The sequence below is a fragment of the Pseudorhodoplanes sp. genome (assembly GCF_059499825.1).
Genome location: NZ_JCABZI010000002.1, coordinates 279,394 through 332,838, shown reverse-complemented (window position 1 = coordinate 332,838; position 53,445 = coordinate 279,394). Strand labels below are relative to the sequence as shown.

Genomic DNA, 53,445 nt, shown 5'->3' with positions numbered 1-53,445 from the left:
CATGACCCCCACCGAAGCCCTGCCAAAAGTCCTTGACCGTATCGACGCCGATCTCGACAAGTCGCTCTCGCGGCTATTCGATTTCCTGAAAATTCAGTCGATCTCGACCGACCCGGCCTATGCCGATCAGTGCAAGGCGGCAGCCAGCTTTGTCGCCAAGGACCTCGACACGCTCGGGCTGAACGCCGAAGTGCGTCCGACCTCTGGCCATCCCGTGGTGATCGCAAAGGCCGAGAAGCAGAATGGCGGACCGCGCGTCCTGTTCTACGGCCATTACGATGTGCAGCCGGTCGACCCGCTCGAGCTGTGGACCACTCCGCCGTTCGATCCGCGCATCGAGGACCTCGGCAACGGCCGCAAGATCATCGTCGCGCGCGGCGCCTGCGACGACAAGGGTCAGCTCATGACGTTTGTCGAGGCCTGCCGCGCCTGGAAAGCGGTGACCGGCACGCTGCCGCTCGACATCACCATGATGATCGAGGGCGAGGAGGAATGCGGATCGAAGTCCCTGTTCGCCTTCGTCAAGGACAATGCCGATGAGTTCAAGCTCGACATGGCGCTGGTTTGCGACACGGCGATGTGGAGCCCGACCACGCCCTCGGTCACGACTTCGTTGCGCGGCCTTGTCTATGAGGACGTGAAAGTGACCGCAGCCGACCGCGACCTGCATTCCGGCTCGTTCGGCGGCGCTGCGCAAAATCCGATCCGCGTGCTCACCAAAGCGCTGGCGGCGATCCACGACGACAACGGTCGCATCACCATCCCCGGCTTCTATGACGGCGTGCCGGAGCTGCCCGCCGACATCAAGGCCGATCTGAAGGCGCTCGATCTCACCGCCGAAGAATTTCTCGGCCAGATCGGTCTGAAAATTCCGGTCGGCGAGAAGGATCGCATGCTGATCGAGATGATCTCGACGCGACCGGCCTGCGACGTCAACGGCATCATTGGCGGCTATACCGGGGAGGGCGCGAAGACCGTGATCCCGTCCGAGGCGAAGGCGAAAGTGTCGTTCCGCCTGGTGGGCGATCAGAATCCGGAAAAGATTCGCGATGCGTTCCGTGCCTTCATCCGGGCGCGGGTGCCGGCCGACTGCAAGGTGGAGTTCGAGAACCACGGCTGCGCGCCGGCCTTGCAATTGCCCTTCGACAGCCCGGCGCTGGTGAAGGCCCGCAAGGCGCTGCAGGAGGAATGGGGCCACAAGGCGGTGACGGTCGGCGCCGGCGGTTCGATCCCGATCGTCGGCGATTTCAAGCGCGTGCTCGGCATGGATGCGATCATGGTCGGTTTCGCGCTCGATGACGACCGCGTGCATTCGCCGAACGAGAAGTATGACCTCAGCTCATTTCACAAGGGCACACGCAGCTGGGCGCGCATCCTTGCGGCGCTGGCCGGTTAGCCGCGACCGCGATGTGATTTGGCGAACGCCGGCTGCGCGGTCGCGTCGATATCACTGCTGAAGCTTCGCCAGTGGCGCGGTGATGACGACGCGCAGGCCATCGGCGTCCCAATGGTGCACGATCTCGGCGCCGAGACTGGTCAGCGTCGAGCGCACCAGCGTCGAGCCAAAGCCCTTCTTCGCCGGCTGGGCGACCGCGGGACCGCCGCGCTCCTGCCAGTCCACCACCACAGCGTCGTTGCCCAGTGTCCAGCGCACGCGCACCGTGCCGTCGTTGTGGCTCAGGGCGCCATGCTTGGCGGCATTGGTGGCAAGCTCATGAAACACCAGCGCGATATTGTTGGTAGCGTGCTCGCCGAGCCGCACGTCCGGTCCGTCGATATCGTTGTCGCCATGATACGGACGCAGGATGCGGGCGATGATCTCGCCGAGTGATATGTGCTGCCCATCGCCGTTTTCGCTGAACGAACGCCGGACCAGCGCATGCGCTTCCGCCAGCGCCTGCAGCCGGCCGGTCAGACTCTCGGCCAATTGATCCTTGTTCTCCGCATTGCGCGCACTCACGCGAATGAGTCCATTGGCAATAGCGAAAACGTTCTTGACCCGGTGGCTCATCTCCTTGGTCAGGGTCGCCTGTTCTTCCAGTGCGGTTTTCAGTTTCTCCTCGCTCTGGATCATGCGCAGCGCGATGCCGGCAAAGGCGGCGAGTTCGGTGAGCACGCGGAGGTGCCCGCGGTCAAATTGCTGGCCATCGCGCGCCACGACCCACAACGTACCGAGATGTTCGCCGCCCTTGACGAGCAGCGGCACCAGCAGGACTTCGGGCACAGCGATGTTCGTGTCCGCAATCCATGCGTAGACCCGTTCCGGCCGCTCCATCAGAATGGCGCCGTCGCAATCGAGACAGATGCCGCAGGGCGAATGATTGCGCGGCGTGGTGGTGCCCTCGAATACCGATAGCGTGCCCTGCAGGCCCAGCCATCGAAACACCTCGGCGTTGCTATCCAGGACGCTGACGCCCGCGGACTCCGCCTCGCATATGTCCATCGCAAGCTTCACCAGACGCGGCAGCAGCTGGGTGGGATGCTCCGCCATTTCGTTGGCGAGATCCTGGATGGCGAGCTTCTCGCGCAGATAATCGGGGCGCGCCTCCGGACGGCTGGCCAGCCGGTCGGTGATGACCACCTCCGCGATCGCTGCGGGAATGGGGTCAACGTGTTGCGTAGCAATCTGGTTCATGTCGTGCCTGTAGCTGCAAGCATACCGTTCCGCACCAATCCTGACCACTTGCAAACAGGCCGATGGTGTGTCCGCCGGTCTGGAATTCGCAAAAATTGAGGTGTTTGTTGTGTCAAATGACGCTTTTTCGCTCCGCTCAAACGCGCATCGGTGGTTGCGGTATCCAGGTTGCGGCCGATCACCGCGCATTGAACGATGCATCCCGCTTTGCGTTCGATCTCCGGGAGTACCCAACGGAGAGCGAAACAATGCGAAGATTTCTGATAGCGGCGGCGACCGCGGCAGCCGCGACGGCGATGGGAGCGGCGGCGCCGGCCCACGCGTTCACGGTTCCGGGTGGCGGTGGCCTGAGCGGTGCCGGCGCGGCGGTTAACATCGTCGATGACGCGCAGGTCATGGTCTATAGCGGCCGCCGCTATTGCTTCTACATCAATGGTTGGAACGGACCCGGCTGGTATCGCTGCGGCTATGCGTGGCGCAGTGGCTTCGGCTTCGGCGGCGCCTATGGATGGAATCGCTGGTATCTGCCGCGCTACCACACGCGCTTCTATCACGGCCGTGGCTGGGACCGGCGCCGCGATATGCGTCAGGGCCGTCAGCAGTTCCGCCAGAATCAACGCCAGCAGCGCCGCGATATCCGCCAGGGTCGCCAGGAATTCCGGCAGGAGCAGCGTCGTGGACGTCAGCAATTCCGTCAGGAGCGGCGCGGCGACCGGCAGCAATTCCGGCAGGAGCGTCGCCAGCAGATGCAGGGCCAGCGTGGTGGCGGCCGGCAGATGCAGGGCCAGCGTGGCGGAAACCGCAGCATGATGGGCGGCGGCGGTAACCGCGGCGGCATGGGCGGCGGCGGCATGGGCGGCGGCGGCGGCGGTGGAGGCCGCGGCGGCGGTGGAGGCGGGATGGGCGGCGGCCGCTAAACTTGGCCCGCCGGTGACCCTTCCTTTATAATCGAAAACCCTCTCCCCGCCTTGCGGAGGGAGGGTTTTTTTTGTGAGCCGCTACCGGTTCACCGGTGAGAATGTGGCCGGGACGCTTGACACGACACCGGTCTGGCTTTTCTCGCTGAGGGGCTAGCCTTCCGCGCTGTTGGCTTTCCGCGGTACTGGCGCCGGCCCGCGACAGCTTCAGTTCCAGCAGCTTCGTCAGCGCCTCGTCTTCCGAAGTATCGGGCCCGCCATAGGCCGCGGCGACTGCCGCATCGAGATCGCGATGCGCGTCGGTGCGTCGTCCCACCAGCGCATGTCGGATGTTTCCGATACGCGCTTTGCAAACGCCCGTCGGGCGCATTCGCGCCGCGCGGATTGTCATGAGTGCGCGGCCCACGAACGTTTGCAGATTCGAACGGCGCATGCATGGAACCGCCACGTCATCTTCGAAGAGTGCATGGCCTGCCTCACAACTTGCGTGTTAAGCCATCTCGCCAGCCGGGATTTCCTTGATGACGCCGATTACCATCGACGCCAGTCCGCCGCGCGTGGCCGATCTGCGTGTGATCGGCCTGGTCGGATCGGCGCATTTCATCAGCCATGTGTTTATGCTCACGCTGCCGCCGGTGTTCCCGTTCGTGCGCGCGGAGTTCGGCGTCAGCTACACCGAGCTCGGATTCGTGATCGCGGTGTTCAACATCGTGTCCGGGTTGCTGCAGACCCCGGCCGGCTTTCTGGTCGATCGTACATCCGGCCGCGCGGTGCTGATCGGCGGGCTGCTGCTCGGATCGGTGTCGCTCATTGCCGCGGCGGTGGCCCCGGTTTTCCTGCTGCTTGGCGTAGCGTTCGCTTTTCTGGGGCTCGCCAACACGGTCTATCACCCCGCCGATTATGCGCTGCTCTCGAACCGGGTCTCGCCCGGCCGCGTCGGTCAGGCGTTTTCGATCCATATCTTCGCGGGCTTCATCGGCACCGCGATCACGCCGGCGGCGATGGTGATCCTGGCCAGCACGCTTGGCTGGCGCACAGCGTTTCTGATCGCGGCCGGCCTCGGCATTGTGGTGGCGGGCGCGATCCTCGCTTTCGGCGCACCGCTCGCCGGGCGCGAAGCCGCGCGCGCCAGGGCCGCGGATGCGTCGGCGCCTTCGGCGGGCGACTGGCGCGTGCTCGCAACCTGGCCGGTGATGCTTAATCTGCTGTTCTTCACGCTGATCGCGGCGGTGTCTGTCGGCGTTCAGAATTACGGCATCGTCTCGCTGCAGGCGCTGTGGGGCACATCGCTGTCGAGCGCGACCACAGCGATCACGGTCTATCTGATGCTCAGCGCGCTGGCGGTGCTGGTCGGCGGCTGGCTCACGTCGCGCACCAACCGGCTCGAGATCGTCGCGCTGATCGGACTGCTGGTGAGCGGCGTGGCGCTGGTCCCGATCGCCTTCATCGATCTCGGCGCCACGTTGCTGATCCTACTGATGGCGGTGTCGGGCTTCTTCAACGGCGTGCTGCAGCCCTCGCGCGACATGATCGTACGCGCGATGACCCCACCGGGCGCGTTCGGGCGGGTGTTCGGCTTCGTCACCACCGGTTTCAATATCGCCGGCGTGCTGGCGCCGCCGGCCTTCGGTTACATGATGGATGTGGGCATGCCGGGCGGCGTGTTGGTCGGCACCGCGGTGTGTTCGCTCGCTGCGATATTGGTGGTGCTGGTGAGCCTGTCGTCGCGCCCTCGGCAGGCGTGACGGGAGAGGGCGCTCACGGAATTTTAACCTTAACAAAGTCTAGTGATGCTCCGACGGGGCGCGTGTCCCTGCAATGGAGATTGCGATGCGGAGCATCATGCTGGCCGCGGTTGCGGCCGTCGCGCTCGCTGCAACATCGGGCGCTGCCAATGCCCAGTTCGAAGGGCGCGGCGTGGTCACCGGTGCAGCGATCGGCGCAGGAGTGGGTGCCGTGATCGGTGGACCTGCCGGTGCGGTGGTCGGAACCATCGTCGGCGTCGCGGTCGGCGGCCCGCCGCTCCCCAACTGGGGCCGTCCCGGGCAGCATCAGGAATGCTGGTACGACCGGGCAGGCATGCGTCAGTGCCGGTTCTACTGAGCTAGCGACTCAGATTTCGCTGTAAAGCCCGGGACATACCCGGGCTTTTTTGCGTTGCGACGGTACGGTGACGAAAGCGTGAAGAAATTGTGGATAAACGGTGGACAACTACCATCACGCGAGGATTACGGCCGCACGCAGCGTAGAGTCCATCTCAGGTGGAGGCCGCGCCCGTCATGTTGAAATACAAATGCCCGCGAAGCGGGCGTGTCATCACGACAAGTATCAAGACCGACACGGTGACGCTTCTCGAAATGCGGAACATGAAGCTTTCGGTCTGGTGCACGCATTGCGGAACGTCGCATCAGATCAAGGCGACTGATGCCTTTCTCGATGAGCCGCTGTCGCAGGCTGCCGAGTAGGCGCGAACGAAGCGTGTCGTGACGCCGTCCACGCGACCCCGTCGCGGCGACGCGTCGATCTGCATTCCGCGTAACATCACACCGATGAGTCACTGAACCGGCGGGAGCGTGAACAGGTCCGGAATATTGCGTCCGCGCAGATCGTAGACCCGTGCGTAGACCACTCCCTCGCGCTCGATACGCACGAGTTCAGGGGCCTTGAGTTCGGCGCAATAGAATTCGCCGAGCATCAATGCGAAGTCGGCCCCCTTGGTGTTCCAAGTCGTAATGAAATCGTCGCCGAGCCGCACCTCGGCGGGAGGATGCGGTCCGCATACGGCGACGATCCAGTGGCGGCCCTCCGGGGTCTGGATTCCTTGCTCGTCGAGAATACCGAGCAGTTCGTCGGTCGCCTGCTTGAAGGACAATCCCCAATAATCAAGCATATAGCTTTTGTCGGCAGCTCTCACGCCGCCGGCCGACATATTGAAATACGTATATTGGTAAGGGTGCAGCGCAATCATCGCCGATACCGGAAGTGCAAGCCCGACCATGATTGCTATTCCGGCGGCGATGGCGGCCACGCGTGAGCGGTTCGCCAGCCAGGTCAACAGCGCACCGCCGGCGAGGCCGCCCAGCACGCAGACCGGCGGCAGCAGGAAAACAAAGTGCCGGATGCCGTTATACATGGCGGGTCGCGTCGCGATTGCGATCGCGATCGGGATGACGACCGCCATCGCAACCAGCAGAAGCGCGGCGCGATGAGAGGCGGGGATGTGACGTCGGAATTGCGCGGCGATTGCGCCGCAGAGCCCGGCAAGGCCAAGCAGAGTGAGGATTTCCGGCAGCTTCACCAGAAGATAGGTCGGCAAGTAAGCGCGTGGCATGTCCGGCACCGGAATAACCTGACCGGCGAACATTTCCTTCCACGGCTTCTCGAAGAAGTGCGAGAAATACTCGATCGCGCGGATCGGATTCAGCGGCTCGATCACCGACCATGGCCAGAGTAGCGCCATCACGGCGTAGGCGAGTATGAGACCCGGCACCAGGCGCAGGACAAAGCTCCCGAATGCGCCCGCGGCCGGCTTGATTCCGGCCTCGCGCATATCGTGGGCCACGACCACTGCCATTGGCAGGATCACGTAAAGCGCCGTCATTCCGCCCATGATGCGCGTGCCGAGGGCAAGCCCCAGCCCCAGACCGAAGATTGCAATCGTGGCGGCGCCTGGCCGGGGATACTCTTCCAGCGCCCGCACCAGCCCGAATAGCAGGAGCGTCATCGCCAACGCGAACGGCGCGTCCTTCGCGTTGATGAACATATGCCCGTAGAACATCGGGGTGGCGGCGATCAGCAGGAGTGCGATCAGGCCCGCCAGTGGCCCGCCCAGTCTGCGCGCCAGCCGCCAGACGACGATCATGCAGAGGATTCCGACCGCGGAGCCAACCAGCCGCCGTGTCTCGAACAGGTCGAAGGGCAGCACTTTCGCTACCAGCGCCGCGAGCATGTCGAACCCGCCGCCATACATGTACAGATTCACGAAGGAGAGGGCGCGGCGGTCCGAGAATCCCGACGCGTAAAAGTCGATCAGCAACTGCCCGTATTGCGAATGGGTGTAATCGTCCCATCCGAGCCCGTAATCGGCGAAGGTCAGACAGGCGATGCCGGCAAGCGACGCGATCGCGATCCAGGCCAGCGCGTCGCAGAACCGCGCAACGGAGACGTGAACCGATGGCTGCTGCAAGGTCGCGTCAGGACCTCCAAACAGCATTGCGGCCGCCGGGTCGGGCGGCCGCATGTCATATTGTTGTGGCTGTCGCAAAGCTTCGTGGAAAGGCCTACTTGGCGGCCTTCTCGTACATTTCGGCCACGTAATCCCAGTTCACTAGGTGATCGACGAAAGCCTTCAGGTAGTCGGGACGGCGGTTCCGATAATCGATGTAGTAGGAATGCTCCCACACGTCGCAGCCGAGAATCGGGGAGGCGCCCTGGACCAGCGGGCTCTCGCCATTGGCAGTCTTCATGATGACGATCTTGCCATCCTTGACCGCCAGCCAGCACCAGCCGGAGCCGAACTGGGTGACGCCGGCCTGTGCGAAGTCTTCCTTCATCTTTGCGACCGAGCCGAGATCGGACACGATCTTCTTCTCCAGCGCGCCAGGAATCTTGTCGCCGCCGCCGCCGGCCCTCATCCATTTCCAGAAATGGATATGGTTGTAGTGCTGACCGGCATTGTTGAAGAGGCCGGGATTCTTCCCGAACGATCCCTTGACGATCTCTTCGAGAGATTTGCCTTCCCATTCGGTGCCGGCGAGCAGCTTGTTGCCGTTGTCGACATATGCCTTGTGATGCTTGTCGTGATGATATTCGAGCGTCTCGCGCGACATGTAGGGGGCGAGGGCGTCGTAAGAATAGGGCAGATCGGGCAACGTAAATGACATGGGGGCTTGCTCGCGTTTCGGGTGACGTTAAAGGCGTCCGGACGGCGGATACGGCGCCGACCTTTATTGAGTTAGGCTCTGATCAGCAAGGAAGCAATATGAAGGGTGCGTCGGCCGACAGCAATTCCGGCCTTGCGCAAGGAACGAAGCTTTTCTTTTGGCGTTTCTTGTGGTTGAGGCTTGGATCAGGCTTTGGGACGGCGACTGCACGATTGAACAGGACCGAAATTTGTCGGGGCTTTTCAACGGCGCCGCTTGCCTGTCACTAGGAAGGTCGTCACAATTCGCTTAGAATTGTGACGTGGGGCGCGAGGACTGGCGGAATGTCTTTTGTCTTGATGATGGTCGGTTTCCTGGCGATCGCGCTGGGGGCGATCCTGATCGGATTTGGCATTCCGATCAATGAGTTCAGTCTCGGCAATACATTGATCCTCGCGGGAACGGTCACGGCCGCGGGGGGGCTCGTCACCTTCGCGATCAGCCGTGCGGTCGCCCAACTCTCGCGAATTGCCGATCTGCTCGCGACACGGCCTGTCGCGGCGGCGGCTGTGGCTGCACCGCCGCCTGCCGCTCCTGTTGCGCCGCCGGCACCGCCGCGTGCATCGCAACAGCGCGCCCAGCACAACGATGAATTCGACCTTCCGGAGATGGTCGAACCGGTGCGTCCGCCGCCGCCGCGGGCGCCGATTCCGGCAACGGAAGAAGCGGCTCCGGTCCCGCCGCCCTCTCGTCCGAGCGGTTGGCGGCCGCCGCGTCCGTCTGCCGAACGTCCGGCAAAAGCGCCTGAGCCGCGGCGCCCGGCTTCGCCGGACCCGGTGCCGGTGGCACCGCGCCGCGAACCCACCCTTGAATCCCCTGCCGAAACAGCGGGCCGGGCGGAAGCCGCGACCGTGCTGAAATCCGGCGTGGTGGATGGCATGGCCTATACGCTGTATACGGACGGCTCGATCGAAGCCGAATTGGCCCAAGGCGTTGTGCGGTTCGGATCGATCGAAGAGCTGCGCAACCACCTGGAAAAAAGCAGCTAAAAGTCCACCGTCCGGCGCCCCGTCACCGGGAACAGAGCAACCGGCCAGGGCCAGCGCGCCAGCGCCAAAAAAGTTATCCCCCTGCCTGCAAGGCTGTTGCATGCTGTAGGTATTAAGTCCTACAGAGGGGTGCCATGGACCAGCAAGCAATCGACGGGATAAGCAGTGCGGGTGGTCTGTCGCCTTTCCGGAGCGGTCCCGTCCGGAACTGGACGCCGTCTCAGACACGGCTGTTTCAGGCGGTTGAGAACGGCTTCGGCATTCGCCGTGACGAACTGCGCGCGGCGACGCGCGGACGCCATAATGTTGCGGTCGCTCGTCAGACCGGAATGTATCTCGCCCGCGTCGCGCTCGGAATGACGCTGGCGAATGCTGGCCTGTTGTTCGGCCGCGACCGCACCACCGCCTCCCATGCCTGCCGCGTGATCGAGGATCGGCGCGACGATCCTCGTTTCGACGCACTGCTGCAGAAGATGGAGGCATTCGTGGTGCATCCGGAGTCTCCGACCGGGAGAGCGCGCCAATGAAAAATCTTCGATCCGGGAACGCGCGATCGTCACTCGAAGCCGCCGCTGCGATCGATCGCTTTCGCGCGCAGCACATGTCGCTCGTAGACGGCCGCGGGCCCGACATTGGCATTGGCGCGAAGATCGATGAATCGGAAAGCCCGCTGATCTGGCTGGCGCGCCGCAAGGGCACCGACGGCCGACCGTTGATCGAACCGCATCAATTCCAGGCCGGAGAGCGCTTGCGGGCCGATTTTACGCGGGCGCTGATGATGCCGCAGACCACCACAAACTGGCAAACGCCGCTGTCCGGGCGCAAATCCGACCAGACCAACGGCCATGTTGCCGAGTGGGTGGTCGCCGCGCGTCAGCGAATTCGGCATGCTCTGGATGCGGTCGGGCCGGAATTCTCCGGTCTTCTGCTGGATGTCTGCTGTTTTCTGAAAAAGCTCGATCTGGTCGAGCGGGAGCGGCAATGGCCGGTGCGCTCGGCCAAGGTCGTCCTGCAACTCGCGCTGGAGCGGCTCGCCCGGCATTACGGTTATGCATCCGAAATGCGGGGCAGGACTTCGGCAACGATCAGGACATGGGCCGCCGAAGCGGAGCCGGATCCGGCAGCCCAAGACGGTCAGGCTGCGAGTGCGGCACGTGCGTCGGACTGAATGCGATCGACCATGGCGCGGAAGCCGTTCGAGCGCTGCGGCGTGAGATGCTCGCGAAGCCCGAGTTTCTCGAACAATGCCTGCGCGTCTGTCTCCAGTATCGAGCGGGCCGGCTGCCCCGAATAGAGCGCGAACAGGATCGCGATCAGCCCGCGGACGATATGAGCGTCGCTATCGCCCTCGAATTCGAGAACCGGTCCGTCCGCGCCGTTGGGCCGGGTCCTGGTTGTCACCCAGACCTGGCTCGCGCAACCGCGAACCTTGTTGGCTTCGCTCCGCGCCTCGTCCGGCAAGGCGGGCAGCGACCGGCCGAGCTCGATGATGTAGCGGTAACGGTCGTCCCACTCATCCAGCAGCTCGAAATTGTCGGTGATCTCGTCGATCGTCATCGGCACGTGTCCCGTCTCATGCGGCCAGATATAGGCAGCCGCACGCGTCGGGGAAAGCGCCGCAATTCTCTCGGGCGTCAGGCGGGACGGCGCGGATCCCGCTGCGGCAGCGGAGGCCGCCATTCCGGCTGCAGATCGGCCGGGGTGAGGGTGCTTTGCGATGGCGGCATAGGACCTGTCTGCGCGCGCGGAACCGAACCGGTCGAGGCCGGGGACATGCTGTCATGCAGGAGGTCGAACAGATAGCGCGCCCCGGCCTGGGCCCGCTGCCCGAATGCAATCGCGGCCTGACCGCCGACCTCGCACGCAGACGGTTGGCGGCCGCAGAAGCCGCCGAGATCGGACACGGCAGCGGTGGCGGCGTTTACCGCGTCGGCGGCGCCGATTCGCGCTTCCTGATCCTTCGGCCGGTAGTCGCCGCTCGGCAGCAGCACGAGCACGATGCTCAGCCAGAATGCCACCCGCAACAGAAAGAACATGGCCCTTACGCTCCCCACGGCTCGATCGGCCGTTTATGCGCAAGGTCTAGCAAGGGCGGCTGAAAAGCCGGTTGGAGATTTGGGCCTTATTCGAAGCGAATAAGAATCGATTTTGATTACAATTTGAATCGAATCCGCGCGAAGGCTGCGTGAAGGCCCGCGACACCGGCTTTTCCGGAACGCCGTAAAGGATTGCGATACCTTTCGTGGAAACCAAGCATTCACCATGCCGCGACGATGCCGCGCGAGCGACCCATTTGCGCGACGGTGCGGCACGCTTGCCACCGCCAAAGTCCGTTCCCTTAGCGTTCGCTTAAGCGGCGTCTGACACGATCTCCTGCAAATGGGGAGTGCGTCGGCCGGCAACGAGCTGACGTAGTTTGAGTGTGTTGAGTTTCGTCCAGCCGCTTCGTGCGTATATCGACAGCCTGGTACATCCGTCCGTTCAGCAGGAACCGCTGACCGCGACCCGGCATCGTGCCTTCATCGCATCGCGTGTGCTGGGCTCGCTGATCGCGCTTGCTGCATTCCCGGTTTATCTGGCCATGCGCGGCGTGCCGAGTGCGCTGGAAATCGCCGTGTTCGCATGGCTCGTGGTTCCGCTTCTGATTGCCTTTTACCTGTCCCGGACCGGACGTTATGAGGCCGCTCATATTGCCTCGTCGTTCTCGCTGACCGGTCTCGTCTTTGCCGTGGCGTATCAAACCGGCGGCATGTCTTCCTTCGCAGCGATTTGGCTGGTGGTCGTGCCGATGGAAGCGGCGTTGTCGGCCTCCCGCCGGGTCGTGGCGCTGGCATCCACCTTCGCACTGGTTGCCGCCGGTGCGTTGCTGACGATGCAGGAATTCGGCCTGACACCCGCCTCCACGATCCCGGATCACGCCGGCCTGGCCACACTCGCGATCGTTTCCGCCGCGCTCTATGCGACGGGATTGGCGCTCGGCGCGGAAACGCTTGCGCGAACCAGCTACCGCCTCCTCGATGCGGAGGAGGACCGCTACAGCCTGCTCGCGCGCAACATGACCGATGTGATCACCCGGCATGGCCGCAATGGCGCGGTGCTGTTCGTGTCGCCGGCGGCACAGGCGCTGTTCGGCGTGCGTGACGAGGATCTGATGGGACACGGGTTGTTCGATCGCGTCCATGTCGCCGATCGTCCGGCCTATCTGACGGCACTTGCCGATGCCGCACAGGGCGAGCAGCAATCGGTCGAATTCCGGGTGAAGCGGTCGCAGGGAAGCGACGAGACCGGGATCGCGTTCGTATGGGTAGAGATGCGCTGCCGGCCGTTCGAGCAGACCGCAGGCGCGGCGGTCGAGCGCGAGGTCGTCGCAGTGATGCGCGACATTTCCGAGCGCAAGACCCAGGAGCAGGAACTCGACGCCGCGCGGGTAGAACTGGAGCGTGCGAATGCGGCGAAGACGCGTTTCCTCGCGACCATGAGCCACGAGTTGCGCACGCCGTTGAATGCGATCATCGGATTCTCCGACATGCTGGCGAACGAGGAGCAGATGCGCCTCGATGCGGCGAAGCGGCAGGACTATGCGCGGCTGATCAACGATTCCGGAAGCCACCTCCTGGCTGTCGTGAACGGCATTCTCGACATGTCGAAGATGGAAACGGGTGACTTCGAGATCACGCCCGAGCCGTTCGCGCCGGCCAGGGTTGTCGGCAATTGTTGCGACATCCTCGCGCTGCGCGCGCGCGAAGCCGGTATCGATCTGGTGATGCGCCATGGTAGCGAATTCCAGGACATCGTGGCCGACAAGCGCGCGTTCAAGCAGATCATGCTCAATCTCTTGTCCAATGCGATCAAGTTCACAGATCGCGGCGGCCGCGTGGTCATCGCGTCGCGGGTCGAGAATGGCCAGCTCGTCGTGTCGGTCGAGGATAACGGCGTGGGAATAGGCGCAGCCGATCTTCCGAGCATCGGCAATCCGTTCTTCCAGGCGCGGTCGGCCTATGACCGGCGTCACGACGGCACCGGACTTGGGCTCTCGATCGTGAAGGGACTGGTGTCGCTTCACGGTGGCGACATGCGGGTGCGAAGCGAACTCGGAAAGGGAACGGCCATATCGATACATCTTCCGCTCGATTGCGAGACGACGGCAGCGCCGCGCAGGAAAGCAGGCGTTCCGACACCGCTGGTTCAGCCCCGCAAGCAGAACGAAGAGATCGAAGACCTGCAGGTGCGCAAAAGTGCGTAAGGCGTCACGAAAAGGCGCTTCAATGGCGCTCGAACCGGCGCAACAGCCCACGGTGCATGGCTGGCGCAAGGATGCGATCGCGGCCGTACTTGCGGCGCTGGCGCTGTCGGTCGTGATTGCGAATGCGGCTTTCCTGCAGACCGGACGGCATCCGGCACCATTGTTTGCGGACAAGCCCACTGCGGCAGCCTCCGCTCCAAAGTCGATACGCGTCGTCGGGCAGGAGCTGACCGGTCCGCCGCCTCAGGCGGTTCTCCCGAAGAGCCGGCCAGCGGGAAGCGAGCCGGCAAAGACCGAACCGTCGAAGACCGACGCGCCGAAGGCCGACATGGCGAGGATCGAGGCGGAGAGGGCAGCCGAACAGCCATCGGCGCCAAGGCCGCGCAACGAGGTGGTTGCCGACATCCAGCGTGAACTCAGCCGCCGTGGATTTTACGACGGTGCACCTGACGGTGTGTTCGGTCCAAAGACCAATGCAGCCATGCGCGACTTCGAGCAGGCGTCGGGCTTGCGGCCCGGCGGCGAACCGAACGAGGTGTTTCTGCGGGCGGTCAGCCGGTCGCAGGCCAAGGCCGGGCCGCCGCAGCGCACGGCTGCGGCGCAGCCGGTCGCCACCGATCCGATCGCCGAACTGATCGCGCCGTCGTCGAAGCGCATTTTTGCGGTCCAGCGGGCGCTGACGGATTACGGTTACGGCCAGTTCAAGCCGAATGGCACCTACGGGCCTGAAACCAAAGCGGCGATCGAGCAGTTCGAGCGCGCACGCAAGCTGCCGGTGACCGGTCAGATTTCGCCGAAGCTGATGCGCGAATTGTCGGTTGTCACCGGCCGCGAGCTTGATTAGCTCACGGGTGCCGCGCGCGGATCGCCGCGAGAGGCACCTCGAGATACGGCATTTGCTCCCATGCGGCTGAAATCGGCGATCTGGGTATCGGCCTATATCCGGCGCTGTATGGTCGAGGGTGCCTACGCCGTGGTCCGGCGGCGCGGCGCGGAGGAGGCGGGTGCGATCTTCGTGAAGATCGACCGGCTTGACGGGACCGCGGACCTGTATGGCCCTGCACCGCAGAGCGAATTCGACGAGGCGCGTCCGGGTGACCGCGCTTTCATCGCATGCCTGAAGGCCCAGCCGCGTCCTTACGACGAGATCGAAAAATACGTCTTGCGTCAGGTCGATTTCGATCCGGACATCTGGATCGTCGAGGTCGAGGACCGGCAGGGCCGGAATTTCCTCGACCGCGTGGTCGTCTGAGGGTCAGTCCAAGGTTCTGACTTCGCTATCCGCCCGAGTTTTCGCGGCGGGATGGCTCCTGAGCGGCCGGATAGTCCAGGATCCGGCGTGGCTCCTGTGTCCCGCTCCGGCGCGTTGCCGGCGCCGCATCATCCCAATGCGCGCGGCGATGCAGAAGGCTTCTTGCCTCCAGCCGGTCGGCCGCCCGCCAGATCGCCACGAGATGCAGCGCCGATGACAGCGGCAGATCGAGGAACAGATCGGAGAGTTCGAACACCCGCTCGACCGACTGGCCAATCGCCGGATTGAGCGACATCAGGATTCGCTGGAACACGTCCGTCGGCATCGCCAGCGCCTTGGCTGAGACGACGAAAGGCTGGCCAAGCGGATCGGTCACAATCCGGCGCGACAGCGCGCGCGATACGCCCAGTCCCTGCTGCAGCAGCGTGGTGAATTCCTGCGCGCGCCCGGCAAGCGCGGCTTGCTCGAGGTAGCGGATGATGTTGGTTTCCTGCGCCAGCGCGACGTCCTGTTCGGCGACATGCACCAGATTCATAAGGATCAACGCGCGCTCCTCCGAGTTGGCGGAGAAGAATGCCTCTCTCTGGCCGATGAAGTCGGTCGCGGCCGGAATCGCGGGAGCCGTCGCCGGCATCGACCGGGACGGGTGCTGGCTCTGCGCCACGGGCTCGAAAATTCCGAGATCGTCATCCAGAGCCGTTCCGGCGCCGAACAATTCAATGCTGCCAGGCGCCGCCACTTCGCCACCGCCGTGTCCAAGCTCGGCGAGCCGCGCGAGCACGGCCGCTGGCGTGCGCGGATGTTTTCTCAGCCGTGACGCAACCGCGGCGCGCGTCGAATCGTCCACCACATCGATCAGTCTCAGCGCCAGTTCCGAGAAGTGCTGGTCTTCGTGGGGCGTGTGAGTTGATTTCTGAATGTAGAGGTCGGTCAGGACCCGCAACAGGGTCGGGCGGATATCGACGCCGGTCCGGTCCGCCAGTCCGGCAAGGCCGGTCATGCCGTCGAGATTATTGAGTGTGAGACGTTGCACGTGATGCCATCCGATACTGATACGGCTTCACTCTAGTCACGTGCTCGTTAGCAGAGCGTTAACCATGACCGTCTCTTAATCGCGACGAGACCGGCGCGTCGCTGCCGGTGGGGGTGGGGCAAGCTCATGGGCGTTGTGATCGTCTTTCCGGCCGACAAGGCGGCTCTCCGGGCGCGTGGCGCAGGCTCGCCGGAGCAAGTGTGCGAAGTGGTGATTCTTCCGGTCATCCGTATCGACCGGTATGAAGACATGCCGGTGCTGAGGCCCGCCAGGGGCGGAATGCAGGGCAGCAAGCGGCGCAAGCGGGCATCGCGGTCGTGAAGCTGCACAAGACCCGCATCATGTTGTGTCTTCCGCTGATCGGTTGCTTCAACACCGATCTCGGTCGCGTGCGGCCGTCGCTGCGGGCGGACGATATCCACCGCTGGATGGGGCCGGCCGTGACCCAGCGCTATGGCGAGGCGCAGTCGGCTTTCCCCCTTACCGACGAAGAGCGCAGCTTGCGCGACCAGGCCTATCCGCTGATCGAGCCGCCCTACGAACGGCAGCGCTGGTACAGCGTGCTCAACGAGTATGGCTTTTCCGGCATGTTCCTGGACGCGTGGTGGTACTATGACCAGACCGCGTATTCGGCTGCGATGTTCGCCGATCCCGCACGCTCGACCGAGACATATTATGCGCGGCTGTTGCAGGACATCCGCAACGACATTGTTCGCATTGGGCCGTTCGCGACGATGGCGCGGCAGGTTTCGGACATGGATGTCAAGCGCGACAAGGGGCTGCGCTATGTGACCAATCTGAGCCCGCGCGAACATGGCAATGCTGTCGCCCGCATGGCGGAGAATTCGCTGATCGCGCGGTGGGTGCATCAGTCGCTGATGGAGCGCACCTACGCGTACAATTTCGCGCTGGAGAAGCTCGTGATCGTCGCGCCGTCGCCGCAGGCAGCGGAGGTGGAGCGGCAGCTCAACCACATGCGCGCGATGATCACCGAAGCCGCACTGGTTCCGCGCGGCTCATCCGGGCCGTGGGTCACGCAGGCGAGCGGGCCGCTGGTTACGAAATAGCGCTTTCAATCAACCGGCTGCGGCTCGCATTTCGCTCCGGCCAGCGCGTTGAGCGCGGCCGGCATCATGCCGATTTCGGACGCGAGTGCGCGCAGGACGATCAACCCCGCCCGGCTTGGGGATTCGACGATCAGACGGTCCGCGGCGGCGACGTCCTCGTCGTCTGGAAGCTGGGCCTTCTGCGCGGCCGTCATTAGGTCGAGCTCGATCGAACGGCGTCCGGCGGCGCGATCGTTGATCGCGTAATAGGCGACATCCTTGTCGGTATAGAAGGTCACCGAGGTATAGGCCGGGCTGACCGGCACCGTCAGCTTGAGTGGCGCTTCGTTCAGATCGTAGCGGCAGACCGCTGCCGCGAACGCCGGGTCCATCAGCGGGATCACGGATTTTCCCGCGCTCGGAGCGGGGAGGGGCACCACGCTGTTGACCGGCGCCATGGCGGAGATTCTCGCATAGGCATTCTGGGTTGCGGTGCTTGGCAGATACAGGATCGTTGCGAAATGCACGATGCCGCCGAGCAGGAGGCCGCTTGCGAGCCACAACAACCAGCGCGTCATGACGGCTGCCTCACGTGCATGACTGCACCTTCACGGACGGCATCGGTGTCTCGCGTCCGGTACGCGATGCAACCCCGATCGGCGAGTCGTAGAAGCGCATCACAAGCATATAGCGCTCGGCGCCACCGGTCGGCAGCCAGTTTCCGGCGCGTGCGCGCGGCGCGACCGAAATTTCGATCGCGCCATCCGATTTGCGGACCACCTCCTGGCTCGAAAAGCCGTGTCGCTTTAGCGAGTTGCCGATCAGTTGACCCTCAGGATCGTAAACCGTCAAAGTCCAGAAGCGCGCCTGCGGCGTGACCCCCGAGACCAGCACATCGCACCGGCCGTCCAGCGCGACGCCATCGTCGTCCTTGGTCGCGACGAACGCAACGCCGTCGCCGGCTCCCATCGGCAGTTCACCGCTGCGCGCCACCAGTGCGCGCGCATAGGGATCGATGTCAGGCGTTCCTGTTCGCGGCCATGCTGTCCAGGCGCCGACCTTGAATGCGCCGAACGGCGTTCCCTCGTGCAGGGCGAACAAGGCTGTGCCGAGGCCGACGGATGCAGCGACTGCGAATGCCAGAAGCAATCCGATGAGCAACCGCACGGGTAATCCAGGCTAGGGATGAATACAGGTCAGCGATATGAAATTGCGGGGGCGGCTTGTCAATTGCCGCTCACGACCCGTCCACGGCCGTCGGTCGCGGCGACGACGCCGTCGCTCCGGTCCCCGACGGGCGGCGTCGGAGCCTCGACCGTGCGGTCTGCGGTTGCCGGGGGCGCAAGCGACCGCGTGGCTTCTTCCAGCGCGCGCTCGATACGGACGAGGATTTCGGCACCTTTCTTCGTCAGCAGAATTGGCCGCGGAATTTCGTCGCCGGGCCTGGCGCCGGGCACGGCTGCCACAGCGGGGCCGATCGGAGCAGGCGAAGGATCTACGCCCGGCATGGTCTTCAATTCGATGCCCTGATGGGCATAGGCCATGATCTTTTTCCAGGTCATGGCGGGAAGCGATCCCCCGGTCATCCGATTGGTTGGCGCATAATCGTCGTTACCGAACCAGACAGCCGCGACCATGTTGCCGGTATAGCCCGCAAACCAGGCGTCGCGATACGCGTTGGTCGTACCGGTCTTGCCGGCTGCCTTGACGCCGTCGAGAATGGCGCGCCGCCCGGTTCCGGCCTCGACCGCCTGCGTGAGGATCATGTTGATGTCTGCGGCGACCTGCGCCGGCATCACGCGGCGCGGCTTCGGGCCGTCGCGATCGAAGCGCCAGATCAGTTCACCGGTGGCACTGCGGACTTCAAGAATGGCGTGGGGGGTGACGGCCATGCCGCCATTCGGGAAGGTTGCAAACGCGGCGGCGTGGTCGAACACCGTGACCTCGCCCGCGCCGATCGGCAGCGATGGCGTGTCAGCAAGTGGTGTGCGCAGTCCCATGCTTTTGGCCAGCGCGACGATCTTGTTGCGGCCGGTGCGCGGACTGCCATTACCGATCGTGATCGAGAGCCTGACAGGAATGGTGTTGACCGAGCGAACGAGCGCCGTTGTCAGGGTTTGCGATCCCGAATAGCCACCGGAATAGTTTCCCGGGCACCAGTTGCCGATGCAGATCGGGCCGTCCACCACCACGGTGCTTGGCTTCAGCCCGTGAATGAAGGCTGCCGCATAGACGTAGGGTTTGAACGACGAGCCGGGCTGGCGCAGCGCATCGGTGGCGCGGTTGAACTGGCTCTCGCTGTAGTCACGGCCGCCGACGAGTGCGCGCAGCGTGCCGTCATTCTCGAACACCGCGGTGGCCGCCTGCCTGGCACCATATTGGCGCCCGTAATCGCGGAGCGTCTCCTCGACCGCCTGCTCGGACTGGCGCTGCAGATTGACGTCGAGGCCGGTGCGGACGATGAAGACGCGCTCCTGCACGGACTTCGGCAGTTTGTCGACGAGCTTCTTCATTTCGTCGAAGGCATAGTCGAGATAGTAATTCGGCTGACGTTCGTCGCGACGGTCGACTGCACTGGCGGGATTGCGACGCGCGCCGAAGACCTGGCCCTCCGTCATCATCCCCGCCTCGATCAGGTTGTCGAGTACGGTGTTGGCACGGGCGCGGGCGGCCGGCAGATTGATGTGCGGGGCATATCGCGTCGGTGCCTTGAACAGACCTGCGAGCATCGCGGATTCGGCGAGGGTCACGTCGCGCGCCGACTTGTTGAAGTAATATTGCGCGGCCGCGTCGACGCCGAATGCCCCGCCGCCGAGATAGGCGCGGTCGAGATAGAGCTTGAGGATCTGGTTCTTGGTCAGCCGGGTCTCCAGCCAGATCGCAAGAAAGGCCTCCTTGACCTTGCGTTCGAGCGTGCGCTCGTTGCTCAGGAACAGGTTCTTGGCGAGCTGCTGCGTGAGGGAGGAGCCGCCCTGGACCACGCCGCCGGCCTGCGCATTGACGACGAGCGCGCGCAATGTGCCCGGAACATCGATGCCAAAATGCTCGTAGAAGCGCCGGTCCTCGGTGGCGAGCGTCGCCTTGACCAGATGATCCGGAAACTCCTCCACCGGGATCGAGTCGTTATGCTTGATCCCGCGCGCGCCGACCTCGTTGCCATAGCGATCGAGGAACTGCACCGCGAGTTCGCTCTTCTTCAGCCAGTCCTCGTCGGAGGTCTCGTAGAAGGCCGGCAGCGCCAGCGCGAGCGCCAGCACCAGGCCGACCGTGCCCATGGTCGCCGCTTCCGAGGCCGGCTCCACCAGCGCCCAGCGCTTCCAGCCGGCGACATGGAACCGGTCCATGAAGGTGACGAAGCGCTCGTACAATTCGCGCGACCAGCGCGCCGCATCGAACAGCCCGGAATCGATCCGGGCGTCCAGATCGAGGAAAAACCGGCGCACCGCCTCGCCAAATCCGGGTTTCTGTCGTTCAGCCACGCGGGCGTCCTTGTGCTCAGGCACGGGCGGTTCGGGGAAATGTCCGAAAGACCGCTATATCTAGCCGATCCCGCCTTGCTGTTCCATGCCACCAGAGCCACACAGCATGTCGAAATTGCGGATAAGGATAAGATGCGTGCGCCTGCTGATTCTTCAAGCTCTACCGCGGGTTGCCGAAGGTCCGCCCGGTCCCCGGCAGGGACGGGGGAGCCGGATTTCGCCGACCCTTGCGATGTCGCCGGTCCCACCCTGTCGGAAGCGGCTTAAGATGACGTGCCAGGCCCCGCCGGGGTGTCAGGCCCGCGCCGGCTTGCCCGGACCCGGAACCGCATAATCGCTTTGCCGATCAGGGCTTTGCCGTACAGGATTTGCCGTGAAAGACGACACCCCCTTCTGGAAGCGCAAGACCCTCGAGCAGATGACCGCCCGGGAGTGGGAAAGCCTGTGCGACGGCTGCGGCCGCTGCTGCCTCAACAAGCTGGAGGAGGAGGACACCGGCAGGATCTTCTTCACCGACGTGGCCTGCAAGCTGCTCGACCACGACACCTGCCGTTGCAAGGATTACCGCAACCGGCTGAAGAAGGTGCCCGACTGCGTCGGCCTGACGCCGGCCGAGGTGCGTGAACTCGACTGGCTGCCGCCGACCTGCGCCTATGACCGGCTGGCCAAGGGCAAGGACCTGTATTGGTGGCATCCGCTGGTCTCGGGCGACCCGGAGACGGTCCACATCGCCGGCATCTCGGTGCGCGGCCGGGTCGGCGCCTGCGAAAGCCAGGTGCCGGACGACCAACTCGACAACTGGGTGGTGAGCTGGCCGGGGAAGGTGCCGCGAGGCGCGGGGAAGCCAGCGGTGGCGGATGGGGTGAAGAAGAGGGCGGGGGCGAAGGCGAACCCGGTGGTGGCCGGTGCGAAGCAGCCAACGGGGAAGCCGCACCCCGCTGGTACGAGGCGAGGTTCCAGATAGGCCGATCAGCAGGGCACTAAACACAGGCAGAATCTTGTTTCTGCCGCGAGGAAGAATTATAGGAAGAAGGAAGAATTCTGTTTTCTTCGTCTCTTTAATCGGTGCGTCACGATGGCCCTTAACATCAAGAATACAGAGACCGAGCGCTTGGCTCGCGAACTCGCGCGAAGACGCAAGCAGGGCATCACAGAAGTGGTGACCGATGCGCTGCGCAAGGAAGTCGAGCGCGAGCGCAAGCGACCTCGGAGAGAGGGTCGTGAGGCCTTTCTTCGTACCCTGCGGGAAATCGGCGAACGGGGCAGCAAACACCCGGTGATTGAGGCCCGCAGCGAAGACGAACTTCTTGGTTATGACGACATGCTCAACTCGACCGAAGGTCGACTTCAAGGTGAGCCCACGGGACGTGAGCGGCGCTGATGGTGATCGATACGTCGGCGCTGATCGCGTTGTTGCGGCTTGAGCCGGAGGCGGAAGCGTTCGCCCAAGCGATCGAAGACGATCCGCGTCGTCTCGTCTCAGCGGTGACAAAGCTGGAAGCGCGCATGGTCGCGCTCGGCCGGTTCGGCCCCGCTGCTGCGGCGGACCTCGATGCATTGATAGCTGCGATTGGGCCGGCCGTCATTCCGTTTGACGATCATCAGGCGGATATCGCGCGCAATGCGTTCGCAAAATACGGGAAGGGCCGCCACGTGGCCGCGCTGAATTTCGGCGATTGCGCGGTCTACGCGTTGGCCATGTCTGAAGCAGAGCCGCTGCTGTTCAAAGGCACGGATTTCGGTGCGACGGATGTTGAGGCTGTGGTTTAATCGGCAATGTTATCACACGCTGGCCGCTGGTATTCGCTGACGCCATCCGGACGCCGAAACCAAAATCCAATTCCAAGAATGTCGAGCCAGCTATCTGGCCGGATCGTAGATCCGTTAACAAGACTGGAAAGCTAATTCTGCCGAGTGATAACTCCCATCATCCGCATACTTTCTAATTAGAATTCCACCGACAAAATGTCTTTAAGGGTTAGTACCGAATAAGAGTTCTCCCGCGCGGCTGAAGCGACCTTTTGGCACTTGAGCGGGCAAAGATTATCAAGAGCGGCACGAGACGCGCCCCGTGCGATTTTCCCCGGAACCCATTCCCCGCCCGCGCGTTTGTTACGGCCAGCCGCTGCGCAGGAACGCCCGCCATGCTCGACGCCATTGCCCGCGTGGACTGGGCCGAGATGTTCATTCCCACGCATTCGCTTGCGGAAATGGTGATCCGCGGCACGCTGATGTATCTCGGCATCTTCCTGATCTTCCGCTTCATTGTCGGGCGGCAGGCGTCGTCGATCGGCATCGCCGACCTCCTAGTCATCGTCATCATCGCCGACGCCGCGCAGAATGCGTTTGCCAAGGAGTACAAATCGATCCCGGAAGGCGTGACGCTGGTGCTCACCATCATCTTCTGGAATTTCGCGCTCGACTGGCTGGCCTATCGCAGCGCGTTCTTTGCCTGGCTCGCCAATCCGCCGCCGCTGCCGCTGGTGAAGGACGGCCGGATGCTGCGGCGGAACATGCGCCAGGAACTGATCACGCCGGACGAATTGATGAGCCAGGCGCGCCAGCAGGGGATTGGCGACCTCGCGCAGGTGAAATCGGCCTGCCTCGAGGGCAACGGCGAGGTCAGTTTCGTGAAGACGGAGCCGGAGGATGGCGCGACCGGCACGCGGCGCCGCAAGGACGCGGCATAGCTGGCAACCGTCGACATGCGTGCGATCCTTGAAACGACGACGTTAGGAAAATAGTCCTTGACAGCGTGACGCTGGTCGGATAAGGTTCGCGCATCCTCCACATTTGCGTCGACAAGCTGCTGTTGCGGCACGAACCTGTCGTGAGGTCGGCCCATGCCGCTGTCATCCCACATTCGCCCCGAGTCCAATCCGCCGCTCGACCGCGCCCGCGTGATGCGGGCGCGCGAGATGTATGCGGAGGGCTTCACGGTCTCGCGCATCCTGGCGCATTGCCGGATGTCATACGGTACGCTCTATGCCTGTCTCGACGGCGTGCCGTTTGGCGCGCAAGGCGAGCGCATGGACCCGGTGCCGCGCCGACGCGACGTGATGGGCAAGCGGCGGCCCGTGCTGCCGGCCGACGAGGTGTCGCTGGTCAACCGGCTCATCCGCACCGCCGAGCGCCAGGTGCGCGATATCGAGACCCGGCTGTCAGCGCGCGACGCAGCCCCGGTCGAACGCGAGCGTGACGTGCGCATGCTGGTTGGCCTGACGCGGGCGCTGCGCGACCTCCAGGCGCTGCGCAAGCAGAGCGAGGCCGCTCGCGGTTCCGCTCCCGCTGCCGCCGACGACGAGGATGAGGACATGCTGCCGGCCGATATCGACGCGATCGCTCGCGAACTGTCGCACAAGATGGAGGCGATGGCGGCCGGCGCGCGCGACACGCCGCCAGACGACGCGACATGATTGACCTGCGACACACGGGCCTTGCGCGGCTTTCCGCTTCGCGCCAAGAGACACGTTATGGACGACAAGCCGGGAAAATTGCCGAAAGCGCCCAAGCACCCGAAGGGCAAGCCAAAGGAGCGCCGCGACGCAAAGGTTCCGGCGGCGGCGCCGGCGCGCGCGCTGAGCCATGCCGAAGCGCGCACTGTCGTCATCGGCCTGATGCTGACGATGTTTCTGGGCGCGCTCGATCAAACGATCGTCGCGACCGCGCTGCCCACCATGGGCCGCGCCTTCAACGACATCGAGAATCTGTCCTGGGTGGTGACCGCCTATCTGTTGACGGCCACCGCATCGACGCCGTTATACGGCAAGCTCTCCGACATCTACGGCCGGCGCGCCATCATGCTGACGGCGCTGGTGATTTTCATCGCCGGCTCGGTGGCTTGCGCGATGGCGCCGTCGATGACCGCGCTCATCCTCGCGCGCGCGCTGCAGGGCCTCGGCGGCGGCGGGTTGATGTCGCTGACGCAAACCATCGTCGCCGATATCGTCACGCCGAAGGAACGCGGCCGCTACCAGGGCTATATCGGCGCGGTATTCGCCTCGTCCTCGATCGGCGGCCCGGTGCTGGGCGGCGTCCTGACCGAGCATCTGCACTGGTCGCTGATCTTCTGGATCAACCTGCCGCTCGGGCTGGTCGCGCTGGCGCTGACCTCGAGCGTGCTGCGGCGGCTGCCGCTCACCCAGCGCAAGCATGCGCTCGACCTGCCGGGCGCGGCCCTGATGGTGTCGGCCGCGATCGCGCTGATGCTGGCGCTGACCTGGGGCGGCGTCCGCTTCCCCTGGCTGAGCCTGCCGGTGCTCGGATTGTTCGCCGCGTCCGCGCTGTTATGGGCATCCTTCGCGTGGCGGCTCGCCACCGCGGCCGAACCGTTCCTGCCGTTGACGGTGCTGGCCAATCCGATCGTGCGCACCGCGACGCTGTCCGGCGCCTGCTGCATGGGCGTGCTGGTGGGGCTGACGATCTTCGTCCCGCTCTATTTCGAGACCGTGATCCATCTCTCCGCCAGCCAGTCGGGCCTGGCGCTGATCCCGCTGATGGGCGCCTCGGTGATTTCCGCGACGCTGACCGGCCGCGCGATGGCGCAGGTCGAGCATTACAAGCGCATGGCCTTTGCCGGCTTCGTGGTGGCGATCCTGGGGCTCGGCGCCCTGTCGATCTGGCCGGTGGGGCTGCCGATCCCCGGCATCCTCGCCATTCTCGCGGTGATCGGCTTCGGCACCGGCGCGGTGTTTCCGGTCACCACCGTGTCGATGCAGAATGCGGTCACCGACCGCCACATGGGCATCGCCACCGGCTCGCTCAATTTCTTCCGCTCGCTGACCTCGGCGCTGACGGTGGCGCTGCTGGGCGCGATTGTGCTCGGCGGCATCGGCGCCAGCGGCGGCGTTTCGGTCGAGGCGCTGGCGCGAACCGCGTCCGAGCCGGCGCTGGCCTATGCGTTCCGCTTCGTCTTCCTGGCGGCGATGCTGATCCTGTGCTTCGGGCTCGCCTTCCTGATCGGCATGGAGCAGAAGCCGCTGCGTGGTCCGGCGAAAGACGCGCCGCCGCCCACCGACGCGCCATCGGCCCCGGTGCAGGATCCGCGGGAAGGCAAGTAGCTAGCGCCGGCGGCGCGTCTTCACCGGCACCGGCACGGGTGCTGAGCCGGGAAACAGCCAGGCCAGCACGTCGGCCCAGATCGACGCCAGCGACGCAACCGCGAACGCGGCACCGCGCGCTACGAATTCATGCGCGAAATCGGGAATGCTGAAAGGCTTGCCGGACGGCGCGCTCCACCATGGCGAGTGCTCGGCGGGCGCCAGCGGCGGCGCGGTGTCGATGACGGGCATCGGCGCTGTGCCGGATGCTGCGCTTTCAGCTGACGGGCTGGCAGATGCAGGGTTGGGGCGATCGCTCGGCCGATCGTCTGAACGCGGGCTGGTCATTGACGGCTTCTCCGTCGCAAGAATGCGGCCGTGCCTTGCGGCCTTTGGCCTGCCGACAACCCGCAGGCCGGTGTTCCGGTTCCATAGGCCTTACAGGGCAAAAGCCTACGCCGCAAAAGTTATCGAGACGCAAAGGGCGCGCCGTGAAATCCGCGCGCCCCGCTTCATCCTTTTGCAACGACGGCGGGCTGCGCCGGATCCGGCGGGCCGAGGCAGGGGATCGTGCTAGGTGTCCGGCCCGGCCCGGCGCATCGCCCGACCGGTCGGCTTGCCCTGACGCTGTCAGCTCTTCTTGGCCGCGTTGGCGCCTTCGCGCTTGCACTTGGAGCGGAACGCGCGGCGTTCCTTGCCATGCAGCTTCTGGGCGTCGGCCTTGGTGGAGCATTCCTTCGAGATCGCGCTGCGTTCGGCCTTGGTCGCGGCCTGGCCGGCGCCGCCGGTGAAGGCGAGCGCGCTGACGCCGAGTGCGAAAGATGCAGCGATGAATGCAGATTTGGAAAGGGACATGACGTCCTCCGATTGCGAGAGAGCGCCTCGTGCGCCTGATGTCGAGGGAAAGCCAGTCACGGTTGCGCGATTGTGTAAGCGGATGGTGCTGTGAGGATGATGGAAGCGCGAACACGGCGATCAGGCGCGACGATATAATAGGAAAATAATCATTGACAGCGTGACGCTGGTGGGGTAGGGTTTGGACATTCTCCAGAAATGCGGGTGCAGCAAACCTGTCTTCTCAGCGACGCCAGGTGATGAGCGCCGAAGTAGCGTCGCGAGGGAGGACCCACTCTCGAGTCAATACACCAGCGGGATCAACAGCGCGATCCACAACACCGCGGGCAGCCAACGCAACCAGGCGGGCGTCTCGCCGCGGCGGGCGCTTCGGCGCACGAAAGCGAGTGTCGCGATGGCAAGCGCTCCCAGTATCAGCAGCCCGGAGAAGAACGAGCACAGGCCGTCGCCGCAGCCGCGATTGAGATGATCGAGCGCGGCGAGAGCCGGCCAGGGCAGGGCGGCGACGCCGATCGCGAGGACAGCATTGATGGGGCGCAACGGCGTTGTGATCCCGGCAATCGCGTAACGCCGCCTATCGCGGCTCGCGCGCGTCACACTGCCAAAGAGCAAGCGTGGATTCAAACCGCGGAGGAGGGCGGAATGGACGGCAAATCGTGACGAGCGCAACGGCCTGACGGAGGGCCAAACAGCGCGCGGAAGAAAACAGGAAAATAGTCCTTGACACCGTGACGCTGGTGGGGTAGGGTTTCGTCATTCTCCACACATGCGGCTGCAGCGTCTTACCTCTCCCCGCGTGCGGGGAGAGGTCGGGCGCCGAAGCGTAGCGCAGGCGGCCGGGTGAGGGGCCGTCTCCACGCGCTGTGCCCCAACAATTATGCCCCTCACCCCAACCCTCTCCCCGCAAGGACGGGGAGAGGGAGCGCACCGCAGCTGCGGCGGCAAACTCGCACATTCATCATCATGACCGACATTCCCGAAAACGCATCGCGCGCGCGGCAGATGTACTCTGAAGGCGCGACCACACGCGACATCCTGGCCGAAACCGAATTGAGCCATTGGGGGCTCTATCACTGGCTCGCGGGCGGGCCGATGCAGAAGAATGGCGAGCGGCTGCTGCCGGAAGTGCCGAAGCGGCGGATGGTGGTGCGTCGGAAGATCCTGAAAGAAGACCGGCTGACGCTGGTCAATCGCATGATGCGTGCGGCCGAGCGCCAGGTCGGCGAGATCGAACAGCGGCTGGCCGGCAGCGGGCAGGCGCTCGGCGAGCGCGAGCGCGATGCGCGCACGCTGGCGCTGCTGGCGAAGACGCTGCAATCGCTGACCGCACTCGATGCATTGCATGAGCCGAAAGTGGGGCGACCGAAATCCAAGACCCCAGGCAACGAACATGACCGAGACAGAGTCCCAGCCGACATTGATGCACTTCGTCAGGAGCTTTCGCGACGACTGGCGGGCATGGCCGGACGAGATCCAGGACGAATTTCTGGCAAGGCTGACGAGTGAGGAGCTCCAGGAACTGCTCTCGCTGTTCGGTATCTCCTGTCATGACCACCAGCTGCCGCCGGCGCTCGCCAATAACGGCGAACCCTGGAGCACATGGCTGCTGATCGGCGGGCGCGGCGCGGGCAAGACGCGCGCCGGCGCCGAATGGGTGAAGAGCATCGCCAATGCGCCGAAGCAGGACGGCGAGAGCGAGCGGCGGATCGCGCTCATCGGTGAAACGGAACACGAGACCCGCGAGGTGATGATCGAGGGCGTGTCCGGGCTGCTCTCGGTGCATGCGCGCGATGCGCGGCCGGTCTGGGTGCCGTCGCGGCGGCGCGTCGAATTTTCAAATGGCGCGATCGCGCAGGCCTTCTCGGCGGAGGATCCCGAGAGCCTGCGCGGTCCGCAATTTTCCGCCGCCTGGGCGGACGAGCTCGCCAAGTGGCGTCATGCCGAAGCAACCTTCGATATGCTGCAGTTCGGACTGCGCCTTGGCGCGCGGCCGCGGCAGGTGATCACCACCACGCCGCGGCCGATCGCTCTTCTGAAGCGGCTGATCGCCGACCCGCAAAGCGCGGTGACGCATGCGCCGACGAAGGCGAATGCGTATCACCTGTCGCCCGCCTTCATCGACAATGTGGTAAAGCGCTATGACGGCACGCGGCTCGGCCGCCAGGAACTGGATGGCGAGATCGTCGACGACCGGCCGGATGCGTTGTGGTCGCGCGCGATGATCGAAGGCTGCCGCGTGGCGGCTGCGCCGAACTTGCGGCGCATCGTGGTCGCGGTCGATCCGCCGGCCTCGGCGAGCAAGGGCGCGGATGCCTGCGGCCTCGTTGCGGCGGGGCGGGCGGAGAACGGCGTGTGCTACGTGATCGCCGACGACACGGTGGCGGGGCTCTCGCCCGCGGGCTGGGCGGCGAAGGCGATCGCGCTGTGGCGCAGGCTGCAGGCCGATGCGCTGGTGGTCGAGGTCAACCAGGGCGGCGACATGGTGCGCGCGGTGATCCGCGAGGCCGATGCGAGCGTGCCGGTGATCGCGGTGCGGGCGACGCGGGCGAAATGGCTGCGCGCCGAGCCGGTATCGCATTTGTACGAACAGGGCAGGGTGAAGCATGCCGGGGTGTTTCCGGCGCTGGAAGACGAGATGTGCGACTTCGGGCTGAACGGCCTGTCGTCCGGCCATTCGCCCGACCGGCTGGATGCGATGGTGTGGGCGGTGGCGCATCTGACCTTCGCGGCAAGTCCGGGACCGAGGATAAGGGCGTTGTAGGGGTGCATCGGGTCACACATTCGAAACCGTGACGCCGCGCTGCGATTGACGGTGCTATTCAGGGTGACGACAGTCGCGCACCATAGTGAAGGAGCCGCACCATGCCGGACCGGCGCGAATTCATCACAAGCGCGGCTTTGGCCGGCGCGGCGGCGCTGGCTTCGAGCGGCGCAGCCGCACAAGGGGGAGCGATGCATCAGGGCCTGACGTACCAGGACGTCGAGCGGCTGCTCGATCTCAAACCCAATGCCACCTGCGGCTATGTGCGCGTGACCTTCATGAGCCAGGAGCGGATTGCGCCCGGCGGATTGCCGGTGCCGTTCGGCGCCGGGCGGCCGATGGGATCGGCATTGTATTTCATGCTGACGCCGCAGGAGCCGGTGAAGCTGCATCGCATCCGGAACGACCAGCTCTACCATTATTATCTCGGCGATCCGATCGAGGTGCTGATGATGCTGACCGACGGTTCGACGCAGCATCATGTCGTCGGGCCCGATCTGCGCGCCGGGCAGACGCCGCAGCTCTATATTCCGGGCAACACCTTTCACACCGCGCGGGTGATCGGCACGCGGCAATGGTTTCTTGGCGCATCGACCGAATGGCCGGGCGTCGAGCCGCAGGATGTAGAGCTCGGCAATGCCGATGCGCTGGCGATGAGATATCCGGACGTGGCCGAGCAGATCCGTACCTGGCCGCTGCCGGCGAAGTAACGTCGCCCCCCTGCAGGCGGGGATCGAAAAGCGCCGGAACCACACCGGCCCTTCTGCGTTGTCGCCGCATCAAACGGATACACATAGGAGGGCGACAATGCCGATCATTCTCTGGTTGCTGGGCGTGCCGCTCAGTCTGATTATCGTTCTTGCGCTGCTGGGCGTGTTCTAGCGCGCATACGTCTTCAACTTTAGATTCAACGTCAGAAACGAAAGGCCCGCAGCGATGCGGGCCTTTTTTGTTGTCCGCGATCCAGAGCGATCGCCCCCGTCATCCGCGAAAGATATCCATGCTCGATCTCACCAAATGGTTCCGCGCGCCGGAAGAAAAATCCTCGCGCACCGCACAACTGATCGCGTTGCAGTCGCAGGGCCGTGCGCGCTGGACGCCGCGCGACATCGCGACGCTGACCCGCGAAGGCTACATGAAGAATGCGATCGTGCATCGCGCGGTGCGGCTGGTGGCGGAGACGGTCGCCTCGGTCGCCTGGCTCGTCTATGAGGAGAGTGCCGAACACGAGACGCATCCGCTGCTCGACCTGATCGCGCGGCCCAATCCGCGGCAGGACGGCGCGGCGCTTCTGGAAAGCGCGGTCGCGCATCTGCAACTCGCCGGCAACGCCTATCTCGAAGCGGTGACGCTGGATGGCCGGCCACGCGAGCTCTACGCGCTGCGGCCCGACCGCATGCGCGTCGTGCCCGGCAGCGACGGATGGCCGGAGGCCTACGAGTATCACGTCGCCGGTCGCAGCCTGCGATTCGAACAGGCGCAGGCGCTGCCGCCGATCCTGCATCTCACGCATTTCCATCCGCTCGACGATCATTACGGCTTCGCGCCGCTGGAAGCGGCCGGCATCGCCGTCGACACGCATAATGCGGCGGCGGCCTGGAATAAGTCGCTGCTCGACAACGCCGCGCGGCCCTCCGGCGCGCTGGTCTATTCCGGGCCCGAGGCGTCGGTGCTGGCGGACGGACAATACGAGCGGCTGAAGCACGAACTCGAGCGCGAATATCAGGGCGCGAAGAATGCCGGGCGGCCGCTGCTGCTCGAAGGCGGGCTCGACTGGAAGGCGATGTCGCTGTCGCCGAAGGACATGGATTTTCTCGACGCCAAGCACAATGCCGCGCGCGAGATCGCGCTGTGCTTCGGAGTGCCGCCGATGCTGCTCGGGATTCCCGGCGACAACACCTATGCGAATTACCAGGAGGCGAACCGCGCCTTCTACCGCGGCACGGTGCTGCCGCTGGCGAGCCGCATCGGCGCCGCGCTGTCGCAATGGCTCGCGCCCGCCTATGGCGGCAACGTGCGGCTTGCGGTCGATACCGACCGGATCGACGCACTGTCGACCGATCGCTCGGCCTTATGGGCGCGGGTGACGGCGGCGCCGTTTCTCACGCTGAACGAGAAGCGGATCGCGGTGGGTTACGGGCCGGTGGAGGGCGGGGACTCGCTTGCCCCGTGAAACGGAAGCGAACCAAGCGATCCGGGTGAGGGGGATTCTCAGCTCCGTTCATTCCCGCGCAAGCGGGAATCCAGAACCGCCTCGCTCGTGACTCCTGGGTCCCCGCTTGCGCGGGGACGAACGGAGATTGTGTCCATGCCCGACCTGACCCGCATCTTCGCCGAGCGCGGCGATCTCGCGCATCTGGCGCTGTTCCTGTGGGCGGCGGGCGCGAGCGCGCTGCTGATCTTCGTGTTGCGCGAATACGCCGCGGCGATGCGGCGCTTCGACGATTTCGTGCGCGAGCTGTCGCGCTTCAACAGAAAATTCGGAGGCCGTTGATGGATAGTTTGCATTCCGTGATGCGCTCGCTCAGTCCCGCGCCCAAGCGCAAGACCGATCGCAAGCGCGACCATCTCACGGTGTTTCGCGAATTTCTGTCGCATCTCGACCGGGTGTCGAAGCAAAACGCCGCGCGCGACGTGAAGGCGGTGCGGAAGGCGCGGGGACGGAAGACGCCGAAGGGCTAGCTCTGTCTCGTGTCCCGGGCGCTGCGCGGCATGAAATGACGCGCTGCAGACCCGGGACCCATTTCCGTTCGCCATTCATGGGCCCCGGCTCTGCGGCGCAACACTCGCTGCTGCGCCGCGTCCGGGGCACGAGTGCATTGCTTGCCTTGCAAGCGGTGAAGGAGCGCATCCATGCTCGCACCCAACACCAACAACACCCCGTTCCATCCGCGCGCGGCGATTCTCCCCGACGGCAGCGTCGAGGGTTACGCCAGTCTGTTCGGCGAGATCGACCAGGCGCGCGACATGGTCATGCCGGGCGCGTTCGCACAGACGCTGCGACTGCGCGGCGTGCGCCGCATTCCGATGCTGTTCCAGCACGATCCGGCCGAGCCGATCGGGATCTGGCACGAGATAGCCGAAGACTGGCGCGGGCTGCGCGTGCGCGGGCGGCTCATTCCCGACGTGACGCGGGCGCGCGAATTGCTGGCGCTGCTGCGCGAAGGCGCCGCCGACGGCCTGTCGATCGGCTTCAAGACGGTGAGGGCACATGTCGATCCGAAATCGCGCGTGCGCAAGCTCGATCAGATCGACCTCTGGGAAATCTCGATCGTGACGTTTCCGCTGCTTCCAGGTGCGCGCGTCAGTGCGGTGCCGGAAGCGCGCGCCCGCGCGGTGAAGGAGGCGAAGCCCCCGTTGGCTCCGCCCGCGCGGGCGCGCAAGCCTTTGGTGGTCGACCCGAAGGCGCGGCGGCGCGTGCTGTATCAGCGCGCCGTGTGAAACGATGAATGCGCTCGATGGGGTGCAGTCGGAGCTGCTCCGGCTGAAATGGCATGTCGCCGCGATGCGCTTTGAGATCGCGCTCCGCAAGCATGCGATGGCGCTGAAGGCCGGGTTCGATCCCGACCAGCCGCGGGATGAACTGGGGCAGTGGACGGACGCGGGTGGCGAGGAGGAGGACGGCGGCGCGTCGGATGACGATCTGGGCGATCTCGACCTGACCGACTTCTCGGATGTCCGTCGCCGCGGACCTGGCCTGCCACCGATCGAAACGCTGAGCAATATTCCATCTACTCAGCCCAATACGCAGCAGGGCCGCAACTATATTGCCCAACAGGTGGCGCGGAACGCGCGATTGGCGAGCGATTATCTGGCCGAGGTCGTTACGTCCGCAAGCCGCTGGCTCAATGAAAAATACTGGGAGATCAGGTCCTTCCAGGATGCACCGAAAAGCCTCGGAGAATTACACGATGGGATATTCCAGGCGGACAAGCGGGGCTATGATGTGCACCACATTGTCGAACAGACTCAGGCGCGCAATGATAATTATCCCGATAGCGTGATCAACAGGGCGGACAATCTCGTGCTCATCCCGCGCTACAAGCACTGGGAGATCAACTCGTGGTTCCAAACCAGCAATAAGAACCTGGGTGGGCTGACCCCGCGGCAATATTTGCAAAACAAGAGCTGGGAATAGAGGCGATATATCGGGCTCAAAGCTTTGAGAGATGTTGGAGTACTCAAGCCATGAGAGGTGCGGCTCTCTCCAAGAACACGACTGAAACGCTAGTGCAGTTGTTTGCAGAGCTTGCCGTGGAGCAAGACAGGGCTCTTCTTTTGAGAACCATATCCACAGTTAACAAGATCTACGACAAGCTGGAAGCCATCGAGAGCGAATTGAAATCCCGTCCCGGCGATCAGCGCTCGGCGCTGTTGCCTCTGTTCAATCACAAGAATATGCAGGTTCGCGTCAAGGCTGCAATGGCGACACTGGCGTTTGCGCCCGCTGCTGCGCGGGCGCAGCTTGAAGCGATCAGGGCATCGGGCTGGCAACCGCAGGCGCTCGAGGCGGGAATGTCTCTCGGGTTCCTGGATGACGGCGTTTACAAGCCGAAGTAGGTGGACGCTGCCGCGTCTCTGGGCGCGTTACGTTTCGACCTTCCGACTCCAGCTCAACAGAACGCACACGTATCCAGCGCGTCGCGCGAGCCCGGATAGATGTAACGCGGCGCGGTGTTGCTGCGCGGCGGTGTGTATCGCGGGGTATAGGTGCGCGGCGTATAGGTCCGGGGTCTGCGTTGCTGGGCGCTGACATCCTGCGCCGGCTGCGCCACCCAGTCAGACCTATCCGCGATCATGCCGGCGACGGGCTGCGCCATCGCCGCGTCCGGCGCCGCCAAGGCAGCGGCACCCAGGACGATCGAAGCGGCGGCGAGCGCTGTTGTGGTTCGCATGAAACGTCGCATTCCCGCTGTCTGAGGATCCGCGCCTAGCAATAGGCGCAGGTGTCGAGCGCATCTCGCGACGAGGGATCGCCGAAATGGCGGTAGTCGGTATAGGCGTTGCTGCCGTAGCCGTAGCTCGGCGGCGTCACCACCACGCGCGGCCGGTAGACCGGCGGCGCGGCGTATACCGGGGGCGGTGCATAGGCCGGCGGCGCATAGGCACGCGGCTGATTCATATAGCTACCGTAATACTGGGCCTGCGCGCTGCCCGGTGCCGCTATCGCGATGGCTCCAAGGGCTGCGGCGGTTACGGCGAAGGTTACAATCTTATGCATCTGACGTCCCTGATTCCGAGCCGGGCCGAGCGCCCGGGCGATACCGTTACCAACACTTGGTAGCGCCAATCTTACGCGCACACCGTTCATCACAATAAGGTGTGCGGTTTCTGAACAGCCCCGGTCCTGGTCGCGCGGAGTGTCGTGCGTCGCGGGCCGGCCACGCCGTTGCGGCGCGCGAGGCCTTCGCCTCGCGCGCTTTTTTTTCGCATTCACCAGGAGACTGCAATGGACCTTGCCCATCACGACCTCGAAACCAAGGCCGGTTTCGCCCCGGACGCCCGTCAGGAATCGCATGTGACCCATGCCGAGCTGATGCGCACCTTCGACGCCTTCAAGGCGGCGAATGACGAGCGCATCGCCTCGATCGAGCGGCGCTCTGCGGATGTGCTGCACGAGGAGAAGGTGGCGCGCATCGATGCCGCGCTCGACGCGCAGACCCGCCGCCTCGACGAATTGTCGCTCAAGTCGGTGCGGCCGCAGCTCGGTATCGAGACCGGCGCCAGAAGCGCGTCGGCGCGCGAACACAAGACCGCGTTCGAGGCCTATATCCGCTCCGGCGAAAGCGCCGGTTTGCGCGCGCTGGAGGTGAAAGCCATGTCGGCCGGCACGCCCGCCGATGGCGGCTATTTGGTGCCCGACGAGGTCGAGCGCGAGATCGGCAAGCGGCTGGCCGCGATCTCGCCGATCCGCGCGATCGCGTCGGTGCGCGAGATTTCCGGCAATGTCTACAAGAAGCCGTTCATGACCACGGGGCCGGCGACGGGCTGGGTGGCGGAGACGGCGTCGCGGCCGACCACCAATTCGTCGGTGCTGGACGAATTGTCGTTTCCGGCAGCCGAACTCTACGCCATGCCGGCGGCGACGCCGGTGCTGCTGGAGGATAGCGCCGTCAATCTCGACGAGTGGATCGCCAGCGAAGTCGAGCAGGTGTTCGCGGTGCAGGAGGGGGCAGCCTTCGTCAACGGCGACGGCACCAACAAGCCGAAGGGATTCATGCAATATACCAAGGTCGCGGACGCGTCCTGGTCCTGGGGCAATATCGGCTTCATCGAGACCGGGCTCGATGCGGGCTTCCCGACCGACGGGCCGGCTGATCCGCTGATCGATCTGGTCTATGCGCTGAAGGCCGGCTACCGCCAGAACGCGCATTTCGTCATGAACCGCAAAACCCAGTCTGCGATCCGCAAGCTGAAGGACGCCGACGACAATTACCTGTGGCAGCCGCCGGCGCAGGTTGGCGGGCGGGCCGGGCTGCTCACGTTTCCGGTGGTCGAGGCCGAGGAGATGCCGGACATCGCGGCCGACAGCTATTCGATCGCATTCGGCGATTTCGCGCGCGGCTATCTCGTGGTCGACCGCCAGGGCGTGCGGGTGCTGCGCGATCCGTATTCCGCCAAGCCGTACGTGCTGTTCTATACGACCAAGCGCGTCGGCGGCGGCGTGCAGGATTTCGACGCGATCAAGCTGCTGAAGTTCAGCGGAGCGTAGCGTCCGTGCCGACCCATCATCCGTTCATTCCCGCGCAAGCGGGAATCCAGAAAGTCTGGGTCCCCGCTTTCGCGGGGACGAGCGGAGAATGGATTCCGGCAAGATCGCACAACCCGTCACAACCACGTGAAAGCGCGGCGCGCGTGGTGTCGCTACATCCCGGCCATCGAGATGGAGGTTGCCATGCGCGTCTATGCTCTTTCGGTCCTTGCCGTCGTGATCCTCGCCGGTGCGGGCTATGCCGGGCTGAGCCGGATCCAGGAATCCACCGCCGATGCCTTCACCACCGGTTCGGCCCGGCTCGACTGGCAGGAGCAGTCCAATTTCTATGGCTTCCAGGCGCCGCCGCCGAAGGGTGCTGACAAGTCTTAACGGTTGCCTCGCGGCCGATAAGACTCCACCGCGGCGCCTGACATCCGCGGCCGGCCGACTCATGCAAGCCTGGCATTGCTGCCTTGCCGTCACGCGGTCGTGAGCATGCGAAACGCGCGCGGCGCACTTATATGCGCTGCAACAAGAAGAAGATTGGAGATTGGATATGCGCGTTTTGAATCTGAAGATACTTGTTGCATCGGTGCTGACGCTGGCAGTGCTGGCCGGCGGCGCCTATTCGGTTGCCCGCTCGGTCAAGAACCCGGAAGCGGCAGGCACCTATACGGCCCACACCACCGGTGCGGCCGCGCGTGCCGACCGCATCGACTGGTCCGACCGGGTCAATGCCGGCTTCGACGAATAGCCGCCACATTGCCCTCCCGGCGCGACACCGGACGACACAGCTGGCTTGCGCGTCCTGTCCCTTATGCAGTCCGGTATTGACTGAATTTTGAGGACTTCGTGCTCCCTTTGCCGGGTGCGGCACCGGTGTGCCTGGTGCGAAGCGGTACGCGCCAGCGAGCATCGCGTAGCCCGCTTCGCCTGGGGGAGCGGAATGGCGCGGATCTATGCGTTCGTCTTCATGCTGGTCGGATGGTTCTCGGTCATAGGGCACTACATCGCCAGGCAGGACTTTCACTCACTGGCCGGCACCGTCGATTATTTCAGCTACTTCACCATGCTCTCGAACACGCTGGTGGCGACGACCTTCACCGCGGCGGCGCTGTTGCCAGAGACGCGCGCGGGACGGTTTCTGCTGTCGCCGCCGGTTGCCATGGCGACGGCGGTCTATATCTCGATCACCGGCCTGGTGTTCTTCTTTCTGCTTTCAGGCCTCTATGTGATCCACGGATGGGAGGCGCGCTACGACCATCTGCTGCACTACGTGATGCCGCCGGCGTATGTTCTGTTCTGGCTGCTCTACATACCGAAGGGATCGCTGCACCTGCATAACGTGCCGGCGATCATGGTGCCGCCGCTGACCTATGGCGGCTGGACGCTGCTGCACGGAGCCTTCTCAGGCTTCTATCCTTATCCGTTCGTCAACGTGGCGAAGATCGGTTATGACAGCGTGCTGACCCACATTGTCGAATTCGTCTTCGTGTTTGCATTCGCAGGGGTGGTGTTCGTGGTTCTCGACCGGCTGATTCACCATTACGGGTTGCAATCGGAGCCGGCGCCGGACCTTAAATCCTGAGCGCTTGAACTCCTGAGCGCCCGCCCTGGCGCCGTCACGCCTTCGGCCTCCCGACCATCGCCAGATATTCCCACACCATGGTCGCCGCCGCGAGCGCGGTGATCTCCGCCGTGTCGTAGGCGGGCGCGACTTCGACCAGGTCCATGCCGGTGAAGCCGACCGCGTCGAGGCGGCGCAGGATCGCCTGCGCCTGCCAGCTGGTCAGCCCGCCGATTTCCGGCGTGCCGGTGCCGGGGGCGAAGGCGGGGTCGAGGCAATCGATATCGAAGGAGAGATAGGCCGGTGCGTCGCCGACGATTTCGGTCACGCGCTGCGCCACCGGCTGCGGTCCGAATTCATGCACGTCCTGCGCGCTGATGATGGTCACGCCCTTGTCGCGCGTCCAGTCATAGACCTCGCGCTGCATCGGCGAGCGAATGCCGATCTGTACGGTTCGCTTCGGATCGATCAGGCCTTCCTCGATGGCGTGGAAGAACACCGAGCCGTGCGCATAGACCTGTCCGAAATTATCGGGCCAGGTATCGACATGCGCATCGAAATGAACGAGCGCCAGCGGCGCGCCCTGGCCCTCGGCCAGCGCGCGCAACAGCGGCAGCGAAATCGTGTGTTCGCCGCCGAGCGCAATTAGATGCGGAGAGGCCGCGGCCTGCTCCTGGATCAGCGCCAGACTGTTCTCGATGTCGCCGAGCGCGATGTCGAAATCGCCGATATCGGCGACGGAGAGGGCAGCCGGATCGATCCACCAATGCGGGTGGTCGCCATCGACCAGCATGCGGCTTGCGGTGCGGATCGCCGCCGGGCCGAAGCGCGCACCGCTGCGGTTGGTGGTGCCGATGTCGAGCGGAATGCCGGCAATGTGGATCTCGGCCTCGGCCTGCAGACGCAGGATGCCGAGAAAGGTCGAGGGCGTTGCGAAGGTCGGGACGCCGGCCATTATTTCTGCTCCGCGAAACGGAACACGGCCGCCGCGATCGCACAGGTCCAGCGGCCGGCGTCGTCGCCGATCGCGGCCGCGGTGATCGACGTCGACCCGAAAATGAGATGGCTGGTCTGATAAACCTTCTTGCGCTCGTCCCAGGCGGCATCGGGATCGAACTCGATGCCGAGGGTGGAGGCGAGCATCGAGGCCGCCAGATCCTCGGCATAGTCGCCGCTCTGGTCGGCGGTCATGCCGTAGCCGTGCTGCTCGGAGATATAGCCGTACATTTTGGTGTCGGTCGGACGCGCCAGGCCGATGCTGGAATGAATCCGGCGGCCGGGCTCGTTGGTTTCGGTGCGCGCCATCACGCAGAAGGTGATTTCACCGGGACGCAACGTGGCGACGCCGGCCTCGCGCGTGACCTCGACGCATTCCGGCGGCAGGATCGAGGAGACGGTGACGAGGTTCTGCTGTTCGATATCGGCCTCGCGCAAGGCCAGCTCGAAGGCGGTGAGCTGGTCGCGATGCACGCCGACGCCGCGCGTGAGGAAGAAACTGGTAGGAACCGGGAACATGCGACCGCCTCTGTGTTGGACAGGAGCGGCAGGTTCGCAGGCGCGTGTGACTTGTCAATGGCGGACGCGTTACGGCGCCAGCAGGCTTCCCAGCTTGCGCGCGGTCTCGACGATCCAAGGATAGTATAATGACAGCGGCGTGACGCCGGTCAGTCCGCCGCAGCCCGCTTCGTTGCCGGCGGCGGTCGACCAGCTGACGACGCCGACCACCATCATGCGCCCGCCGATGTCGCGGAAGACCGGTGCGCCGGAATCGCCCGTGCAGGCGCCGAGACCGGGGCGCTCGTTGCGGGTGCTGCCGTCCATCAGTCGGATCTGAAGATTGCCGGGCTGTCCGGTCACGGTCAGCGTGGCGCTGCGTAGCGTACCGCCGCTCTTGCCGTCGCCCATGCGGGTGAGGCCATAGCCATGAACGGTGAGGCGGTCGCCGGGCGCGATCTTGAGCCGCTCGCCATGGATGGAGGCGGGGGCCGCGGATGTCGCATTCGCGACCTTGATCAGCGCCACGTCGGCGGTGGCGCGGTGGGCGTCGAAGGTCTTCTGGCTGAATTGCGGGTGGCGCGCGATGCTTTGCGTATCGCGCAATTGCGGCTGCCGCTGTGCATCGAAGGCGACCAGCTTGTAATCGGCCCCGGGCGGCACGCAATGCGCCGCGGTCAGCACCAAGTCGCGCGCGACCGCGATCCCGGTACAGGAATTGCCGCGCGAGCCGACGATCATCACCGCCGCCTGCGGGCCCTGCACAGCCGGCGCGCCGCCGACCAGGGCGGTGGCGGGCGAGAGGCATGCAAACAGGAGCGGGGCAACAAGGATGAGGCGGCGCATGATGCCGATCTAGGAACGATGTTCGCGCGCGGTGTCAACCCGTGCCCCGGAGCAATACCGGCTGCCCCGCCGGTCTGCACCATCGACGCCCTTGGCATGCCGCGGCGATGATGCGAGTGTCGGAGGCCCTCGCTTTCGCGCCCCGACATTTCCGCATGCTGGTCAATTCATTCTCGGTCCTGTTGCCGGTTTTGTTCGTACTTGCGCTCGGCTATTTCGCCGGACGCAGCAAGAAATTCGATGCCAACCAGGTCAAGGGCATCAACGAGCTGGCGATCGATTACGCGCTGCCGGCGATCATGTTCGTCGGCATCGTCAAGACCGCGGCGCATCCGCCGCGCGGCGAGACAATATTTCTGATCGCGACCACCCTCGCACTCGTTGCGTTCTATGCGTGTGTCGTGCTGTTCAGCCTCTCTGTGCTGCGCCGCTCGCTCGGGATGGCTGCGCTGCAGGCCTGCCTTCTGAGCTTCCCGTCGATCGCCTTCATGGGCTTCCCGATCTTCAAGGGGCTGTTCGGCGGTTCCGGGCTGTTGTCGGTGACGTCGGCGACTGCAATCGCGAACCTGACGGTCGCGCCGCTGACCGTGTTGCTGCTGGAAATCCATGCGGCACGCGCCCGGCAAGCGGAGAGTGGCCGGCGACGGGACGGGCTTGGCGAACAGATGGTCGCAGCGTTCAAAGGCAGCATCGTCAAGCCGCTGGTCTGGGCGCCGCTCACCGCGGTTGCGATCGTGCTGGCCGGCATTCCGGTGCCGGAAGCGATCGACAACATGCTGACGCTGATCGGATCGACGACATCGGGCGTGTCGCTGTTTGCCGCCGGCCTGATCATCGCCGCTTACAAGGTGACGGTGAGTTTCGAGACCGTCGCCAATGTCGTGGCCAAGATGATGGTGCAGCCGTTATTCGCCTTGCTGCTGGTCACGATCTTCGCGGTGCGGGAACCGCTGGGGCGCGAGTTGATCCTGATCTGCGCGATTCCGAGTGCGGTTTTTCCCGTGCTGCTGGCGCCGCGCTACGGCCTTTATGAAACCGAGGCGGCGTCCACGCTGGTGCTGACCTCGTTCGCGATGGTGGCCGTCATGCCGATCGCCATCATGCTGACCGGCGGGATGTAAGCTTTTTCTTTTTCCTCTCCCCGTGAAACGGGGAGAGGATGGCGAGCATCAAAGATGCGAGCCGGGTGAGGGGCGAGTGTGCCGTTCGCTCTGCGCCGGCCCCTCACCCGACATGCTCGCTGCGCTCACATGTCTACTTCTCCCCGCAAGAGAGCGGGGAGAGGTAACGACAACAACCAGGTCAATAGTCATGTCCGCACTTCTCTTGACGCCGCCGGCGCTCGAGCCGGTTTCGCTTGCCGATGCCAAACACTATCTGCGCGTCGAACACGACGACGACGATGACGTGATCGCCGCGCTGATCGCTGCCGCGCGGGTCCATGTCGAAGCGCAGACCCGCCGGGCGCTGATCGACCAGACCTGGCGACTGGTGCGCGATGTCTGGCCCGCATCCGGGCGGCTGCCGGTCCTGCCGGTGCCGCTGCAGGAGGTCACGGCGATCCGTGTGTTCGATGCCGACGGCATGCCGCATCTGCTCGACGTCGGGACTTTCGCGATCGACAGGGTGTCGGCGCCGGCCGTGTTGGCCTTTGCGCGCGGCACGCCTCCGGCACCGGGCAAGCTTGCTGCCGGCATCGAGATCGACATCGTTGCCGGCTACGGCGATGAGCCGGATGCGGTGCCCGCACCGCTGCGCCAGGCGATCCGCATGCTGGTGGCGCATTGGTACGAGAACCGCGGCGTGATCGCGGCCAGCGGCGAGGTGGCGATGATGCCGCATTCGGTCGCTTCGCTGATCGCGCCGTTCCGGGTGCTGTCGCTATGAGCAATCCAGGATCGTTGAACCGAAGGCTCACGCTGGAAGCGCCGGTGGAAGGCGCGGATGGGGCCGGTGGGGTGGTGCGCAGCTTTGAAACGGTCGCGACGCTGTGGGCGGACGTGACTCCGCTTGCGGCCGCGCGTGCCATCGAGGCGGAGCGCGCCGGCGCGCGGATCACCCATCGGATCGGCATGCGCTTTGCCGATGACATTACCACGCGGCATCGCTTCCGCGATGGAGAGCGTGTGTTCCGCATCGTGTCGCTGCGCGATCGCGACGGCCGCAAGCGGTTTCTGGCCATCGAGGCGGAAGAGATCGTTCCGTAATCACGGGAGATATCCATGTCGACAGCAACCGCAGCCCTGCGGGCGGCGATCCATGACGCGTTGCATGCAGACAGTGCGCTCACCGGCATTCTCGGCGGCGCGAAGATCTATGACGAGCCGCCGGCCCATGCGGTGTTTCCGTATGTGACGCTCGGTGAAGCGCGGGTGTCCGATTTTTCCGCCGGCGACGAGTCGCTGCAGGAGCATCAGCTCACGCTGCATGCCTGGTCGCGGCAGGGCGGACACAAGGAGGCGCATCTGATCGCCGGCGCGCTGCTGCAGGCGCTCGACGATGCGCCGCTCGCGCCCGACGGCCATCAACTCGTGAACCTGCGCTTCTCGCTCGCCGATATCCGCCGCGAGTCGGATGGGCGCACCTATCACGCGCTGGTGCGGTTCCGCGCAGTGACGGAAGCAGTGTGACGCACTCGACGTCATGCCCCGCGAAGGCGGGGGCATCCAGCGCTGGATCGCCCGCCTTCACGGGCGATGACAACAATCTGACAGGACAAGGCAACATGACAGCACAAAAAGGCAAGGACCTGCTGGTCAAGATGCATGACGGCAGTGATTACGTGACGGTCGCGGGGCTGCGTTCGCGCCGTATCGCGTTCAACGCGGAGACCGTCGATATCACGCATGCGGAGAGTGCCGGGCGCTGGCGCGAACTGCTCGACGGCGCCGGCATCAAACGGGCCGGGGTGTCGGGCCGCGGCTTGTTCAAGGACGCCGCGACCGACGTGCTGATGCGTCAGACCTTCTTCGACGGCGCGGTGAAGAACTGCCAGGTGGTGATCCCGGATTTCGGCGTGGTGCAGGGCGCGTTCCAGATCACCAGTCTCGAATTTGCCGGCGAGCATGACGGCGAGGTCACCTACGACATCGCGCTGGAATCCGCGGGCGAGCTGGCATTCGCGGCGGCCTAGGTCTCGCCGTATCTCGTGTCCCGGGCGCGCTGCGGCATGAAATGACGCTGCGCAGAACCGGGACCCATAAACCCACCAACAATCAGTTTGGGTCCCGGCTCAGCGGTGCATCACTCCGTGCTGCACCGCGTCCGGGACACGAGAGAAGAGGATTTCTCATGCCCAATCGTCACCGAGGCGAGATCGAAGCCGAGATCGGCGGGCGCAAGCGCATTCTGGTGCTGACGCTCGGGGCGCTGGCCGAACTCGAAGCTGCCTTCGGCGATGGCGACCTGGTCGCACTGGCCGAACGCTTCGCGCAGGGCCGCATGAGTGCGCGCGACCTGATCCGCATCATCGGCGCGGGCTTGCGCGGAGCGGGCGAGAGCGTGACCGACAATGAGGTGGCGCGCATGGCCTCGCCGGATGGCGCGGAGGGCTATGTCCGCATCGCCGCGTCCCTGATCGAAGCGACCTTCGGACGGGCGGAAACATGAAGCCATTCCCCTGGGACGAGGCGATCGGCTTCGGGCTCGGCGTGCTGCGGTTGTCGCCTGCGGCGTTCTGGGCGATGACACCGCGCGAACTCGCGCTCGCGATCGCCGCGGTGACCGGCGCGGCCACGCCGCTGCGTCGCACCGACCTGCATGACCTGATGACGAGATATCCAGATGGCCGATGACTTCGACGATTTTGCCCTGACCGAACGCGTGGACACGCTCGACCGCGGCATGCGCACCATCGATCGCTCGATGCGCGACATCAACCGCAGTGCCGGACAATTCGGCCGGGCGCTGTCGGATGCGTTCGCGCAGGGCGTGACCGGCAGCCGCGGTCTCGACGATGTGCTGAAGTCGCTCTACCTGCGGATCTCCGACATCGCGCTGCGGCTGGCCTTCAAGCCGGTGGAGAATGCGTTGACCGCGGGGTTTGCCGGTCTGTATGCGGGCGGCGGGGCCGGGCCGGTGCAGGCTTTCGCGTCCGGCGGCATCATCGGCACGCCCACGTACTTTCCGCTCCGCTCCGGCGGGACGGGACTGGCCGGCGAGGCCGGACCGGAAGCGATCATGCCGCTGGCGCGTGGTCCGGACGGACGGCTCGGCGTTGCCGCATCCGGCGGCGGGCGCGGCTCGAGCATCATTGTGAATATCGCAACGCCCGACGCGGACTCGTTCCGGCGCTCCGAACTTTATGTCACCGGCCAGATCGCGCGCGCGGTGGCGCGCGGCCAGCGCGGAATGTGAGGCAACATGTCGGCATTCCACGAAATCCTGTTTCCGCTCGATATCGCGCTCGGCAGCGCCGGCGGTCCGGAACGGCGCACCGAGATCGTTGCGCTTGCGTCCGGTCGCGAGGAGCGCAATGCGCGCTGGGCGCATTCGCGGCGGCGCTATGACGCCGGCTACGGCACCAAGACCTTCGATGCGTTGTCGCAGGTGATCGCGTTCTTCGAGGAGCGGCGCGGCATGCTGCATGGCTTTCGCTGGCGCGACCGGCTGGATCACTCGTCCGCTGCTCCCGGTGTTGCGGTGACGCCGTTCGACCAGACGCTTGGTTTTGGGGATGGTGATACCGCTACGTTTCAACTGGCGAAGATGTATGGCGGCGCGTTCGCGCCATATGCGCGACCGGTTACGAAGCCGGTGGCCGGAAGCGTGCGGATTGCCGTCGATGGCGTGGAGCTGGATGGCGGCGTCGCCATCGATGTGACCACCGGTGTGGTGACGCTCAGCGAGCCGCCTGGTCCCGGCGAGGCGGTGACCGCGGGCTTCCTGTTCGACGTGCCTGTGCGTTTCGACACCGATTATCTGGAAGTCGACCTGTCGGCCTTCGCCGCGGGTGCGATCCCGAAAATCCCGCTGGTGGAAATCAGGGTGTAAGCCGATGCGCAACATCCCATCCGCCCTGCAGGTGAAGCTGGATTCCGGCGCCACCACGCTGTGCCGCTGCTGGATTCTCACGCGCCGTGACGGCGTGATCCAGGGCTTCACCGATCACGATCGCGACGTGATGCTGAACGATGTCGTCTGCCGTGCCGATACCGGCTTTGCCGGATCGGAAGCGGTGGCGCGGCTCGGCCTCAGTGTCGACGGCATCGAGGTGTCGGGTGCTTTGTCGGACGACAGCCTGAACGAGGATGCGCTCGCCGCCGGGCGCTACGATGCGGCGCAGGTCGACATGTATCTTGTCGACTGGAGCGAGCCGTCGCTCCATGTGCTGATCTCGCGCGGGCATATCGGCGAGGTGCGGCGCGAGGGAATTGCCTTCACGGCCGAGCTGCGCGGACTGGCCGATGCGCTGAATGCGGAGACCGGACGGCTCTATACCCCGACCTGCACGGCCGACCTGGGGGATGCCCGCTGTGGCATCGATCTCGGCGATCCGCTGTATCGCGGGGAGGGCGCGGTCACGCTGCTGAACGGTGTGTCGACATTCGCGGCAAGCGGTCTGTCCGGCTTTGCCGATGGCTGGTTCACCGGCGGACGGCTGACGTTCACCGGTGGCGCCAATGCGGGCGACGCGATGGAGGTGAAGCGACATCGTGTTGACGGTGGCACCGTCATTGTCGAACTGTGGCAGGCGATGGCCATGGCCGTCGCGCCAGGCGACACCTTCGTCGTCACCGCAGGCTGCGACAAGCGCTTCGCCACCTGCCGCGATCGCTTCGACAACGTGCTCAATTTCCGCGGCTTCCCGCATATCCCCGGCAACGATTTCCTGATGCGATACGCGCTCGATGGCGAAGCCGGACATGACGGGAAGAGCTTGAAGAAGACGTAGGTCTCGCGCCCCGGACGCGATGCAGCGCGAGCGAATGCGAAGTGGTGCGTCGCTGATCCGGGACCCATCGAGACAAAGACCAAAATGGGTCCCGGTTCTGCAGCGCGTCACTGCGTGCCGCGCCGCGCCCGGGACACGAGGCCTTCACATGCCCATGACACCCGACGTCATCATCGCCGAGGCGCGCAGCTGGATCGGCACGCCGTATCGGCATCAGGCATCGCTCAAGGGCGTCGGCTGCGATTGCCTCGGGCTGGTGCGGGGCGTGTGGCGTGCGCTGCATGGCGAGGAGCCCGAACCCATGCCGGCCTATTCGCGCGACTGGGCGGAAGCCGCGGCACGCGAAACGCTGGCCGAAGCGGGCAGCCGTCATCTGGTGCCGGTTGCGCGCGACGCGATGCAGGGCGGCGACGTGCTGCTGTTTCGCTGGCGCACCGGACTTGTCGCCAAGCACGCCGCGATCCTGACCGGTGACGGCACCATGATTCATGCGCATGACGGCGCCGCGGTGGCGGAAGTGGCATTCGCGGCGTGGTGGCGGCGGCGTCTCGCCTATGCCTTTCGATTTCCCGGAGTGAAGTGATGGCGTCGCTGGTCCTTTCCACTGCGGGCGGCGCCATCGGCGGCGCGCTGTTCGGTCCGGTCGGCGCACTGGCCGGCCGGCTCGCCGGCGCGATCGGCGGCAGCCTGATCGATCAGAGCCTGTTCGCACCGGCCTCGACCCCGGCGCGCACGCATAACGGTCCGCGGCTGCGCGATCTCGACGTCATGGTGTCGACCGAAGGCGCGCCGATTCCGCGCGTGTACGGACGCGTCCGGGTGCCGGGCCAGGTGATCTGGGCGACCGCGCTCGAGGAGAAGGTCAAGACCCGCACCGAAACGACGGGGGGTGGCGCGGCTGCTGGCGGCAAGGGCGCCGCACCGCCGCCTGAGACCACGACGACGCGGACCTTCTCGTATTTCGCCAATATCGCCGTGGCGCTGGCCGAGGGGCCGGTGGCGCATCTGGCGCGGGTCTGGGCCGACGGCAAGCCGCTCGACCTGTCGCGGCTCAATGTGCGCTTCTATTCCGGCCGTGAGGATCAGAGCGCCGATCCGCTGATCGTCGCGAAGGAAGGCGCTTCGAACGCGCCGGCCTATCGCGGGCTTTGCTATGTGGTATTCGAGCGGTTGCCGGTGGGTCCGTTCGGCAATCGCATCCCGCAATTGTCGTTCGAGATCGTGCGCCCGGTCGGCGCTTTGGAGAATGCCGTCCGCGCCGTGACGCTGATCCCGGGCGCGACCGAATTCGGCTACGAGCCTGCCACCGTCACGCGCAAGCTCGGGCCGGGCAAGCACATGCCCGAGAACCGGCATGTCGCGCATGCGCCCTCGGACGTGGTCGCCGCGCTCGATGAGTTGCAAGCGCTGTGCCCCAATCTCGAGCGCGTCGCGATCGTGGTGTCTTGGTTCGGCGACGATCTGCGTGCGGGTGCGTGCCGGATCAGGCCGGGTGTCGACCGCGCCAACAAGGACACCGACGGCGCAACCTGGTCGGTGGCCGGCGTCAGTCGGGACGACGCCTACGTGGTCTCGCGCGTGGACGGGCGGGCGGCCTATGGCGGCACGCCGTCCGATAACAGCGTGCGTCATTTGATCGGCGAGCTGAAGGATCGCGGGCTCAAGATCACGCTTTATCCGTTCCTGATGATGGATGTGCCAGCGGACAATGAATTGTCGAACCCTTACACCGGCGAGGCGCCGCAGCCGGCCTTTCCCTGGCGTGGCGAGATCACCTGCGATCCGGCGCCGGGTGTCGATGGATCGCCCGATGGCACGAGTGGCGCGGGTGAACAGGTCGATGCGTTGTTTGAGGATGGTGGCGATGACGGCTGGAATTTGCGCCGGCTGGTCCTGCATTATGCGCAGCTGGCTGCGGATGCGGGCGGCGTCGATGCGTTTGTCATCGGCTCGGAGCTTAAAAGCCTGACGCGCGTGCGCTCCGCCTCCGGCGTCTATCCGGCGGTGAGCCAGCTCGTCACGCTTGCCGCCGACGCGCGCGCGATCCTCGGCGACGACACGATCATCACCTATGCCGCCGACTGGACCGAATACGGCACCCATGTCGTCGATGCCGCGGCGCAGGAGGTGCGTTTCCCGCTCGACCCGCTCTGGGCATCCGAGCATATCGATGCGATCGGCATCGACTATTACCCGCCGCTGGCGGACTGGCGCGACACGCCGGACCATGCCGACCGCGCTCAATCGGATTCAATCCATCGGCGCGACTATCTCGAAGCCAATCTGGGCGGCGGTGAAGCCTTCGATTTCTATTACGCGGATCAAACCGCGCGCGAGGCGCAGACGCGCACGCCGATCACCGATGGGCTCGGCAAGCCATGGATGTTCCGGCAGAAGGATCTGTGGAGCTTCTGGTCGCAGCCGCATCATGAGCGCGTCGGCGGTGTCGAGTTGTCATCGCCCACCGGGTGGGTGCCGCAATCGAAGCCGGTCTGGCTGACCGAGACCGGATGTCCGGCGGTCGACAAGGGCGCTAACCAGCCGAGTGTGTTCCCCGATGCGAAATCGGCAAGCGGCGGCTATCCGCATTTTTCCAACGGCCGGCGCGACGACCTGATGCAGCGCCGCTATCTCGAAGCGGTGCTGACCGTGTTCGGTGCGGACAGCGATCTCAATCCGCAATCGTCACTCTATGACGGGCGCATGGTCGATCCGTCCGGCATCCATCTTGGACCTGGGACGCGCGCCCTTATCCGGTGTTTCCGCAGGCGACCGAGGTCTGGAGCGATGGCGCCAATTGGGAGACCGGCCATTGGTTGACCGGGCGGCTTGGCGCGACGCCGATGGACGGGCTGCTGGCGACGATCCTGGCCGACGCCGGTGCGCCGACCTGCGACATGTCCGCGCTCGGGGAAGGGCCGGACGGCTACAGCATCGACCGGCCGATGAGCGCGCGGGCCGCCATCGAACCGCTGGCGCAGGCCTTCGCGTTCGAGGCATCGGAGGTCGCCGGACAACTTGCGTTCCGGCCGCGCGGCGGTGCGCCGGTGCTCGACCTCACCGATGCGGACTGCGTGCTGCCGGATCGGGGAGGACCGTTGCGGCTGACGCGCGCGCAGGAAACCGAATTGCCGCGCGAGGTGTCGATCGGCTTTGTCGATGGCCGCAGCGACTATCGGCGCGGCGCTGCGTGCTCGCGCCGCCTGATCGGCTCGTCAACGAGGCTGGTGCAGAGCGATATCGCAATGGTCACCGGCGGCAAGGCCGCCGCGCGGCGCGCGGATATCTGGCTGCAGGATCTGTGGGCAGGACGCGAGAGCGCCGATTTTTCCCTGCCACCGAGCCTGATGGCGCTGACGCCGGGTGACGTGATCGCGCTGACCGCCGACGGCCGCCGGCGCGTGATCGAAATCCGCGATGTTGTCGATACCGGTTCGCGCGCGGTGAAGGCGCGCTCGATCGATCCGGATATCTTCAGTCTTCCGCTGGAGCCGGAGGTGACGGCAGCGCCGCCGCTGCCGTTGCCGGTCGGTCCGGTCGAAGTGCGGCTCCTGCATCTTCCGGCCTTCGACGCGGGCGAACCGGTGGTGCTGACTCGCGCAGCGGTGTTCGCCGATCCCTGGCCGGGACCGGTTGCGATCTGGCGATCAAGCGACGGGGCGTCCTATGAGCGCGCGGCCATTGCCTTTGCACCGGCGATCGTGGGCGAGACACTGGACCCGCTGCCGAAGGGACCGGCCGGATTCATCGACGACGCCAATGTTGTTCGCGTGGAGCTTTATGGCGGCGAGCTTGCGTCGGTTTCTGAGCTGGCCTTGCTCGGCGGCGCCAATCTGGCAGCCCTGCAGCGGCCGGACGGCGCGTGCGAGATCATCCAGTTCGCGAATGCCGAACTGGTCGGCGACGGCGTCTACGAGCTGTCACGTCTCCTGCGCGGGCAGGGTGGCACCGAATGGGCGATGGCCGATCCGCTGCCGCAGGGCGCAGGCTTTGTGATGCTGGACGAGCATGTGGTGCCGGTGGCGCGCGGCCTCGACATGCTCGGGCGGCCGCTGTCCTTGCGCGTTATCGCTGCCGAGCGCGACCATGGCGACACGGCGGCGGTCTCGGTCGATGCCACGCCGCAAGACGTGAGCTTGCGACCTTATGCGCCTGTGCATCTGCGCGCGGTGCGCGGGGAGGACGGGATCCTGCTCTCCTGGATCAGACGCACGCGGCGCGACGGCGATTCCTGGGAGGCCGAGGAGGTGCCGCTCGGCGAAGCGTTCGAGCGCTACGAGATCGATATCCTTGACGGTACGAATGTGAAGCGAGTGCTGATGTCGGATACGACGCACGTGCTCTATCCATCCGCCGACGAGATCGCCGATTTCGGCGCGCCGCTTTCCGCGATCGCATTGCGGGTGGCGCAGATGTCGGCGCTGGTCGGGCGCGGCTATCCGGCGGAAGCGGTCGTATCGGTCGACTGAAGCTCGCGCGGCAGCACCGCCCATGCGCCGAGCGCCTCCGGCGGCGCCTCTGCGATGTCGCGCGCGATCGCGTTCCAGTCCAGTTCGCGCGCCGCGCCGCCCACCGCATTCACCGCGTAGATGAAGGCGGGAATGCCCCATTTCAGGAATTCGATGACGCTGCCGTCCTGCATGGTCAGCCGGAACTTTCGCACGAGCAGAAACGACACATCCTGGATGCGGGTGATAGCGGGCAGCATGATCGAGAAGTCCGGCTCGCGCGGATCGGTCGGTTTGAATTTCAGCCGGTAATTGGTGAGGTGCAGCATGCCGAGCACCTTCTTCGGTGCTGACGCGCCGAGGACATACGGCCTCGCATCTGCGCCGCCCGCATTCGGATGAAGCGGCAGAAGCGCATTGGCGCCGTAACTGCGCAGCAGCTTTTCGCCCGGCAGCAATTCCTTCTGCATCAGCAACGCTGCAACACCGTCATTCATCGCTTCGACCTGTTCCGTCGCGGCCATCTCGCCGCGGCACCGCCATAACGGAAAATCCCCATGAGCGAAACCGTCCATCTCGGCTTGCCCGTGATCGCCGCAGCGCAGGCGCAGAAACACGTGACCCACAACGAGGCGCTGCGCATCCTCGATGCGCTGGTGATGCTCAGCGTCAAGGATCGCGACCTGTCGGCCCCGCCAGGGACACCGGCGGATGGCGACCGCTATCTCGTGCACCCGCCGGGCAGTGACGGTTTCGCCGGCAAGGACAACCAGATCGCGCATTTCCGCGACGGCACCTGGGCGTTCTACGCGCCGCAGAGCGGCTGGCTCTGCTATGTCGAGGACGAAGCCGCAGCGCTTGTGTTCGACGGCACGGACTGGCAACCGCTGCCCGGCGCGAGCGATGAATTCCAGAACGTCACGCGGCTCGGGCTCGGCACCACCGCCGATGCGACAAATCCGCTTACGGCCAAGCTCAACAACGCGCTCTGGACGGCCCGCTACGACAGTGAAGGCGGCGACGGCAATCTGCGCACCAAGCTGAACAAGGAAACCGCCGCCGATGTCCTGTCGATCCTGTTGCAGACCGGCTATTCCGGGCGCGCCGAAATCGGTCTGATTGGCGACGACGATCTCGCGTTCAAGGTCAGTTCCGACGGGTCGGCGTGGCATGATGCCATGCGGGTGGAGCGCACGAGCGGCAAGGTTTCATTTCCGAATACCGCAAGCCGTCCGGTCCTGACCGCGAACCGCACCTATTATGTCCGCACCGACGGTTCCGATGGCAATGACGGGTTGACGAACACGAGCGGCGGCGCGCTCGCCACCATCGCGAAGGCGATCAGCCTCGCCTATGCGCTCGACTGGTCCGGCTACCGCGTCACGATCCAGCTCGGAGCAGGGACGTTCCCGCTCACGCAGGAATGCGTTGCAGCCTTCCTGTCGATGCAATCGCTGCTGATTCGTGGCGACCCGGCGAATCCGTCCAGCGTGATCCTGTCCAGTACCGGCAACGGGCTCGGCCTGTCCGGCGGCGCGGCGATCGAGATGACCGGCGTGACGCTGACGCCGGGCGGGTTCTGCGCGGTCAATGTCCGCCGCGGCGGCGCGTTCACACTCGGCGCCAATTGCCGGATGACCGGGAGCCCGTCATTCGGCTGGATCTATGTCGCGGGCGGACTGGCCACCCTGCAATACGCGTTCGAGATCGCGGCCAGCGCGGACATTGCGCTTCGGGTCGAAATGGCCGGCATCATCGAGGCTCGCGGCGCCTACGCGGTTACGCTGACCGGCAGCCCCGCTTTCACCCGCGGCTTCATCGAGGCCTATACCAACGGGGTGGCGATGATCTCCAGCAAGACGTTTTCCGGCGCCGCGACCGGACCGCGATATGCGGTCGCGAGCGGCGGCGTCATCTTCACCAATGGCGGAGGCGCAAGCTATTTTCCGGGCAATGCCGCGGGCTCGGTGACGTCGCCGGGTGTCTATATCTGATGCGGGCGCTGATGCGCCGCGTCGATCACATGCCGTCGCCTACCGGCCGACCCCGGTATAGGCAAAGCCGTATCGGGTGACTTCTTCTGGCGGGTAGACGTTGCGCAGATCCACCATCGCCGGCTTATTCATGGCGGCCTTGATTGCGTCGAGATCGAGCGCGCGGAATTGCTCCCATTCGGTGACGATGACGATGACATCCGCGCCCCGGGCGCAGTCATAGGCACTTTCGGTATACGTGACGCCGGTCAGGACATCGCGCGCCTGCTCCATGCCTTCGGGATCATAGGCGCGCACCAATGCGCCCATGTCCTGCAGCGCCGTGATCAGCGGGATCGACGGCGAGTCGCGCATGTCGTCGGTATTGGGCTTGAAGGTGAGGCCGAGCACCGCCACCGTCTTGTCCCGCAGTTTTCCGCCGGCGGCGGCGAGCACCTTTCGCGCCATCGCGCGCTTTCTCTGGTCATTGACCGCCACCACGGTTTCGATGATGCGCAGCGGCGCCTCGTAATCATGTCCGGTCTTGATGAGTGCGACCGTATCCTTCGGAAAGCAGGAGCCGCCGAAGCCCGGTCCGGCATGCAGGAACTTGCTGCCGATCCGGTTGTCGAGCCCGATGCCGCGCGCGATTTCCTGAACATTGGCGCCAACCTTTTCGGCGAGGTCGGCCATCTCGTTGATGAAGGTGATCTTGGTCGCGAGAAAAGCGTTGGCGGCGTATTTGATGAGCTCGGCGGTGCGGCGCTCGGTATACATGATCGGCGAACGGTTGAGATAAAGCGGACGGTAGATTTCGGCCATCACCGCTTTCGCCCGCTCGTCCTGCGCGCCGATCACGATGCGATCGGGATGCTTGAAGTCGCGGATCGCAGCGCCCTCGCGCAGGAATTCCGGATTCGAGACCACGGTGAAATCCGCGTCGGCTCGGGTCTGGCGCATCACACGCTCGACCTCGTCGCCGGTGCCGACCGGCACCGTTGACTTGGTAATGACCGCGGTGAAGCCGTCGATCGCGCGCACGACATCACGCGCGGCGTCGAACACATAGGTGAGATCGGCGTGACCGTCACCGCGCCGCGAGGGCGTACCGACGGCGATGAAAACCGCATCGGCCTGCGCGACAGGTTCGGTGACTTCGGTCGTGAATGACAGGCGGCCCTGACGCGCATTGTTGCCGACCAGTTCGGCCAGGCCGGGCTCGTAGATTGGCATCTCGCCCCGCTTTAGCGCGTCGATCTTGCAGGGATCCTTGTCGACGCAAATCACCTGATGGCCGAAATCGGCAAAGCAGGCGCCGGAGACGAGGCCCACGTAGCCCGAGCCGATCATCGCAATGCG

General features: G+C 65.0%; 63 protein-coding genes and 2 pseudogenes (1 of these 65 only partly in view). 45 read left to right on the top strand and 20 right to left on the bottom strand.

The window, feature by feature from the left end:
• The first annotated feature begins 1 nt into the window (after position 1).
• The gene (locus AC5I5I_RS05025; protein WP_495970504.1) at positions 2 to 1,396 is read left to right on the top strand and encodes a M20/M25/M40 family metallo-hydrolase; all 1,395 of its coding nucleotides are present in this window, start codon (positions 2 to 4) and stop codon (positions 1,394 to 1,396) included.
• Positions 1,397 to 1,447: 51 nt separating this feature from the next.
• Here the strand turns inward: AC5I5I_RS05025 and AC5I5I_RS05020 are convergent, their stop codons facing one another.
• Positions 1,448 to 2,635: a sensor histidine kinase gene (locus tag AC5I5I_RS05020; RefSeq protein ID WP_495970502.1), complete on the bottom strand. Its 1,188-nt coding sequence runs from the start codon at positions 2,633 to 2,635 to the stop codon at positions 1,448 to 1,450.
• Between the two features lie 248 nt (positions 2,636 to 2,883).
• Here AC5I5I_RS05020 and AC5I5I_RS05015 point away from each other — a divergent pair, with 248 nt between their 5' ends.
• Complete coding sequence (locus AC5I5I_RS05015; protein ID WP_495970500.1) at positions 2,884 to 3,552, top strand: hypothetical protein; 669 nt, start codon at positions 2,884 to 2,886, stop codon at positions 3,550 to 3,552.
• A gap of 25 nt (positions 3,553 to 3,577) precedes the next feature.
• Here AC5I5I_RS05015 and AC5I5I_RS05010 read toward each other — a convergent pair whose 3' ends face one another.
• The gene (locus tag AC5I5I_RS05010) at positions 3,578 to 3,985 is read right to left on the bottom strand and encodes a hypothetical protein (RefSeq protein ID WP_495970498.1); all 408 of its coding nucleotides are present in this window, start codon (positions 3,983 to 3,985) and stop codon (positions 3,578 to 3,580) included.
• Positions 3,986 to 4,073: 88 nt separating this feature from the next.
• On the opposite strand from AC5I5I_RS05010, the gene AC5I5I_RS05005 reads away from it, so the two are divergent.
• The 3 genes from AC5I5I_RS05005 to AC5I5I_RS04995 all read left to right on the top strand — a co-directional run bounded on the left by AC5I5I_RS05005 (position 4,074) and on the right by AC5I5I_RS04995 (position 6,017).
• Positions 4,074 to 5,297, top strand: a complete 1,224-nt coding sequence (locus tag AC5I5I_RS05005; RefSeq protein WP_495970496.1) for an MFS transporter — start codon at positions 4,074 to 4,076, stop codon at positions 5,295 to 5,297.
• A gap of 85 nt (positions 5,298 to 5,382) precedes the next feature.
• Positions 5,383 to 5,655, top strand: coding sequence for a hypothetical protein (locus AC5I5I_RS05000; protein WP_495970494.1), 273 nt, complete (start codon positions 5,383 to 5,385; stop codon positions 5,653 to 5,655).
• A gap of 239 nt (positions 5,656 to 5,894) precedes the next feature.
• The gene (locus AC5I5I_RS04995; protein ID WP_495970492.1) at positions 5,895 to 6,017 is read left to right on the top strand and encodes a hypothetical protein; all 123 of its coding nucleotides are present in this window, start codon (positions 5,895 to 5,897) and stop codon (positions 6,015 to 6,017) included.
• Positions 6,018 to 6,106: 89 nt separating this feature from the next.
• Here AC5I5I_RS04995 and AC5I5I_RS04990 read toward each other — a convergent pair whose 3' ends face one another.
• Positions 6,107 to 7,765 (bottom strand): glycosyltransferase family 39 protein, encoded by a 1,659-nt coding sequence (locus AC5I5I_RS04990; protein ID WP_495971132.1) that lies wholly within the window; start codon positions 7,763 to 7,765, stop codon positions 6,107 to 6,109.
• Between the two features lie 67 nt (positions 7,766 to 7,832).
• The gene (locus AC5I5I_RS04985) at positions 7,833 to 8,435 is read right to left on the bottom strand and encodes a superoxide dismutase (protein ID WP_495970490.1); all 603 of its coding nucleotides are present in this window, start codon (positions 8,433 to 8,435) and stop codon (positions 7,833 to 7,835) included.
• Positions 8,436 to 8,758: 323 nt separating this feature from the next.
• On the opposite strand from AC5I5I_RS04985, the gene AC5I5I_RS04980 reads away from it, so the two are divergent.
• The 3 genes from AC5I5I_RS04980 (at position 8,759) to AC5I5I_RS04970 (ending at position 10,631) form a co-directional block, all read left to right on the top strand.
• The gene (locus tag AC5I5I_RS04980) at positions 8,759 to 9,463 is read left to right on the top strand and encodes a hypothetical protein (protein ID WP_495970488.1); all 705 of its coding nucleotides are present in this window, start codon (positions 8,759 to 8,761) and stop codon (positions 9,461 to 9,463) included.
• Between the two features lie 134 nt (positions 9,464 to 9,597).
• Positions 9,598 to 9,990, top strand: coding sequence for a helix-turn-helix domain-containing protein (locus AC5I5I_RS04975; RefSeq protein WP_495970486.1), 393 nt, complete (start codon positions 9,598 to 9,600; stop codon positions 9,988 to 9,990).
• Complete coding sequence (locus AC5I5I_RS04970; RefSeq protein ID WP_495970484.1) at positions 9,987 to 10,631, top strand: DUF6456 domain-containing protein; 645 nt, start codon at positions 9,987 to 9,989, stop codon at positions 10,629 to 10,631. Before AC5I5I_RS04975 ends, AC5I5I_RS04970 begins: the two co-directional genes overlap by 4 nt.
• Here AC5I5I_RS04970 and AC5I5I_RS04965 read toward each other — a convergent pair.
• Both AC5I5I_RS04965 and AC5I5I_RS04960 read right to left on the bottom strand, forming a co-directional pair.
• Positions 10,598 to 11,020 carry a SufE family protein gene (locus tag AC5I5I_RS04965; RefSeq protein ID WP_495970482.1) on the bottom strand — a complete coding sequence of 141 codons (423 nt, stop codon included), beginning with the start codon at positions 11,018 to 11,020 and terminating at the stop codon, positions 10,598 to 10,600. The two genes, AC5I5I_RS04970 and AC5I5I_RS04965, sit on opposite strands and share 34 nt — an antisense overlap.
• 77 nt (positions 11,021 to 11,097) lie before the next feature.
• On the bottom strand, positions 11,098 to 11,499 hold the full coding sequence (locus AC5I5I_RS04960; protein WP_495970480.1) for a DUF5330 domain-containing protein: 402 nt from the start codon (positions 11,497 to 11,499) through the stop codon (positions 11,098 to 11,100).
• A 389-nt stretch (positions 11,500 to 11,888) separates the two neighbouring features.
• On the opposite strand from AC5I5I_RS04960, the gene AC5I5I_RS04955 reads away from it, so the two are divergent.
• The 3 genes from AC5I5I_RS04955 to AC5I5I_RS04945 are packed head-to-tail and all read left to right on the top strand — an operon-like array spanning position 11,889 to position 14,958.
• A complete protein-coding gene (locus tag AC5I5I_RS04955) occupies positions 11,889 to 13,706 on the top strand; it encodes a sensor histidine kinase (protein ID WP_495970478.1) in 1,818 nt (605 codons plus the stop codon).
• Positions 13,707 to 13,728: 22 nt separating this feature from the next.
• On the top strand, positions 13,729 to 14,550 hold the full coding sequence (locus AC5I5I_RS04950) for a peptidoglycan-binding domain-containing protein (protein WP_495970476.1): 822 nt from the start codon (positions 13,729 to 13,731) through the stop codon (positions 14,548 to 14,550).
• A 60-nt stretch (positions 14,551 to 14,610) separates the two neighbouring features.
• Complete coding sequence (locus AC5I5I_RS04945; RefSeq protein WP_495970474.1) at positions 14,611 to 14,958, top strand: DUF1491 family protein; 348 nt, start codon at positions 14,611 to 14,613, stop codon at positions 14,956 to 14,958.
• A gap of 25 nt (positions 14,959 to 14,983) precedes the next feature.
• Here AC5I5I_RS04945 and AC5I5I_RS04940 read toward each other — a convergent pair whose 3' ends face one another.
• On the bottom strand, positions 14,984 to 15,991 hold the full coding sequence (locus AC5I5I_RS04940) for a DUF2336 domain-containing protein (RefSeq protein WP_495970472.1): 1,008 nt from the start codon (positions 15,989 to 15,991) through the stop codon (positions 14,984 to 14,986).
• 126 nt (positions 15,992 to 16,117) lie between these two features.
• On the opposite strand from AC5I5I_RS04940, the gene AC5I5I_RS04935 reads away from it, so the two are divergent.
• A complete protein-coding gene (locus AC5I5I_RS04935; protein ID WP_495758493.1) occupies positions 16,118 to 16,312 on the top strand; it encodes a hypothetical protein in 195 nt (64 codons plus the stop codon).
• A complete protein-coding gene (locus AC5I5I_RS04930; RefSeq protein ID WP_495758492.1) occupies positions 16,309 to 17,058 on the top strand; it encodes a hypothetical protein in 750 nt (249 codons plus the stop codon). The genes AC5I5I_RS04935 and AC5I5I_RS04930 overlap by 4 nt, the downstream gene beginning before the upstream one ends.
• A gap of 5 nt (positions 17,059 to 17,063) precedes the next feature.
• On the opposite strand, the gene AC5I5I_RS04925 is transcribed toward AC5I5I_RS04930, so the two are convergent.
• From AC5I5I_RS04925 to AC5I5I_RS04915, 3 genes are read right to left on the bottom strand one after another with little or no spacing between them, the layout of a single operon-like run.
• On the bottom strand, positions 17,064 to 17,615 hold the full coding sequence (locus AC5I5I_RS04925) for a DUF1254 domain-containing protein (protein WP_495970469.1): 552 nt from the start codon (positions 17,613 to 17,615) through the stop codon (positions 17,064 to 17,066).
• 10 nt (positions 17,616 to 17,625) lie between these two features.
• Positions 17,626 to 18,204, bottom strand: coding sequence for a DUF1214 domain-containing protein (locus AC5I5I_RS04920; RefSeq protein WP_495970467.1), 579 nt, complete (start codon positions 18,202 to 18,204; stop codon positions 17,626 to 17,628).
• Positions 18,205 to 18,263: 59 nt separating this feature from the next.
• Positions 18,264 to 20,516 carry a transglycosylase domain-containing protein gene (locus AC5I5I_RS04915; protein WP_495970465.1) on the bottom strand — a complete coding sequence of 751 codons (2,253 nt, stop codon included), beginning with the start codon at positions 20,514 to 20,516 and terminating at the stop codon, positions 18,264 to 18,266.
• Between the two features lie 373 nt (positions 20,517 to 20,889).
• On the opposite strand from AC5I5I_RS04915, the pseudogene AC5I5I_RS04910 reads away from it, so the two are divergent.
• The 6 genes and pseudogenes from AC5I5I_RS04910 to AC5I5I_RS04885 form a co-directional block, all read left to right on the top strand.
• A pseudogene (locus AC5I5I_RS04910) lies at positions 20,890 to 21,354 on the top strand (YcgN family cysteine cluster protein); the annotation flags it as partial.
• 237 nt (positions 21,355 to 21,591) lie between these two features.
• The gene (locus AC5I5I_RS04905; protein ID WP_495970463.1) at positions 21,592 to 21,897 is read left to right on the top strand and encodes a type II toxin-antitoxin system VapB family antitoxin; all 306 of its coding nucleotides are present in this window, start codon (positions 21,592 to 21,594) and stop codon (positions 21,895 to 21,897) included.
• Complete coding sequence (locus AC5I5I_RS04900; protein ID WP_495970461.1) at positions 21,897 to 22,286, top strand: type II toxin-antitoxin system VapC family toxin; 390 nt, start codon at positions 21,897 to 21,899, stop codon at positions 22,284 to 22,286. Before AC5I5I_RS04905 ends, AC5I5I_RS04900 begins: the two co-directional genes overlap by 1 nt.
• A gap of 374 nt (positions 22,287 to 22,660) precedes the next feature.
• Positions 22,661 to 23,206 (top strand): DUF421 domain-containing protein, encoded by a 546-nt coding sequence (locus AC5I5I_RS04895; protein ID WP_495970459.1) that lies wholly within the window; start codon positions 22,661 to 22,663, stop codon positions 23,204 to 23,206.
• A gap of 153 nt (positions 23,207 to 23,359) precedes the next feature.
• A complete protein-coding gene (locus AC5I5I_RS04890; protein ID WP_495970457.1) occupies positions 23,360 to 23,932 on the top strand; it encodes a hypothetical protein in 573 nt (190 codons plus the stop codon).
• 57 nt (positions 23,933 to 23,989) lie between these two features.
• Positions 23,990 to 25,576 carry an MDR family MFS transporter gene (locus AC5I5I_RS04885; RefSeq protein ID WP_495970455.1) on the top strand — a complete coding sequence of 529 codons (1,587 nt, stop codon included), beginning with the start codon at positions 23,990 to 23,992 and terminating at the stop codon, positions 25,574 to 25,576.
• Here the strand turns inward: AC5I5I_RS04885 and AC5I5I_RS04880 are convergent, their stop codons facing one another.
• The 3 genes from AC5I5I_RS04880 to AC5I5I_RS04870 form a co-directional block, all read right to left on the bottom strand.
• Entirely contained in the window at positions 25,577 to 25,807 is a 231-nt protein-coding gene (locus tag AC5I5I_RS04880; protein WP_495970453.1) for a hypothetical protein, read from the bottom strand.
• 378 nt (positions 25,808 to 26,185) lie between these two features.
• The gene (locus tag AC5I5I_RS04875; protein WP_495970451.1) at positions 26,186 to 26,410 is read right to left on the bottom strand and encodes a PsiF family protein; all 225 of its coding nucleotides are present in this window, start codon (positions 26,408 to 26,410) and stop codon (positions 26,186 to 26,188) included.
• A gap of 282 nt (positions 26,411 to 26,692) precedes the next feature.
• On the bottom strand, positions 26,693 to 26,950 hold the full coding sequence (locus tag AC5I5I_RS04870; protein WP_495970449.1) for a hypothetical protein: 258 nt from the start codon (positions 26,948 to 26,950) through the stop codon (positions 26,693 to 26,695).
• A gap of 423 nt (positions 26,951 to 27,373) precedes the next feature.
• On the opposite strand from AC5I5I_RS04870, the gene AC5I5I_RS04865 reads away from it, so the two are divergent.
• The 9 genes from AC5I5I_RS04865 to AC5I5I_RS04825 all read left to right on the top strand — a co-directional run bounded on the left by AC5I5I_RS04865 (position 27,374) and on the right by AC5I5I_RS04825 (position 33,731).
• Positions 27,374 to 27,916, top strand: coding sequence for a hypothetical protein (locus tag AC5I5I_RS04865; protein ID WP_495970447.1), 543 nt, complete (start codon positions 27,374 to 27,376; stop codon positions 27,914 to 27,916).
• Complete coding sequence (locus tag AC5I5I_RS04860) at positions 27,906 to 29,171, top strand: DNA-packaging protein (RefSeq protein ID WP_495971130.1); 1,266 nt, start codon at positions 27,906 to 27,908, stop codon at positions 29,169 to 29,171. Before AC5I5I_RS04865 ends, AC5I5I_RS04860 begins: the two co-directional genes overlap by 11 nt.
• Positions 29,172 to 29,272: 101 nt before the next feature.
• Complete coding sequence (locus tag AC5I5I_RS04855) at positions 29,273 to 29,881, top strand: cupin domain-containing protein (protein ID WP_495970445.1); 609 nt, start codon at positions 29,273 to 29,275, stop codon at positions 29,879 to 29,881.
• 290 nt (positions 29,882 to 30,171) lie between these two features.
• Positions 30,172 to 31,344, top strand: coding sequence for a phage portal protein (locus AC5I5I_RS04850; RefSeq protein ID WP_495970443.1), 1,173 nt, complete (start codon positions 30,172 to 30,174; stop codon positions 31,342 to 31,344).
• A 135-nt stretch (positions 31,345 to 31,479) separates the two neighbouring features.
• Positions 31,480 to 31,665, top strand: coding sequence for a hypothetical protein (locus AC5I5I_RS04845; protein WP_495970441.1), 186 nt, complete (start codon positions 31,480 to 31,482; stop codon positions 31,663 to 31,665).
• Positions 31,665 to 31,853, top strand: a complete 189-nt coding sequence (locus AC5I5I_RS04840; protein WP_495970439.1) for a hypothetical protein — start codon at positions 31,665 to 31,667, stop codon at positions 31,851 to 31,853. Before AC5I5I_RS04845 ends, AC5I5I_RS04840 begins: the two co-directional genes overlap by 1 nt.
• 171 nt (positions 31,854 to 32,024) lie before the next feature.
• Positions 32,025 to 32,612: an HK97 family phage prohead protease gene (locus AC5I5I_RS04835; protein WP_495970437.1), complete on the top strand. Its 588-nt coding sequence runs from the start codon at positions 32,025 to 32,027 to the stop codon at positions 32,610 to 32,612.
• A gap of 4 nt (positions 32,613 to 32,616) precedes the next feature.
• A complete protein-coding gene (locus tag AC5I5I_RS04830; protein WP_495970435.1) occupies positions 32,617 to 33,309 on the top strand; it encodes a hypothetical protein in 693 nt (230 codons plus the stop codon).
• A gap of 50 nt (positions 33,310 to 33,359) precedes the next feature.
• Complete coding sequence (locus AC5I5I_RS04825) at positions 33,360 to 33,731, top strand: DUF2019 domain-containing protein (RefSeq protein WP_495970433.1); 372 nt, start codon at positions 33,360 to 33,362, stop codon at positions 33,729 to 33,731.
• Positions 33,732 to 33,784: 53 nt separating this feature from the next.
• Here the strand turns inward: AC5I5I_RS04825 and AC5I5I_RS04820 are convergent, their stop codons facing one another.
• Both AC5I5I_RS04820 and AC5I5I_RS04815 read right to left on the bottom strand, forming a co-directional pair.
• Complete coding sequence (locus tag AC5I5I_RS04820) at positions 33,785 to 34,066, bottom strand: hypothetical protein (RefSeq protein WP_495970431.1); 282 nt, start codon at positions 34,064 to 34,066, stop codon at positions 33,785 to 33,787.
• A 35-nt stretch (positions 34,067 to 34,101) separates the two neighbouring features.
• Complete coding sequence (locus AC5I5I_RS04815) at positions 34,102 to 34,392, bottom strand: hypothetical protein (RefSeq protein WP_495970429.1); 291 nt, start codon at positions 34,390 to 34,392, stop codon at positions 34,102 to 34,104.
• A 228-nt stretch (positions 34,393 to 34,620) separates the two neighbouring features.
• On the opposite strand from AC5I5I_RS04815, the gene AC5I5I_RS04810 reads away from it, so the two are divergent.
• The 4 genes from AC5I5I_RS04810 (at position 34,621) to AC5I5I_RS04795 (ending at position 37,453) form a co-directional block, all read left to right on the top strand.
• Positions 34,621 to 35,883, top strand: coding sequence for a phage major capsid protein (locus AC5I5I_RS04810; RefSeq protein ID WP_495970427.1), 1,263 nt, complete (start codon positions 34,621 to 34,623; stop codon positions 35,881 to 35,883).
• 183 nt (positions 35,884 to 36,066) lie between these two features.
• Positions 36,067 to 36,255 (top strand): hypothetical protein, encoded by a 189-nt coding sequence (locus tag AC5I5I_RS04805; RefSeq protein WP_495970425.1) that lies wholly within the window; start codon positions 36,067 to 36,069, stop codon positions 36,253 to 36,255.
• A 166-nt stretch (positions 36,256 to 36,421) separates the two neighbouring features.
• Entirely contained in the window at positions 36,422 to 36,619 is a 198-nt protein-coding gene (locus AC5I5I_RS04800) for a hypothetical protein (protein ID WP_495970423.1), read from the top strand.
• Positions 36,620 to 36,811: 192 nt separating this feature from the next.
• A complete protein-coding gene (locus tag AC5I5I_RS04795; protein ID WP_495970421.1) occupies positions 36,812 to 37,453 on the top strand; it encodes a Pr6Pr family membrane protein in 642 nt (213 codons plus the stop codon).
• Between the two features lie 34 nt (positions 37,454 to 37,487).
• Here the strand turns inward: AC5I5I_RS04795 and speB are convergent, their stop codons facing one another.
• The 3 genes from speB to AC5I5I_RS04780 all read right to left on the bottom strand — a co-directional run bounded on the left by speB (position 37,488) and on the right by AC5I5I_RS04780 (position 39,772).
• Complete coding sequence (gene speB, locus AC5I5I_RS04790) at positions 37,488 to 38,387, bottom strand: agmatinase (RefSeq protein ID WP_495970419.1); 900 nt, start codon at positions 38,385 to 38,387, stop codon at positions 37,488 to 37,490.
• Positions 38,387 to 38,947 (bottom strand): pyruvoyl-dependent arginine decarboxylase, encoded by a 561-nt coding sequence (locus AC5I5I_RS04785; RefSeq protein WP_495970417.1) that lies wholly within the window; start codon positions 38,945 to 38,947, stop codon positions 38,387 to 38,389. The genes speB and AC5I5I_RS04785 overlap by 1 nt, the downstream gene beginning before the upstream one ends.
• 69 nt (positions 38,948 to 39,016) lie before the next feature.
• On the bottom strand, positions 39,017 to 39,772 hold the full coding sequence (locus AC5I5I_RS04780) for a S1 family peptidase (RefSeq protein ID WP_495970415.1): 756 nt from the start codon (positions 39,770 to 39,772) through the stop codon (positions 39,017 to 39,019).
• Positions 39,773 to 39,927: 155 nt separating this feature from the next.
• Between AC5I5I_RS04780 and AC5I5I_RS04775 the strand changes: the two genes are divergently transcribed.
• The 12 genes and pseudogenes from AC5I5I_RS04775 (at position 39,928) to AC5I5I_RS04720 (ending at position 50,134) form a co-directional block, all read left to right on the top strand.
• A complete protein-coding gene (locus tag AC5I5I_RS04775) occupies positions 39,928 to 40,893 on the top strand; it encodes an AEC family transporter (protein WP_495970413.1) in 966 nt (321 codons plus the stop codon).
• Between the two features lie 190 nt (positions 40,894 to 41,083).
• Positions 41,084 to 41,659, top strand: coding sequence for a head-tail connector protein (locus tag AC5I5I_RS04770; protein ID WP_495970411.1), 576 nt, complete (start codon positions 41,084 to 41,086; stop codon positions 41,657 to 41,659).
• Complete coding sequence (locus AC5I5I_RS04765; protein ID WP_495970409.1) at positions 41,656 to 41,979, top strand: phage head closure protein; 324 nt, start codon at positions 41,656 to 41,658, stop codon at positions 41,977 to 41,979. The genes AC5I5I_RS04770 and AC5I5I_RS04765 overlap by 4 nt, the downstream gene beginning before the upstream one ends.
• Before the next feature lie 15 nt (positions 41,980 to 41,994).
• Positions 41,995 to 42,402, top strand: a complete 408-nt coding sequence (locus AC5I5I_RS04760) for a DUF3168 domain-containing protein (protein ID WP_495970407.1) — start codon at positions 41,995 to 41,997, stop codon at positions 42,400 to 42,402.
• A 95-nt stretch (positions 42,403 to 42,497) separates the two neighbouring features.
• A complete protein-coding gene (locus AC5I5I_RS04755) occupies positions 42,498 to 42,905 on the top strand; it encodes a phage major tail protein, TP901-1 family (protein WP_495970405.1) in 408 nt (135 codons plus the stop codon).
• A 158-nt stretch (positions 42,906 to 43,063) separates the two neighbouring features.
• Positions 43,064 to 43,381, top strand: a complete 318-nt coding sequence (locus AC5I5I_RS04750) for a gene transfer agent family protein (protein WP_495970403.1) — start codon at positions 43,064 to 43,066, stop codon at positions 43,379 to 43,381.
• Entirely contained in the window at positions 43,378 to 43,566 is a 189-nt protein-coding gene (locus AC5I5I_RS04745) for a rcc01693 family protein (protein WP_495970401.1), read from the top strand. Before AC5I5I_RS04750 ends, AC5I5I_RS04745 begins: the two co-directional genes overlap by 4 nt.
• Positions 43,556 to 44,128, top strand: coding sequence for a phage tail tape measure protein (locus tag AC5I5I_RS04740; protein WP_495970399.1), 573 nt, complete (start codon positions 43,556 to 43,558; stop codon positions 44,126 to 44,128). Before AC5I5I_RS04745 ends, AC5I5I_RS04740 begins: the two co-directional genes overlap by 11 nt.
• Before the next feature lie 6 nt (positions 44,129 to 44,134).
• Positions 44,135 to 44,764 (top strand): phage distal tail protein, Rcc01695 family, encoded by a 630-nt coding sequence (locus tag AC5I5I_RS04735; RefSeq protein ID WP_495970397.1) that lies wholly within the window; start codon positions 44,135 to 44,137, stop codon positions 44,762 to 44,764.
• A 4-nt stretch (positions 44,765 to 44,768) separates the two neighbouring features.
• Complete coding sequence (locus AC5I5I_RS04730) at positions 44,769 to 45,665, top strand: phage/gene transfer agent baseplate hub protein (RefSeq protein WP_495970395.1); 897 nt, start codon at positions 44,769 to 44,771, stop codon at positions 45,663 to 45,665.
• A gap of 148 nt (positions 45,666 to 45,813) precedes the next feature.
• Positions 45,814 to 46,248: an NlpC/P60 family protein gene (locus tag AC5I5I_RS04725; RefSeq protein ID WP_495970393.1), complete on the top strand. Its 435-nt coding sequence runs from the start codon at positions 45,814 to 45,816 to the stop codon at positions 46,246 to 46,248.
• Positions 46,248 to 50,134, top strand: a pseudogene (locus AC5I5I_RS04720) (baseplate multidomain protein megatron). The gene AC5I5I_RS04725 and the pseudogene AC5I5I_RS04720 overlap by 1 nt, the downstream one beginning before the upstream one ends.
• Here AC5I5I_RS04720 and AC5I5I_RS04715 read toward each other — a convergent pair.
• Positions 50,101 to 50,637 (bottom strand): PH domain-containing protein, encoded by a 537-nt coding sequence (locus tag AC5I5I_RS04715; protein ID WP_495970391.1) that lies wholly within the window; start codon positions 50,635 to 50,637, stop codon positions 50,101 to 50,103. The pseudogene AC5I5I_RS04720 and the gene AC5I5I_RS04715 overlap by 34 nt on opposite strands.
• A 33-nt stretch (positions 50,638 to 50,670) precedes the next feature.
• Here AC5I5I_RS04715 and AC5I5I_RS04710 point away from each other — a divergent pair, with 33 nt between their 5' ends.
• Positions 50,671 to 52,107, top strand: a complete 1,437-nt coding sequence (locus AC5I5I_RS04710) for a DUF2793 domain-containing protein (protein WP_495970389.1) — start codon at positions 50,671 to 50,673, stop codon at positions 52,105 to 52,107.
• A gap of 39 nt (positions 52,108 to 52,146) precedes the next feature.
• Here the strand turns inward: AC5I5I_RS04710 and AC5I5I_RS04705 are convergent, their stop codons facing one another.
• Positions 52,147 to 53,445 carry the 3' portion of a UDP-glucose dehydrogenase family protein gene (locus tag AC5I5I_RS04705; RefSeq protein WP_495970387.1) on the bottom strand. The gene runs 3 nt beyond the window's last position, so 1,299 of the gene's 1,302 nt are visible here — the last part of the coding sequence; its start codon lies off the right edge, out of view — the gene reads right to left on this strand; it ends in the stop codon at positions 52,147 to 52,149.

Coding starts and splice junctions, on each gene's coding strand:
- AC5I5I_RS04735 (WP_495970397.1), top strand. CDS start 44,135: ATGTCGGCATTCCACGAAATCCTGTTTCCGCTCGATATCGCGCTCGGC.
- AC5I5I_RS04750 (WP_495970403.1), top strand. CDS start 43,064: ATGCCCAATCGTCACCGAGGCGAGATCGAAGCCGAGATCGGCGGGCGC.
- AC5I5I_RS04820 (WP_495970431.1), bottom strand. CDS start 34,066: ATGCGAACCACAACAGCGCTCGCCGCCGCTTCGATCGTCCTGGGTGCC.
- AC5I5I_RS04990 (WP_495971132.1), bottom strand. CDS start 7,765: ATGCTGTTTGGAGGTCCTGACGCGACCTTGCAGCAGCCATCGGTTCAC.
- AC5I5I_RS04810 (WP_495970427.1), top strand. CDS start 34,621: ATGGACCTTGCCCATCACGACCTCGAAACCAAGGCCGGTTTCGCCCCG.
- AC5I5I_RS04800 (WP_495970423.1), top strand. CDS start 36,422: ATGCGCGTTTTGAATCTGAAGATACTTGTTGCATCGGTGCTGACGCTG.
- AC5I5I_RS05005 (WP_495970496.1), top strand. CDS start 4,074: ATGACGCCGATTACCATCGACGCCAGTCCGCCGCGCGTGGCCGATCTG.
- AC5I5I_RS04985 (WP_495970490.1), bottom strand. CDS start 8,435: ATGTCATTTACGTTGCCCGATCTGCCCTATTCTTACGACGCCCTCGCC.
- AC5I5I_RS04825 (WP_495970433.1), top strand. CDS start 33,360: ATGAGAGGTGCGGCTCTCTCCAAGAACACGACTGAAACGCTAGTGCAG.
- AC5I5I_RS04900 (WP_495970461.1), top strand. CDS start 21,897: ATGGTGATCGATACGTCGGCGCTGATCGCGTTGTTGCGGCTTGAGCCG.
- AC5I5I_RS04710 (WP_495970389.1), top strand. CDS start 50,671: ATGAGCGAAACCGTCCATCTCGGCTTGCCCGTGATCGCCGCAGCGCAG.
- AC5I5I_RS04830 (WP_495970435.1), top strand. CDS start 32,617: ATGAATGCGCTCGATGGGGTGCAGTCGGAGCTGCTCCGGCTGAAATGG.
- AC5I5I_RS04890 (WP_495970457.1), top strand. CDS start 23,360: ATGCCGCTGTCATCCCACATTCGCCCCGAGTCCAATCCGCCGCTCGAC.
- AC5I5I_RS04935 (WP_495758493.1), top strand. CDS start 16,118: ATGGGCGTTGTGATCGTCTTTCCGGCCGACAAGGCGGCTCTCCGGGCG.
- AC5I5I_RS04785 (WP_495970417.1), bottom strand. CDS start 38,947: ATGTTCCCGGTTCCTACCAGTTTCTTCCTCACGCGCGGCGTCGGCGTG.
- AC5I5I_RS04855 (WP_495970445.1), top strand. CDS start 29,273: ATGCCGGACCGGCGCGAATTCATCACAAGCGCGGCTTTGGCCGGCGCG.
- AC5I5I_RS04960 (WP_495970480.1), bottom strand. CDS start 11,499: ATGTTCTTTCTGTTGCGGGTGGCATTCTGGCTGAGCATCGTGCTCGTG.
- AC5I5I_RS04775 (WP_495970413.1), top strand. CDS start 39,928: ATGCTGGTCAATTCATTCTCGGTCCTGTTGCCGGTTTTGTTCGTACTT.
- AC5I5I_RS04865 (WP_495970447.1), top strand. CDS start 27,374: ATGACCGACATTCCCGAAAACGCATCGCGCGCGCGGCAGATGTACTCT.
- AC5I5I_RS04760 (WP_495970407.1), top strand. CDS start 41,995: ATGTCGACAGCAACCGCAGCCCTGCGGGCGGCGATCCATGACGCGTTG.
- AC5I5I_RS04795 (WP_495970421.1), top strand. CDS start 36,812: ATGGCGCGGATCTATGCGTTCGTCTTCATGCTGGTCGGATGGTTCTCG.
- AC5I5I_RS05025 (WP_495970504.1), top strand. CDS start 2: ATGACCCCCACCGAAGCCCTGCCAAAAGTCCTTGACCGTATCGACGCC.
- AC5I5I_RS04965 (WP_495970482.1), bottom strand. CDS start 11,020: ATGACGATCGACGAGATCACCGACAATTTCGAGCTGCTGGATGAGTGG.
- AC5I5I_RS04850 (WP_495970443.1), top strand. CDS start 30,172: ATGCTCGATCTCACCAAATGGTTCCGCGCGCCGGAAGAAAAATCCTCG.
- AC5I5I_RS04895 (WP_495970459.1), top strand. CDS start 22,661: ATGCTCGACGCCATTGCCCGCGTGGACTGGGCCGAGATGTTCATTCCC.
- AC5I5I_RS04975 (WP_495970486.1), top strand. CDS start 9,598: ATGGACCAGCAAGCAATCGACGGGATAAGCAGTGCGGGTGGTCTGTCG.
- AC5I5I_RS04880 (WP_495970453.1), bottom strand. CDS start 25,807: ATGCCCGTCATCGACACCGCGCCGCCGCTGGCGCCCGCCGAGCACTCG.
- AC5I5I_RS04805 (WP_495970425.1), top strand. CDS start 36,067: ATGCGCGTCTATGCTCTTTCGGTCCTTGCCGTCGTGATCCTCGCCGGT.
- AC5I5I_RS05020 (WP_495970502.1), bottom strand. CDS start 2,635: ATGAACCAGATTGCTACGCAACACGTTGACCCCATTCCCGCAGCGATC.
- AC5I5I_RS05010 (WP_495970498.1), bottom strand. CDS start 3,985: ATGCGCCGTTCGAATCTGCAAACGTTCGTGGGCCGCGCACTCATGACA.
- AC5I5I_RS05000 (WP_495970494.1), top strand. CDS start 5,383: ATGCGGAGCATCATGCTGGCCGCGGTTGCGGCCGTCGCGCTCGCTGCA.
- AC5I5I_RS04950 (WP_495970476.1), top strand. CDS start 13,729: ATGGCGCTCGAACCGGCGCAACAGCCCACGGTGCATGGCTGGCGCAAG.
- AC5I5I_RS04835 (WP_495970437.1), top strand. CDS start 32,025: ATGCTCGCACCCAACACCAACAACACCCCGTTCCATCCGCGCGCGGCG.
- AC5I5I_RS04970 (WP_495970484.1), top strand. CDS start 9,987: ATGAAAAATCTTCGATCCGGGAACGCGCGATCGTCACTCGAAGCCGCC.
- AC5I5I_RS04765 (WP_495970409.1), top strand. CDS start 41,656: ATGAGCAATCCAGGATCGTTGAACCGAAGGCTCACGCTGGAAGCGCCG.
- AC5I5I_RS04980 (WP_495970488.1), top strand. CDS start 8,759: ATGTCTTTTGTCTTGATGATGGTCGGTTTCCTGGCGATCGCGCTGGGG.
- AC5I5I_RS04875 (WP_495970451.1), bottom strand. CDS start 26,410: ATGTCCCTTTCCAAATCTGCATTCATCGCTGCATCTTTCGCACTCGGC.
- AC5I5I_RS04740 (WP_495970399.1), top strand. CDS start 43,556: ATGGCCGATGACTTCGACGATTTTGCCCTGACCGAACGCGTGGACACG.
- AC5I5I_RS04845 (WP_495970441.1), top strand. CDS start 31,480: ATGCCCGACCTGACCCGCATCTTCGCCGAGCGCGGCGATCTCGCGCAT.
- AC5I5I_RS04730 (WP_495970395.1), top strand. CDS start 44,769: ATGCGCAACATCCCATCCGCCCTGCAGGTGAAGCTGGATTCCGGCGCC.
- speB (WP_495970419.1), bottom strand. CDS start 38,387: ATGGCCGGCGTCCCGACCTTCGCAACGCCCTCGACCTTTCTCGGCATC.
- AC5I5I_RS04840 (WP_495970439.1), top strand. CDS start 31,665: ATGGATAGTTTGCATTCCGTGATGCGCTCGCTCAGTCCCGCGCCCAAG.
- AC5I5I_RS04780 (WP_495970415.1), bottom strand. CDS start 39,772: ATGCGCCGCCTCATCCTTGTTGCCCCGCTCCTGTTTGCATGCCTCTCG.
- AC5I5I_RS04945 (WP_495970474.1), top strand. CDS start 14,611: ATGCGGCTGAAATCGGCGATCTGGGTATCGGCCTATATCCGGCGCTGT.
- AC5I5I_RS04715 (WP_495970391.1), bottom strand. CDS start 50,637: ATGGCCGCGACGGAACAGGTCGAAGCGATGAATGACGGTGTTGCAGCG.
- AC5I5I_RS04885 (WP_495970455.1), top strand. CDS start 23,990: ATGGACGACAAGCCGGGAAAATTGCCGAAAGCGCCCAAGCACCCGAAG.
- AC5I5I_RS04905 (WP_495970463.1), top strand. CDS start 21,592: ATGGCCCTTAACATCAAGAATACAGAGACCGAGCGCTTGGCTCGCGAA.
- AC5I5I_RS04725 (WP_495970393.1), top strand. CDS start 45,814: ATGCCCATGACACCCGACGTCATCATCGCCGAGGCGCGCAGCTGGATC.
- AC5I5I_RS05015 (WP_495970500.1), top strand. CDS start 2,884: ATGCGAAGATTTCTGATAGCGGCGGCGACCGCGGCAGCCGCGACGGCG.
- AC5I5I_RS04745 (WP_495970401.1), top strand. CDS start 43,378: ATGAAGCCATTCCCCTGGGACGAGGCGATCGGCTTCGGGCTCGGCGTG.
- AC5I5I_RS04815 (WP_495970429.1), bottom strand. CDS start 34,392: ATGCATAAGATTGTAACCTTCGCCGTAACCGCCGCAGCCCTTGGAGCC.
- AC5I5I_RS04770 (WP_495970411.1), top strand. CDS start 41,084: ATGTCCGCACTTCTCTTGACGCCGCCGGCGCTCGAGCCGGTTTCGCTT.
- AC5I5I_RS04755 (WP_495970405.1), top strand. CDS start 42,498: ATGACAGCACAAAAAGGCAAGGACCTGCTGGTCAAGATGCATGACGGC.
- AC5I5I_RS04925 (WP_495970469.1), bottom strand. CDS start 17,615: ATGACGCGCTGGTTGTTGTGGCTCGCAAGCGGCCTCCTGCTCGGCGGC.